We start from the raw sequence: 50,005 nt of genomic DNA, 5'->3' as shown, positions 1-50,005 counted from the left end.
ATAAACGAGCGAGCTAGGCCGTCTCTTCCATCCGGGAGGGGCGGCCTCTCCGTTTTCCAACACCGATCGAAACCATCAAAAAACGCAAAAACTAGCCTGCAAGCCCGGGCAATGTTGGCATCTACAGGAAAGGATTGATGACATCCTCCCCTTTGTGAGGATCCAAATCATCTGGCACTTCGCAAGCAAGCTTTACTTCCTGCCCGTCAACTCATCCCAGCTAACCGCATGCTCAACGTCTTCATTGCATTGATTCAAGCGATGGCGGGGAATCTGACAACGATCAGAAAGAAGATACTGATCAATAATCTCAGAGCAGCTCGATTTGAGCCTGCTTGGACCCATCTGCCTTGTATCAACAGAATCAGATCCATCACGACATTCATGAGGCGTCATACATTGAGAGAGAAGCAGGACGCTAAAAAATCACAAGCGAACCATTATCTTGTCGACTCGATCCCATCGTGATAATCATCTAACAGCAAAGAAATTCTATTGAAATAAGCACACAATTCACCACGCATTTGCGCGTAATAACTTAGAGCCTCATTGCTGTAGGCCTGGCCCATATCCTTCAAAAGGTTGTCAGTGAGCCTGTCCAAGGCCTGGTGGGCAACAACCAGATCGACATGGATCAAATCCCTTCTTTCATTCGAAGAGACTGGGTCATGACTTCCAGAGGCACAGCGAGGATTCGCCTCTATCAATTGCTGTCGAAACGCTTCAATTTCGCTCATCGGATCATGAACCCGTTGCTCCAGAAACATAGAACGACTGTTTCCATCATCCTGGTTAATCCAGATACACAACAATGTGTTCGAGAACACGCATCACGCATCTACTCCTAACAACAAATCATTCGCTAGCGGAGCCCAATCCGCATCAATAGCTACAAAGCATCTAAACGTCAAAATACTCATCCCTGAAATTTAGCATCATATTTAACCAGAGAAAATCGTCCAAGTAACATCCAATACTCCCCGTCAGGATCACCCCAAATCATGGTTAATAGACAACAATTTTATAACCATGGAACTATTTGTTGGGATCTGCATCATTCCCTTTTTGAGCGCCCTCTTTATCCAAGCCGGTCAAAATGACGACGCTGACGACCATGATTTCCTTTAGCCAAGAAGGTCCTTTTTCAAGTCCTTTCTTGGGCAACCGAAGAAGTTATTGAGTCTTTGATTGATTGCGTTGGTTCCGCTATTCCCCAGCCGCCACCACCAGGCGTTGCAATCCAAAGCCGATCACCAGCTTCAACCCTCTGCTCGAAACAGCCTAATTGTTTCTGCCAGGGACCTCCCTGTTCACTCAACCAAGTCATCCCAAGAGCACCGGCCTCTCCACCAGCCAAACCAAATGGAGGCACCCGTCGAGAGCCAGACAGCAAAGCCACCGTCATCGGAGCAAGAAAACGAATCTGCCGCTCAAGCCCATCACCACCGCACCAGCGGCCTGTGCCTCCACTGCCTCGGCGCAGCTGAAAGCGTTCCAAACGCACTGGGAATCGCTGCTCGAGGATTTCCGGATCTGTGAGTCTGGAATTGGTCATGTGGGTTTGCACGCCGGATGACCCCTGGAAACCCGGACCGGCCCCGCCGCCGCCAGTGATCGTTTCGTAGTACTGGGATTGCTCATCTCCAAACGTGAGGTTGTTCATGGTTCCCTGCGCCGCGGCCATCACTCCCATGGCTGCAAACAACAGGTTGCAGAGCGCCTGAGAGGTTTCCACATTGCCTGCCACCACAGCCGCTGGCGGGAGCGGATTCAACAACGATCCTTGCGGGACCACCAGGGTGAGCGGCTCAAAGCAGCCCGCATTCAGGGGGATCGATTCATCCACCAAGCAGCGCAGCACGTACAACACAGCGGCTTTGGTCACCGCGAGCGGAGCATGAAAATTGTGCTCCCCCTGGGGACTCGTGCCCGTGAAATCCAGGCGCGCCGTCCTCGCTTGGTGGTCCACATGCACAGCAAGCTGCAAACGGCCGCCATGGTCTAACTCCACGCTGAACTGCTGGTCCGCCAAACGGCTAATCACACGACGCACCGTTTCCGCCGCATGGATTTGAACAAAACGCATATATCGACTAACGCGGGCAGCCCCCTCGCGCAGCATCAATTGTTCGAGATGGTTCACGCCGAGGCGGTTCGCCGCCACCTGAGCCTGCAAATCCGCCCAAAGCACATCGGGAGAGCGCGGCGGCTGCCGCTCTGCCTTCAAGATCGCGTTCCAGCCATCCCGATCCAAGACACCCCCACGCAGCAGTGACCAGTTGCGGAGCCGTAGGCCTTCCTCTCTGATCTCTTGACTGAAGGGAGGCATGGACCCAGGAGTGAGTCCCCCAACATCGGCGTGATGTCCGCGACAAGCGACGTAATAACTCGGCCGTTCCCCCTCACCAAAGACAGGGGTCATCGCCGTGATGTCCGGAAGATGGGTTCCTCCGTGATAGGGGTCATTGCTGAGCACTGTTTCGCCCGGTTCAAGCAGCGGACGTTCTCCACGCTGGATCTGATTCAGCAGGTCCAACACCGCCTCACCCATGGATCCCAAATGAACGGGGATATGGGGAGCATTGGCAACCAAGGCCCCGTTGTGATCGAACAACGCGCAAGAGAAGTCCAGCCGCTCGCGGATGTTCACAGAGCGGCTCGTCTGCCGAAGCCGCTCCCCCATCTGCTCAGCGATCACCATGAAGCGGTGATGAAACAGGCTCAGATCCACCGGGTCTGGAACATCAACAACCTGATCCCGCGCTGACCGTGGAACCGAAAGCTCCTCACCGGTGAGGAGCAAGCTTCCAGCTGAGTCACAGCAGGCTGACCAGCCAGGCTCGAGCACGGTGCAACCCGTGGCATCAAGAATTAAAGCTGGACCCTGCAAAGGCTCACGCAACAAAGCATCGGAACGCTGCAGCACCGGAACCTCCTGCCAGCCCAGCCCAGCCCAGTGAATGGTGGCTGTTTTGCTGAGAGCGTCCGACAGCGACCGTGGCTCTGAAGCCATCTGGCTGTCGTCCTGAAGGCGTGCGGGTGCCGTAAACACTTCAACCTCCAACCGCTCCACGATCAAGGCGGTTGTGCGGGGAGGCTTGTAGCCAAAGCGCTGAGCATGGGCTTGGTCAAAATCAGCTTCCAACTGTGAGAGTTGCAAGGTGGGTGCGAGCTCAGCGATCGGGATCAGCAAGCCACGTTCTGACGCAGCATCCCGAAGCTCCAGCCGAATGCGCCGCTCAAATTGAGACGCAGGGCCTGCACCCGCTGCCTCCAGCTTGTCCTCTGCAACCTCCAACTCCTGGCGAATCATTCCAGGAAGGGACGTCAACAATTCCGCGTCAAGGGCACCCCGCACCACCACCTGACGCCATTCCCGCAGGCGCGCCTGACCCAGGCCAAAAGCCGACAAAACGCCCGCGAGGGGATGGATCAACACTTGGCGGAGACCCAACACTCCCGCCACTCGGCACGCCAATTGCCCGGCCGCTCCGCCATAGGCCACCAAAGCTCCAGCACGAATGTCATGACCCCGCAGCAACGACACCTGCTGAATCGCACCAGCCATCGTTTCCACGGCCAGGTCAAGCGCCCCCTCCGCAAGCGACTCAGGATCGCGTCCCAATTGGCCAGCAAGCGCCTCAAAGCGCTTGCGCACCACCTCCAGATCCGGACGCAAATCAGCCGCCGGACCAAACACAGCGGGGAAGGCGTCCACCTGTAAACGACCCAGATAAAGATGAGCGTCGGTAATGGTTAGGGGGCCACCACAGCGGTAGCAAGCGGGTCCAGGGTTGGCGCCTGCAGAGCGAGGACCCACCTGCAAACGATCGCCATCGGTATCAATGATCGAGCCCCCACCTGCGGCGACGGTCTGGATCGGAAGTCGCGCAGCAGACAACTCGAGGCCGGCAATTTTGGTCTCCGCACTGCGCTCCCAGTCCTTGTCAGAGGCTCCTGCTGGCAAACAAAACACATCGGTGCTGGTGCCACCCATGTCCACACCGACAAGCGCCTGACCTGCCAAACCAGCAGCCTCTGCTGCGGCAACCGCCCCGACCATCCCTCCAGCGGGCCCAGAGAGAATCGTGTCCTTCGCCAACAGTTGATCAAGACCTTGCAAGGCGCCACTGGAGGTCATCACCCGCAGGCGTGTCTGCCCTCCAAGGGACTGCATCACTTGCTGGAGATAACGAAAGAGCACCTGTTCCACCGCCGCCTCAACGACGGTGGTCTCAGACCGAGGAACCAAGCGCGGCAATGGGCTCACCTGGTGGGAGCAAACCACCGTGGTGAAGCCCAGCGATCGGGCGAATGCCGCCAGTCGCCTCTCATGGCTTGGCTCACGCCAGGCATGCATCAGGGCAATGGCGCAGGCGTTGATACCGGCACTCCGATGAGCGCGGAGCCGCGTCTCCAGCTCGGCATCGAGGCAAAGCGGTTCTACCTCTTCCCCATCGGCATTCAATCGCCCTCTGGATTCAACAACCGCCACGGCCAGCGACGTCCGAACTGGAATCTCCAGAGCGAACAGATCAGGGCGATGCTGATCACCAATCAACAACAAATCCGCCAGACCCTGGTTGGTGATCAACAGAACTGGCTCGCCTGCCCCCTCAAGCAGGGCATTGGTCGCCACGGTTGTCCCCAAGCGCACCTCCTGGATCAAACCCGGCGGAATCTGAGCTGCCGCAGGCAAGCCCATCAGCTCTCGGATGGCACGAACAGCGGGATCACCACAATCGCTCGCTTGCTCTGAGAGCACTTTGCGAACCACAAGCTCACCACTGGGGGCGCGACCAACGAGATCCGTGAAGGTTCCGCCTCGATCAATCCAAAAGTTCCATTGGGTCGCCGTCATCGGTTCACGGTCCTTCCTCACCCCATGCCGCATCGTCCACCCACAACCAAAGCCTTGGGTGACGCCGTAGCCAGCTGGCCGGCACCTCTGGATCACCATCACGATCCAAAGCCTTGCGCAGGATTCCCGCCTTGGATGCACCCGTCACGATCAGGTGAAGTTCATCCGCCGCCAAGATCTCTTGAAGGCCAAGGGTGATTGCTTGCTCGGGCACCAACCCCGGACGACCCTGGAACGCAGAGGCATTTTGAGATCGCGTGCTGGAGCTGAGCCTGACCACGCGACAACGCACCTCTGGACCGCAGGGGGGCTCGTTAAATCCCACATGGCCATTGCTGCCCAATCCCAACAGCTGCAAGCCAATCCCCCCGGCGCTACGGATCGCGGCTGCATAGCGATCAGCGGCTGCTTCAGGGTCGGCAGTCGCTCCATCTGGCAGCGAGACCTGAGCAGGGTCCAGGCCTAGAGGCCCCACCAGGTGGTGTCCCATGAAGGCGGAGAAAGAGCTGGGATGCTCCGCTGCCAAACCCACATATTCATCAAGGTTGAAACTGCGCCAGTGCTGACGCAAAAGCTGTAGTCGATCCGTAGGCCAATCCCTTAAACGAGAGACCAAGGCGGCATAGAGGGGCTCCATGGTGCGTCCAGTCGCCAAACCGAGGGGCCGAAACGCCGCTGACTCAAGAGAGGCCAGCAAGCGTTGCTCAAGCTGATCAACCACAGCCTCCATGAGCTGCAGCGGATTGCGCCTGCGAATGATCGTGGTCGTGTCCGAGATCTTGAGCACGATGAACGGCCATTGTCATCAACCCCACCAGGCTGACTCTGAACGGAGCCGAAGCGCCACTGCTGGGTCATCACTGGGTCGATAGGGGCGAATCTCTGCTCCGCGGTAGTAATGCATAAGAATCTGACGAAAATCAGCACCTTGAAGAGCCAAACCATGGGCTCCCCACTGACTCATTCCAACCCCGTGTCCAAAGCCTTGACCACGGGCTTCGAGCACCAGCTCACCCTCCTTGACATCAAGACGGGGACGGTTGAAAGCTGAAGGGTTGCGTTGGGGGAGTGGTGGCGGTGGTGGTGGCAGGAGAGACGCCAGTCGACTCGGGGGGCTGGATGTGGTGGCAGGACCGGTGTTGGCAGCACCACTCGCAGAGTCCTGCCACAGCCCGATCAAAGGCGGAGCTGCTTGAGAGCCGGATTGTGAGGCTGTCCGAGACGTTGTCCGAGTAGCTGTGTGAGTCGATGCCGTTGGAGGCTCGACCGAGCCATTGATGAGCTCGAATTGAACCATCGTGCTTTTGAGACCGAGACGCTTGCGCAGCTCCCTCCCCGTTAGCACCAAAGAGCCTCGTGGACCCTGCACACGCGCCGAACGCACCCGACCCGTCGAGCTTTTCTTGAGCACCTGCAAGCGCTTGACACCTCCAGTTTCACGGAAGAGATCGCGCAGCTGATCGTCATCAAACCGTTTGTTCCAGCGATGCACCGGACTGTGCTGATCGTGATCCGCAACGCTGACCAAATAGGGAAGTTGACTGCGCCAAACCTCACCACTGGGTTCCGTTGCACCACCAGAGCTGCTGTGAAACACAGCGTTAATCAACCGGCCGGCATGGACTAAAACCAACGAGCGCGTGCTTTCCACGGCTTCGATTGTGCTGGGGGTTTCGGATTCAACCCCGCGGTAAACCTGGCTAGAGACGGTGGCCTTGACATCAAAGTCTCCTGTCTTCCCGCGCTGCCTGAGGGCATAGGTGCGCGCCGCAACCGCCTGCGCTTGCAAGGCCGGCAATGGCCAACGATGGGGCATTTCACTCCCCACAACACTGGCTAAATAGGTCTCAATCCCAATGTGGTTCACCACCTGCACCTGGCCGCCACGCACTAAAAACTGCAACCGGCCGCGATAACGGCGAGAGCCGAGCCAGATGCCGCGGGGGTCATCGCTTTGCACCTCGATCGCAGAGCCAGCGGACAGGGAGCGAGACGAGCCGTCACGCATCTGACCACTGATCTTGAGGCGCCCGGATCTCAGACTGACCTCCATCGAGCGCATGCGTTGATCGCCGCGGCCCAGACCTCGCACCAAGAAAGGCTGATCTGCATCAGCGCGCAGACGCACCACCGAGGCTTGTGACAACAGCACGCGCATCGACGGCTCCTGTGCCGCCTGCACAACCCGCTGCTCGAAGCTGACCGCCATCACAGCAATCGGCATGGCCAAGGCAGCAGTCAGCACAGGGAAAAACGCTGACGTACGTGTGAGCACTGCAAGCTGAAACCAGGCAGCTCAGTGTGACCTGATGATTCGGAAGCGGCTAGGTCCCCGTGGCAGATTTGATGGCTCAGCGCGTTAAAACGTGCAGGTCACCTTTCTTGGAACCAGTTCAGGCGTGCCCACCCGGGGTCGCAATGTTTCGTCTGTGGCACTGCGTTTGCCGCAGAGATCGGAGCTGTGGTTGTTCGATTGCGGAGAGGGAACCCAACATCAATTTTTGCGCTGCGATTTGCGCCTCTCCCAACTGAGGAGAGTGTTCATCACCCACATGCATGGCGACCATGTCTTCGGACTGCCTGGGCTGCTGGCGAGTTTGGGGCTGGGCGGCACAAGCAATGGGGTGGATCTCTACGGCCCTGATCCTTTGGATGCGTATCTCCAAGGGGTTCTGCGCACGAGTTCAACCCGCATCGGCTATCCGCTGGCGATCCATCGCGTTCGCGAAGCGGCTGAACAACACACCGTTGTGTTCGAAGACGACGATCTGATCGTGACCGCGGCCCCCCTCAACCATCGCGTTCCGGCCTACGCCTATCGAGCCGAACAAAAGCCAAGAGCAGGGCGTTTTGACATCGACAAAGCGAGAGAGCTCCAGATCCCGCCAGGGCCTGTGTACGCCGCGCTGAAGCGCGGTGAGTCGGTCACGCTGGAGGACGGTCGAACCATCGATGGCCGGACCTTATGCGGGCCAGAACAACCGGGCGTGAGCGTTGTGTATTGCACCGACACCGTCTTCTGCGAAGCAGCGGTGCAGCTGGCTCAGGGAGCCGACCTGCTGATCCATGAATCGACCTTCTCCCACGCCGAAGCCGACATGGCTTTCAAAAGGCAACACTCCACAAGCACCATGGCGGCGCAGACCGCTGCTGAAGCCGGTGTCAAGCAGTTAGCGCTGACCCACCTCAGCCCGCGCTATGCCCCTGGAAACGCAGTCACCGCAGACGATTTGGTGGCAGAAGCCAGGGCCATTTTTCCGAACACGATTTTGGCCAAGGATTTCCTCAATGTGGACGTCCATCCCTCTTAATCCGTGGGCGCGCGCTGCAACAGTTCGTGATCACTAGACCCTTAAGGGGCTCATCCGCATCCCACCCCGTGATACAAGGACTTGGTGCGCTGTCTACGTCAGTCTCTGACATCTTTCATGGCCTCTTTTTTCTCCACATTGCGTCGATCCTTGAATCGACTGTTGATCGCCCTGCCAGTGCTGCTTGGACTGTTGATCAGCGCCCCCGCCCAGGCCGCCCAGTGGGATGCCGAGATCCTCACGGTGCCAGCTGACGGCGATGGCGCCCTGGTCACCTTCAGTGAGCAGGAAATCAAGACAGGGCGGAAGGTGTTCAACGTCAGCTGCGGCACCTGCCACGCCGGCGGCATCACCAAAACCAACCAGAATGTGGGCCTGGATACTGAAACGCTTGCGCTGGCCACTCCAGCCCGTGACAACGTCGCGTCTCTCGTGGATTACCTCCAAGACCCCACGTCCTACGACGGGGAATACAGCATCGCCGATTTGCATCCCAGCATGCGCAGTCGCGATCTTTATCCCGCCATGCGCGATCTCACCGATGAAGATCTCCGCCTGATGTCCGGATACATCCTGGTGGCCCCCAAAGTCTTGGGTGTCGAATGGGGCGGCGGCAAGATCTACTTCTAACGCCCAAACAAGATCCCAATCGCTCAGCCTGCTCTTCGGAGCAGGCTTTTTTTATGGCGTGTCCACCGTGAAAGGCTCTGATCGAGACGGCTCGGCAGGTGAATCATTGTCAGCAGCCATGGACTTCGGTTGACGGCTGTACCACCACTCCTGCAACTCAGGCGTCAAGCGCATCGAAAAGAGCGTCAGGAGCGTGGCCGTAGGGCGAGAGCCCGGCTGGAGCAACTCAACGGAATAGGAAGGGCAGCGCCTGGAAGCAAGATCTGGAACAAACCGGCGACCCACCCGACGCCAACTCGGCTCTTTGCTACGCCAAGCCAAGCGACAACAGGGCCAGGGCAACTCCTCACGATCAAACAGACGACAACAGGGTCCAATCACCCGAAAGCTGTACTGTCCGCCTGGACTGGCATGCACCGTTCCGTGCTCCAGCAGTGCCTGTACATCAGAACGCAGGGCAGGAACAGGTGTCACAGGGATGATCAAACACTTAGAGCCGTCATCACATTAAAAAGCCACCCCGAGGGGTGGCAGAACGATCGCTCGGATGGGCGACCTCAGCTCGAAGCTGCAGAGCTCAATACAGCTCTTCTTCAGCGTGAGTTTTGATGGTGCAATCTGAAGTGGGGTAGGCCACACAGGTCAGAACGAAACCAGCTTCGATCTGGTCGTCGTCAAGGAAGCTCTGGTCGGACTGATCAACGGTGCCGGCAGTGATTTTGCCTGCGCACGTGGAGCAAGCGCCTGCACGGCAGGAATAGGGAAGATCGATGCCTTGCTCCTCAGCAGCATCGAGGATGTACTGATCGTCAGGAACTTCGATGGTCTTGTTGAGGCCTTCGCTCTCGCTGACCAGGGTGACCTTATAAGAAGCCATGGATGGATGTAATGCGCAGAGATCGAATCGATCTGAACCTGCTGGACCGAACCCTTCTACATCGGACAGACGCCTTGATACGGGATTCATCAGGGTTTTCCGTCCAAGCCCAATCAAAGACGGAGCATTAATAAGAAGGACTTATTGAATGAGTCGCTTGATTTCGAGCAGGCCCCAGCGTCCTTGTTCCCCGATTGGCCTTGCCTGCCAGCCGCATTCAGCCAAAACCTCAATCAGCCGAGGCGCCTGATCCACCAACAAACCACTCAGCAGGCCGCGGCCTGTGGACTTGAGCACCGAAGCGAACTGCGGGGCTAAAGCTTCGATCACCGGAGCAAGGATGTTGCAGAGAAGCAAATCCGCCTCCTCTCCGTTCAACAGGGCCGCGAGCGCATCGATCGATCCATGGCTGACGCGAAGTTGTTCGGCTTTCAAAGCGTTGAGGCCAGCGTTGTCTGTGGTCGCCCGAACCGCCAATGAGTCGGTATCAGCCGCAAACACCTCACGCGCGCCAAGGGCCAAGGAAGCCAAGCCCAACACTCCACTCCCACAGCCCAAATCAGCCACCCGCTGATCGCGTGGAGGCATCGCCTCAAGCGCTTCAAGGCAGAGGCGGGTGGTGGGATGACTGCCGGTTCCAAAAGCACTTCCAGGGTCCATCTTCAAGACCAAGCGATGGGCGTGCTCTTCAGGGACCTGCAGCCATGCCGGAAGGATCAACAAACGCTGACCCACGGGATCTGGTTGCCAATGCTTTTTCCAACTAAGACTCCAGTCTTCGTCGGCCAACTCCTCCCAAAGCGGCTCTGCCAAGGCCAGTCCGAACGTGTCCGCCATCGGGCGAAGGCTGTTCAGCAACTGGTCACGTTGATCTTGCGGCCACTCCGACGCTGGCAGCCATGCCAGCAACGTGCGCTGGTCTGGCGACTCTGGGGCATGTTGAACGGCCAAGCGATGCAGCCCAAGGGACTCCAGCTTCCAAAGCAAGGACTCCTCAAGAACGGGAGGCAGGGGTAGGGAAAGGCGCCACCACATCACAGCGTGACGGGGTGGGCTTCCTGAATGCCGTTAATGCTGTGAATGGTGGTCAACAGAGCGGGAGGAATCGGGTCATCAATGCTGAGAACCATCACGGCATCCCCACGCACGATGCGACGCCCCACCTGCATGGAAGCGATGTTGACGTTGTGCTCACCAAGAAGGGAGCCGAGGTGACCAATGATGCCTGGCATATCGCGGTGCCTGGTGAACAGCATGTGACGGCTTGGTGGAACATTCACGGGGAATTCATCAATGCTGGTCACGCGTAAATCACCATCTGCAAACACCGCACCGGTCACGCTGTGACCTCCCTGACCACCGCGAGTGGTGAGCTGCAGAGACCCACCCGCAAAATCACGGCTGGCATCATCTTTAATTTCCAGCACATGAATGCCGCGGCCCTTGGCCTCCAGCGATGCATTCACGTAGTTGATCCGATCTCCCAGTGCCGTGCTGAGCAAGCCCTTCAGAGCCGCCACTACCAGGGGTTGTGAGGGGTGGCTGGCGAATTCGCCTTGCAAACGCACCTCCAACTCCTGAATCTGCCCACCACTGAGTTGGCTCACGAGCAAACCGAGGGTTTCGGCCAGCTGGAGATGGGGCTTGAGGCGCTCCATGATCTCGGCACTGAGGCCTGGGATATTCACGGCGCTGCGGGCAGGCAGTCCCAGCAACACATCACGAATTTGTTCGGCGACATCAACCGCCACATTTTCTTGAGCCTCTTCCGTGGACGCTCCGAGGTGAGGGGTCAACACAAGCCCTCGCTCCACAGCGCGCAGAGGGGAGTCTTGAGCTAGCGGTTCAGATGCAAACACATCCAGACCAGCCCCTGCGATCACTCCGGATTCAATCGCTTCCGCGATCGCCGGCTCATCAACAATTCCGCCACGGGCACAATTCACAATCCGTGCCGTGCTTTTCATCGTGCGCAACAGCTCGGCATTGACCAGATTTTCCGTATCCGGCGTGCGCGGAATATGCAGGGTGATGTAATCGGCCTGCTGGAACAGGGCTTCCAACGTGGTGAGCCGCACCTGCATCTGCTGAGCACGTTCTGCAGAGATGAACGGATCAAAGGCGATCACCTCCATACCCATCGCTTTCGCGACGCGAGCGACGTGGGAGCCGATTTTGCCCAACCCCACCACGCCGAGCGTTTTTTTATAGAGCTCATTCCCCACGTATTTTTTGCGATCCCAGGCTCCAGACCGCATCGAACCGTGGGCTTGGGGCACGTGACGAGACACCGACAGCAACATCGCAAGCGCATGCTCCGCCGCGGCGATCGTGTTGCCCTCGGGTGAATTCACCACCAACACCCCGCGCTGCGTCGCCGCAGGCACATCCACGTTGTCGACCCCCACACCCGCACGGCCGATGATCCGCAACCGATCAGCAGCCTCAATCACATCCGCTGTGACCTGGGTGCCCGAACGGATCATCAGGGCGTCGTAATCGCCAATGATCGATTTGAGCTCTTCCGGTGACAACCCAACGCGCTGATCGACTTGAGCCACTTGGCCAAGGATGTCGAGCCCCGCCTGATCAATGGGGTCTGAAACGAGAACTTTTGTCATCCAGCGGCGGGAGAGAGCCACCACTAACTGTAGAGATCAGCCCGAACGGTCTTTTCCAAGTGTTTTCCAGCCCAAACAGTTCCAAGAGAATCGGCTCCAAGAACAACTATTCCGAGAGAGAATGAAAGCTCGGCTGCTGTTGTTTCATGCCCGTTTGCGTTCTGGTTCTCAATGAGCGCACTGCTGCCGACCGTCTTCGCCTGTCGCTCCAAGAGTTAGGCACGCCATTGCTTCGCGTCGCCCTCGTCGCACCCGCCCCCGGGAAAGGCGCCGAGCCACAGCAGCAAGAATCCGCCTCCGATTCTGATCTCCCTGCTGAGGCGATGGACGATGTGGACCTGCTCAACCCCAATCTGGCCCGCAGTCGCCGTCAAAAGTCGATGGCACGCTGGTTAATGCCCTTCGGGTTTTTCGCCGGCGCCACCTTCACCCAGATCACCACGCTCGATACGTTTGCGAGCTTTGGTCCCTGGGGTGCAGCCTTCATCGGGGGATTATTGGGCATGGGGTCCGGCCTGATGGGCAGCTATGCCGCCGCCGCCAGCGTGCCGTCGGAAAACGAGGATGGCGTAAGAATCCTGCGCAATCGACACCTCGAAGGCTGCTGGCTCCTGCTTCTAGAAACGAGGCCCGGGTTGGAATTGCCTTGGCAAACCGTCCAAAAGGCACGTCCCCAGCAGGTGGTTCGGCTCAGCGAACTATGAGCCTCCCTCGCGACGCGCTGCTTCGGTCCTGCAGACATCCCACAACGATGGCCGCCTTGATCGACATTGCGGAAGACGTTCTGAAGACCTGGCAACCCCGCTGGAGTCCTTTCCTCTCAGCCCTCATGTTGGAAGATGCCAATCAGCTCGGGGCCCTGGCAGAACTGAAAATCAGCCGTGATGGCGGCTACCCAGGAGCCGAGCGAAAACGGTTGCTCATCCAACATGCGACGTCCCCAGAGCCTGAGCCCCCTTGTCCTTTGGCTGGTCTCAACGTGGAGGGGAACTTCCTGTTCGACCCAACCTCACCCGACGAGATGCGTCTGGCCCTGCAACGCATCGGGGTGGATGAAGCGGCTCTCGGTGATCTATGGATCCGTGGAGACAGAGGTGCTCAGGCCATTTGCACACCGGAGGCCGCGGCCCTGCTGCAAGGCCAGCGAGGCAGCGTTCGCGAGGTAATGATCACCTGCGAATCTTGGCCACTCGAGGCCCTGCAATGGCCTGTTCAGCGCGTTGCTCGCCGCTTGAGCAGCGTTGAAGCTTCATGCCGTCTTGATGCCATTGCCTCTGCCGGCTTTGGCATCTCTCGCTCAAAGGTCGTGAAACAAATTAAGGACGGGCGGTTGCGCCTCAACTGGGAACCGGTGCGGCTGGCAAGTCGCGATTTAAAAGTGGGAGACCGCCTGCAACTTCAAGAGAGAGGCAGCATCGAGGTCATGAACATCGAACGCACGAAACGGGAGCGATGGCGCATTGACATCCTCCGCCAATAAGTGGAGCGAATTTTGAGGGCACTCCAACTGCTAACTTCAGTGCCTGGTTGAGCCATTTATCAACCACCCGTCTCAAAGGACAAATTTGAGAGCTGGGGGCGATTAGCTCAGAGGTAGAGCACTACCTTGACACGGTAGGGGTCACTGGTTCGATTCCAGTATCGCCCACTTCCCTTTAGGGACAGGAGTTGGACAATGGCATGCAGCTTGATCGTGGGGCTTGGCCGCTCCGGGGTCGGCGCAGCGCGCCTTCTTCATGCCCAAGGTCATCAGGTTGTTGTTCTCGAAAGGGATGACGGTCCCGAACAACAGTTCAAAGCCCAACAACTAAAAAATCAAGGCATCCAAACCGAGTTGGGATGCCCTCTGGAATTTTCCAGCTTTCAACCTTGGCTAGATCAAGTTGAGCAAGTGGTGATTAGCCCGGGGATCCCCTGGGACCATCCCACCTTGATGCAGCTACGCGACCACGGCGTGACAGTGAGAGGTGAAATGGCCGTGGCTTGGCAAGCCCTTCGCCATTGCCCTTGGATTGGAATCACAGGCACCAATGGCAAAACCACTGTGACGCACTTGCTGCATCACGTTCTCAACCAAGCGGGACTGCATGCGCCGATGGCAGGGAATGTGGGCCATTCCGCCGCCGAATTAGGGCTGCAATGCATGGATCCATCCCAAATCAAACCGGATTGGATCGTGATGGAGATGAGTAGCTACCAAATTGAATCGGCGAATGAAGTAAGACCAACCATCGGCATTTGGACAACGCTGACGCCCGACCATTTGGAACGACACGGGTCCATGGATGCCTATCGAGACATCAAACAAGGCCTGCTTCAACGCTCCAAGCATGCCGTTCTCAATGCCGACGACACTGACCTAAAGAGCAGGCAGGCCCACTGGCCAGATGCCCAATGGGTTAGCTCTGCACAAACGAACCATGAGCCATTCAATCTTGAGCTTTGGGTGAATCCAGAAGGTTTCGTTTGCAATAAAAAAGGTGCCCTCTTTCCAGCCAATGCTCTGGCCATGCCTGGCGAACACAACCGCCAAAACATGCTGCTAGTAACAGCAGCTGCCTTGCAAGCTGGATTAGAACCGCAAGCGATTGAGCGTGGCTTTCGCAGTTTCCCTGGAGTGCCCCATCGCCTAGAGAATCTGGGATCGCTCCACGGAATGAACGTCTTCAACGACAGCAAAGCCACGAATTACGACGCGGCTGCCGTTGCACTTCAAGCCGTACCAGGCCCAATCATTTTGCTTGCCGGTGGATTGTCTAAACAAGGCGATGCGAGTGGATGGCTGCAATTGCTTCAAGACAAGGTTTGCTCCATCGCCCTATTCGGAAGTGATCGAGATGTTTTATCGGGCCTGATTCGTGGCTCTGGCTATACAGGAGACCTGACATCGCACCCCACCATGACGGATGCCGTGACGGCAGCGGTTGAGAAAGGGAAAAATGGGAATGCCTCCTCTCTGCTGTTATCACCCGCCTGCGCAAGCTTCGATCAATACAAGGATTTTGAAGCCCGCGGCAATCACTTTAGGGAGATGATTGAGCAATACTCTCATAGCCCATCAACGCGAGCAAACTAAGCCCATACGAGCGATTTGCCTGGCAAATCCATAGCCTTCTAAATCAAGGCCATCAGCATCAAGGTCCACCAGACAGCCTTTAAAAAATATTTACCAAGCCAGTGAAGATCCTATCCATTCAAAGTCCAGACGACTCAGAGCTCAGCTCCTGCAAGCCTTTCTCAGCACAGCAAACAATTCTCTCGAAAATCCAGGCAAGCACCAGGCGCATTCCCTAAGTTCGTTGAATGAAGATATCAAAATACCTTCTACCCTTCACCCTCTTTCTCTTCTTGGTGTCTTGCAACGCCAAGGAAGCCAAAGATCAACAGACTTGCTCTCTTTACAACTCTGACAAAATTGACGCGGTGGAAGCTCTCGAACGATTAGGGCTTCAGCCCAATAAGAACGGGCAGAGGTTTGAGCCAGTTGAAACAACCTGTGCTTCCTTCAAGAATTCCCCTTGAAAGGGCGAAAAGCCCTTCTTCCGAGTAAGACAGATCCCTCTCCCGCAAGCAGACGGACGCGAGCACAACGAAGAAGATAATGATGATCGCCTTCCTTTTACTTAAAGCCATTTCACCTGTCAGATAAAGCCACTAGTCAATGAACGCCACAAGAAGGTAGAGATATTTAATCAATGCATTTCCAAGAATAGGACCGCGTGCGCAAGAAACCACGCTGGCTTGATCAGCATGAACAGCTAAAATCGGTTAAGCCCCAGGGCAATCCTCAGAGAATGCCGCGCATACAATCTCAGTAATGCACCCCCATCATCCCGCCTCCTCAAACTTTTTGCCATGACTAAAGCCTCCTACTGGCTCATGAAAAGCGAGCCAAATATTTACGGCATTGAACATTTAAGGGATGAAAAAGTTACGCTATGGGATGGAATCAGAAACTACCAAGCTCGAAACTTCATGCGCAAAATGAAGACCGGAGATCAAGCTTTTTTCTACCACTCCAATTGCAAACCTCCAGGAATTGTAGGTCTCATGGAAGTTACAGAAACGGGCCTTGTCGATCCAACGCAGTTTGATGTCAGCTCTAAGTATCACGATCCAGCCTCTAAGCAAGACGCTCCACGCTGGGATTGCGTGAAACTTGCCTATCGCGGCCAGTTTTCTGACATGCTGACCCTTGATGATCTTCGTGAGTCATACCAAGCAGACCAGCTAACCGTCGTTCGTCGCGGAAATCGCTTGTCCATTCTTCCGGTTGACACAGAAATCGCGATGGATTTATTAAAGAGACTTGGACCACTTCAATGATCCGCTCGGAAACATTTCTACTGAGCGACTGCCGATTGCCACCATTATTCCAAGGGCCTGGATTGGCTTCAGGAAAGCGCCTTGGTCCTTCATCGGACTGACAGCATTGATGCTGATCAGCCTGATGGGCTTAGGGGTGATCGCACGAGACCTCCAACTCAGCGGCAATCGTTTCCTTCAATACACGGGCGATCTTGTGCTCGTGATGGCGGCCCTTGTTCCGCTCGCTCCCCTCTTAGCGCTGCTGCAGCTGGCAGACGAACACTTACCAGGGGGATTGGATCGAGACCCAGAGCAACCCGCGGCAAGACGCCGATTCTTTTGGCTTCTAAAGCAGACCTGCGGCCTCGTGGTTCTAGAGATCCTCATCGGCATTGGAGGGATCAGCTCGATTCGTCTTTTGAGTCAATTTTTAGCCCCCCACAGCGGTGTTCTTGCCAGCTTGGCCTTCCTGTTGGGTGGTGTCGGCATCGCCATCTGGCTGATTGGCCAACTTCTCTCCATTCCGTTGCTGATCCATCACGGCTATCGGCCACTCCGAGCCATGGAGCACAGTCGCAAACTCGTTCAGGCCAATCGCCTCAAAGTCATGGCCTTGCTGGGACTTCTTCTAGGAATCAACTTGCTTGGCCTCATTGCCGCGAGCCTTGGGCTGCTCTTAAGTCTTCCGTTTAGCGCCCTCTTGTTGATGGCCAGTTGCCGGACTCAAACGCCTTGGCGAAGGGAGTCGCGACGAAACATTTTGCCGACGTAAAGGCGGGTGAGCTCTCTGGAATCCACCCCATTCTGAACAAGAAATCCCGCCAAAGCGGCCTGCACGAGTCGGTACTGATCCCAATTCGGACAACGCTCAATAAAGTCCGCCATGGCCTGGTGCAAAGGCAGGGGCATCTCAGCTTGAAAACTGACGATGCCTTCACCCTGGATGGGCTCAGGCATTGATTGAGCCGCACCAACTGCAACGGACTCAACAACCTGATCAGTCACCAATTGGCCTTGAATCACTCCTCGCTCCCTCTTCATAACGACCCGAATCTATGGCCTGTTCTCCACAATCACAAGGGGCCGTCAACAGAGGTCGCGAAGGCCATTGCCAACCACTCCGCCCCTGCGGCCTAGGCCAAAAAAGCAGTCCAAGACAGGAGTTTTCCCTTCTCCAGGGGGGCCACTAACCGCGCTCGGGCGATAGCACACAATCTCCAAAACCGATGTTTTTCCACAGGGGAAAGACCGCAACTCAAAAACAGCCCGTGAGCCTGTGGAAAAGCTGTGCAATGGGGCTGTTCCAACGTGGAAAAATCAATCAATCCTGATTGATCAGACCAGCTAATGCAATTTTCAATCCCAAACCGTTCTCAACGCAGCCAGGAAAGCTTGAGCCGCTGGAGCAGGCCAAGCGCCCTCGAGCCCTCGACTCTGCATCCCCTTGCCTTGAAGCACCACACGCAGCCCCCAGTGGTCACGGGTGCCATCAAGGCACCCCCACCACTCCTGCTGTTCCAGCTCCAAGGTGATGGCTTCTTCCTCCATCAACTGATCACAAATCAGCGTGTGTTGATGGTCGAGCTCAACAAGAAGGGCCTGCAGCCCCTTCACTTCCATCTCAGTAAGCTCGACAGCCCAAGAGTCCCCTCCGATCAGGAAGGGAAAGCCGTCACGGCTGAAATCACGGGCGAGACGCCAGCCAGGCCCCTCCTCTTGGATCATCCAGGCAGGAGATCAGGCTGATCCTGCTCGTCGGAAAGCTCAACAATTGCGCGATGAACCGGCTTCACACTGGATTCCTCTAGAAGCCCGTCGAAGTCGTCAAAACGTCGCTGCTTAGCGCGAAAAGCGATTTTGACTGTTGTCAGATAACGGTTGGTGGACTGACGAATCAAGCTCTCACCCCGCTTCGCGAGGTCCTTTGAGTCCACACCTGCAGAAATCATTCCCATCTAGTCATCGACGCTTCACTCTATGTGAGCAAATCGCTGTGAAACGGAACCTGCATGGGATAAGCGCGTTGGGGACGACCCGGCACTCGCAAAACGATCTGGCGGCCTAACCCCATCGCGAGGAGTGGACGTCTCAGGTGCGTCATCAAACCACTCACCTCTTCAAGGTGCTTCCCATCCATGCACTCAATACGAATGCATCCCCAACTACGAGACATCCGGCAATCACGTAACGGTTCCAACTCAGCTTCAATCTCTGGTTCCTCCCTGTAGAAGGAAAACACCAGGCGGCTCAACCGATCCATCGCTAGGCCCCGTAGCCTTAACTCCTTATCAAGATGGCCATGGCTGAGGATCAGCCCCTAAAGGACGAACAAAACCTTCATCTTTCTGTTCAAGGAACACTGGCCATCGACCTTGGGAGCACCAATACGGTGGTGGCCTTTCACGACGGCAGCGCCTCCCCCCCCCAACTCCTCGATCTCGCCCCGATCAGTCAACGACCGGGGGAAGTCCCGAGCCTCATCTGGAGCAACGCTCTTTCCAACCATCAGCCTCTCGTTGGCCGGCAAGTCCTCGACAGCGGACTCTCCGATGGCACATCCCCGGAACTTCATCGCGACTTCAAGCGCTGGATCGGCGTCTTGGACAAATCCGACCTTCCATCCCATCCCCTCAGCCCTGAGCAAGCTGGCGAGATTCTTTTGCACCAGATCTGGAAACGCCTGCCCACGACCGTATCGGTGAAGCGGCTGGTGCTCACAGCTCCAGTGGATCAGGCGCTTGGTTATCGCCAATGGCTGTTGCAGGCCTGCACGATCCTTCCGGTTGACGAGGTGGCGCTCGTGGATGAGCCAACAGCCGCGGCCATGGGCGCAGGACTGCCTGCAGGCTCCAAGTTGTTGGTGGTGGATCTAGGCGGAGGCACGTTGGACCTCTCCCTTGTCGCCTTAGAAGGTGGGGAAGGAAGGGCAGCTCCCATCGCTCAGCTGCTGCGCTTTCGGGGGCGAGACCTTAAAAACAGCAAGCAAACGCTGCGCTCGGCAAGGGTCTTAGGGAAAGCAGGCATCCCCTTGGGTGGCAGGGATCTCGATCACTGGATCTTGGATCACCTTTTTCCAAACGATCCGGATCTAATTCTGAGAAGTCAGACGAGCCTTTTGAATGCGGCTGAACGCTTGAAATGCCGCCTGAGCAGCCCTGATGTCGGAAATGAGGAGACCCTCAGCGAGTTAGCGAGCAGCATCGATCTCGCGCAACCCATCACCTTGTCGCTCAATCGCAACCAACTCCACGCGCTGTTTGAGCGCCGGGGATTGATCAAGGTTCTTGAAGGGCTGCTCGATCGCACATTGGCCTCGGCCCGCCAACAAGGCTGCAGACCGGAAGACCTCAACGCCGTCGTCGCCGTTGGAGGAGGAGCCCATCTTCCGCTGGTGCGCCAATGGTTATCAGAGACGATGCAGCCGGTGCCATTGCTGACGCCACCACCCGTTCAAGCCGTGGCCACTGGTGCTCTCAATCTCACGCCGGGGGTAAGGATCAGAGATCTACTCCAAAAAGGCGTGTATTTGCGCTGCTGGGATCGTCGCAGTCGTGCCCATCACTGGCATCCCTTATTTCTGAGTGGCCAACCATGGCCCTCGCTTCAACCCTTGGTGCTGAACCTGAGCGCAAGTCGCAGCCATCAACAGGACATTGAGCTCGTGCTCGGTGAGCCCCAGGGCGAGCGGCGTCACGAAGTGGTGTTCGTTGGAGGGCTTCCCACGATTAGGGACAACAGCAACGTTCCAGACACCATTCAGCCTCTTCCAAGAAAGACCATTCGTCTTCAACTCAATCCCGTTGGCCAACCAGGTGAAGACTGCCTACGCCTAGCTTTTCAACTTGATGACGAGGCTCAACTCGTGATGAGCGGGGAAGATTTAAGAACGGGTTTGGCCATCGAACCGTGCACTCTGATAACTGTGCAGTGAACGGTCCGTCCACACATCGTTGAGAGTCCTTTCTCCCCTCCATAGAAAGGAGATTCTCTTAAGAGGCTTTGGACTTTGGCGCTGCGTCGCCACCTGCCACATTTTTGGATGATGGCGACCCTTGGTGGAGTCGCAGCACTTTGTGCTGGAGCTTATTTATGGGAGCAACAGCTGCCGCGGAAATTGAGTCGGGCACTAGCAGCTAACGACCTGCCTGCATGCCTGCGCTACGGAGAACAATTAGCTGCCTTGCGTTGGCTCGGCCAGAAAGCGCCCGAAGAGCTTGCCGTGTGTCGACGCAGACTCGCTCAACAAACCTGGGATCAGGCTGATCCAGGTCGAGCTCTGCTCCTTCAAGAGCAGCTCGTGAATTCAGGCGTTGGCTCTCCACAGCAAAAAGAACAAGATCAACAACAGCTCAAGCGCTGGCGCGATCAGCTACGGGAACAGGCTCTCGCTCAATTTCGCGCTGGCAAGTTAAACGAGGCATTGACCATGCTTCAGCCGCTGGAGAAGCACGATGGACGCCCCGGAAGTCGCTTAAGTGACGGCTTGAAGGAGAGCTGGAATCGCAATCGCCTTCAGCTGGAACAGCTGAGAGGGCATGTGAACCAAGAACAATGGTGGGAGGCACTCAGCGCCCTCAACCAGCTCGATCATCCCTGGTGGCAACGCCAAGCCGAACCCATGCGTCAGGAAGTCGAGCAGGCCATTGACGATTTAAGGGACCAGAAAGAGCACCACAGCCACGGAGCCTTGCCGGCTCACACGGTGGCGAGAGATCAATTGAACGAGGCAGTGGATGCCCACATCCGCGAGGGCATGGCTCCTTGGGAAGCATTCATGGCCGGTTGCAGCGATCTAGGCGGCACCATCGTTGAGGATGGTCCTGAGACGCTCTGTCAGGCCAAGAACTAAGGCCTTGTTTTGACTTCCCGTGAGACAATCGCCTGACTTGAACCGATGTCCATGCAGCCGGGTGACAAGGTTGTCGTCTCCACCAGCGTTGTGGTTTTCAACCACCCCCAACATCGAGGAGAAAGTTTCGATATGGAAGGAAGTGAAGGAGAGGTTTTCCAGGTGCTCGACGATTGGAAGGGGCGTCCCATCAGCCCAACGCTTCCGATTGTTGTGGCTTTTGGTCGCTACAAGGCCCACTTCCGAGTTGACGAGCTAACCCCAGCCGGGTGAAGCAAGCCTGATCATTCAGGGTTGTTTTCATGAACGCGTCGAAGGAAAACTCCCTCCTCCCCATCCAAACCAAGCAGGCGCAGTTCAATCGTTTCCGATTGACGCGTCGGCACGACCCTGCCGCAAAAATCCGGATGGATTGGCAATTCGCGATGGCCTCGGTCCACCATGACCAGCAAAGACACTCGCCGTGGTCTGCCCCAGGCCTGGATGGCCTCCAAGGCGGCTCTCACGGTTCGCCCCGTAAAAACAACGTCATCCACGAGCACGACATCCCTTCCCTCCACGCTCACGGGCAGGTCGGTGGCCTGAACCATGCGCACACCCACACGACCTAAATCGTCGCGATGAAATGTGGGGTCAAGAGTGCCCGTAGCCACAGCGTGACCGCTCTGATCTTGTAAAGAGCGAGCAAGGACACCCGCCAATTGAACTCCGCGGGTTGGGATCCCCAGCAACACCAGAGATTCCACGTTGGGCACGGACTCCAACACCTGAGACGCCAGGCGCGTCACCGTTTTTCGCAGCTCATCCGCAGAGAGAATTTCAATCCGATCATTCCCAACGTCTCGATCTGCCATCGCTTTCTTTTCAGGCGATCAGTGTATGAACGATTTTCCCCAGCACGATCAGCTTTTGCAAACCTGCAAGGCATGAATCAGAAGCTTTTGGGCAGCAGGGAGGTAACTTGAATCTGTAGAGGGACTTAAGAACTGAGATTGACGGAGTGAACGTACCGAACAACCTCGAACAAAATCTTCCTCGCAACGCTCCCGTTGCACCCGTGGTTCTTGCGATCCTGGACGGCTGGGGAATTTGTGACTCCACTGAGCACAACGCCATCCGCAGCGCGTCAACTCCTGTCATCGATGCGCTCTGGCATGCCTATCCCCACGCCGTGATTGAAGCGAGCGGATCCCATGTGGGCCTTCCCGACGGTCAGATGGGCAATTCAGAAGTCGGGCATCTCACCATTGGAGCCGGTCGGATCATCCGGCAAGAGCTGGTGCGTATTAGTGAAACCGTGCGCGAACGCCGGCTTGGCAGCACCGCAGCGCTTCAAGCCGTCGCCGACCGTCTCCGCAGCACTGGTGGCACCCTGCATCTGCTCGGTCTCTGCTCCGATGGCGGCGTACACAGCCATGTCGACCACGTTTGCGGACTGCTCGAATGGGCGGCAGAAGAGGGGCTTAAGAACGTGGCCATCCACGCCATCACCGATGGACGAGACACGCCAACCCAAAGTGCACCGACACACCTAAGCAAAATCCAAGCCGCAATCAGCAGCCATGGAATTGGCCGAATTGCCAGTCTCTGCGGGCGCTACTGGGCGATGGATCGTGACCATCGCTGGGAGAGAACAGAGCGGGCCTATGCCCTCCTGACGGATCCTGACTTGGCCAGGACCGACGCTGAGCCCTTATCCGTACTAACCAGCAGCTACGACCAAGACATCACCGACGAATTCTTAGAACCCGTTCGCGTCTCCGACGATCCACTGCGAGATGGGGATGCGTTGCTGATGTTTAACTTCCGTCCAGACCGAGCCAGACAGATTGTTCAGGCGCTCACACTCCCGGAATTTGACGGTTTCAAGCGTGTGCATCAGCCAAAGCTGGATGTCGTGACGTTTACGCAATACGAAACGGATCTACCAGTCTCCGTTGTGTTCCCACCCGAATCCCTCGATCAGCTTCTCGGACAGGTGGTCGCAGATGCCGGCCTCAAGCAGTTCCGCACAGCCGAAACGGAAAAATATCCCCATGTCACCTATTTCATGAACGGGGGAATTGAACAACCCCTTCAAGGCGAAAAGCGACATCTCGTCCCCTCTCCCCGGGTCGCCACCTACGACCAAGCTCCTGCGATGTCCGCAGACACGCTCACCGAAAGTTGTGTTGCCGCGATCCAGCAGGGTGAACACTCCCTCGTTGTCATCAACTACGCCAACCCCGACATGGTGGGGCATACCGGCATGATGGAAGCCGCTACGCAAGCGATTGAGACCGTTGATCGCTGCATCGGCAAGTTGCTGGATGCCGTTGGGCGCATGGGTGGCACCCTTTTAATCACAGCAGACCATGGGAATGCAGAGCGGATGCAAGGACCGGATGGTCAGGCCTGGACTGCACACACCACCAATCCCGTGCCGGTCATTTTGATCGAGGGAGAGAAACGCAAGGTCCCTGGATTCGGGAATTCGATTCGACTTCGAGAGAATGGGGGCCTTGCCGATATTGCGCCAACGCTTCTTCAGCTGCTCAATTTGGACAAACCCGAAGCCATGACGGGCATCTCCTTGATTGAACCGATCGAAGCCTCAGCTCCAGCAACGACCAAGCTGCCACAACCCGTTTAAGTAAGATCCACACATGCTTACGACTGTTCTCTCCTGGGTCTGGATCGGCAGTGGTGCCGTTCTGATTCTGCTCGTCCTCCTGCACAGTCCCAAAGGGGATGGAATGGGAGGTATCGCGGCCAGTGGAAGTTCATCGTTCACCAGCTCTAGCAGTGCAGAAGCAACGCTGAATCGCATTACCTGGACAACACTTTCATTTTTCCTCGCACTCGCTGTGATTCTGAGCGCAGGCTGGCTCAGTTAACTCCTCGTCTGAATCTAATGTCATCCCATCCCGTCAATTCATCGTTTACGCATGCATGAATTGAGTTTTAAAAGACGAGTTAAAGACCATATATTTGGAACAAAATCCGCGTTGTTTTCAATTTTTTTTCGTCGGATCAGCAGGGTTGCTTTAAAGAAGCGTGATGACGCCCTGGGCCTTGCAGGTGGACATCATCACCAAAGGAATCAAGACAGCAGCCGTAGCGATTCACTGGAACTGAGGAGAACCAACCCGTTCGGCATAGGCCTCTTCTCCATGGGCCTGCACATCAATTCCCAGGTTTTCCGCTTCTTGTGACACCCGGAAGCGCAGGCCCAGACCCCTCAAAACGAACGTGATCAAGAGCGTGCCAACAGCTGCCAAGCCATAGGCCACCAAGACGGCTTGCAGTTGCCCAACAATCAGAGCACCCCGTCCCTGTTCGATCAAAACGTTGGCAGCAGGATGCCCAGCAATCAAGTCAGAACTGGCAAAAACACCCGTTAGCAAGGCGCCAATCGTGCCCCCCACACCGTGAACCGCATAGGTATCGAGAGAATCATCAAATCGAAGTCTCACTTTGAGCTGAACTGAGGCAAAGCAAAACAACGACGTGATGGCACCGATGGCCATTCCCGCACCGGGGGTGACAAACCCAGCCGCCGGGGTGACACCAACCAAGCCAGCGACAGCACCTGTGGCCATACCAACAACGGTGGGTTTGCCACTCCTCCACGTCTCGATCAAAGACCAAGCCACCAAGCCCGCGGCTGCTGAGATGTGTGTTGTCGTAAACGGCAACTCTGCACCGGCTACCGCCAACTGACTTCCACCGTTGAAACCAAACCAACCAAACCAGAGCAGACCCGTCCCCAGAAGAATCTGACTGACATCGTGGGGAGGACGCACGGCGTTAGGCCACTGACGGCGCGAGCCCACCAGCCCAGCGAGCACCAATGCCGATACGCCAGAACTGATATGAACCACCGTCCCACCGGCGAAATCAAGATCTTTACCAAGGAAGCCCCCACCCCAAACCATATGGGCCAAAGGGGCGTAAACCAGCAACAACCAAATCGGGCTGAACACACACCAAAACTTGAAACTGATCCGCTCCACCAGCGCACCCGAGATCAGAGCAGGCGTGATGATCGCAAACATGCCCTGAAAGAGCGCAAAGGTAAGACCTGGGATCGCCAGTCCATCCCAGACGGGAGGCACGTTCTCCAACAAAGCAAAGGAGAACGGATTACCCACAACAGCTTGCAAGGCACCCCCATCGGAGAACGCAAGACTGAATCCAAAGGTGACCCACACCAACGTGGCAAGTCCCATCATCACGAAGCTCATCGCCATCGTGTTGAGTACGTTTCGAGATTGGACAAACCCGCCGTAGAAAAACGCCAAACCAGGCGTCATCAACAGCACCAAAGCCGAGGACGTCAGAACCAGGGTGTTGTCAGCTGCCAAAAGGGCCGTCTCTCCGGCGTAGGCAGGAAGCAAGGCAGCACTCAATAGTTGAAGTGCTGGCACCACCAATAGGGCGATGAGGAATCGACGAAGACGGGACGACAAAAGAGCCCTTTTTGTATTCATCGATACCGTTGCAAACCAAAGCACTCAAAAACTGTTCATCCTGAACATTTTCAGAGAGCTTTGGCGAATCGATCGACCCTGATCAGGTTTCATCCTCTGAAGGCGTCACGCTGCGTAACTGATCGAGTCCCATCCATTAAAAAAGCCCCCGCGTTAACGGAGGCTGAAAACTTGGTGGGGAACCCGCGCTTAGTAGTCGAAGTCGCCGCCCATACCACCGCCACCAGCAGCAGCTTCTTTCTTCTCAGGCATATCAACCACGATGCATTCGGTGGTTAGCACCATGCCAGCGATCGATGCAGCATTTTGCAAACCAGAGCGGGTCACCTTGGCCGGATCAACAATGCCAGCAGCAAGCATGTCGACATACTCACCATTGGCAGCGTTGTAGCCCTCGTTAAACGACTTGGACTTGACGTTTTCAGCAACGACAGCGCCATTCACACCAGCATTCTCAGCGATGCGCATCAGGGGAGCAGTCAGCGCTGAAGCCACGATGTTTGCACCGATCAACTCTTCGCCGGACAGGTTGGCGGCTGCCCACTCTTCCAAGATTGGTGCCATGTGAGCCAAGGTTGTACCGCCTCCAGGAACGATGCCCTCCTCTACAGCGGCCTTAGTGGCGTTGATGGCATCTTCTAGACGAAGTTTCTTGTCCTTCATCTCTGTTTCGGTTGCTGCTCCCACCTTCACAACAGCAACGCCACCGGCCAACTTGGCTAGGCGCTCTTGGAGCTTCTCCTTGTCGTAGGTGGAATCAGTCTCGTCCATCTGCTTCTTGATCTGCTCGCAACGCGTCTTCACAGCCGCCTCATTGCCTTCGGCAACAATCGTGGTGGTGTCTTTGTTGATGGTGACGCGGCGGGCAGTGCCCAACATCTCCAGCTTGGCGTTTTCAAGCTTGAGGCCTTGGTCTTCCGTAATCAACTGGCCGTTGGTCAAAACCGCCATATCTTCGATCATCGCTTTGCGGCGATCACCGAAGCCAGGAGCCTTTACTGCAGCCACATTGAGCACGCCGCGTAAGCGATTCACCACCAAGGTGGCGAGGGCTTCTTTCTCAATGTCCTCAGCAATAATCAGGAGAGGCTTACCAGTGCGAGCAATTTGCTCAAGAACAGGCACCAAATCTTGTACCAAGCCGATCTTCTTATCAGTTAAGAGGATGTAAGGCTCATCCAGAACCGCTTCCATCCGTTCAGTATCTGTTGCGAAATAAGGGGAGATATAGCCCTTATCGAAACGCATACCCTCAGTGACCTCAAGCTCAGTCTCCATCGATTTCCCTTCTTCAAGAGAAATCACACCTTCTTTGCCAACCTTATCCATGGCGTCGGCAATCATCTTGCCAACTTCTTCGTCATTACCGGCTGAGATCGTGCCAACTTGAGCGATGGCGTTGCTGTCTGCAATCGGCTTTGCATTTTCTTGAATCTTTCCGACTAAGAAATCAGAAGCCTTATCAATACCCTTCTTCAGAGTGATGGCATTGGCGCCGGCTGCAACATTGCGAAGGCCTGCTTTCACCATGGCGTGAGCCAAAACGGTCGCCGTTGTGGTGCCGTCGCCAGCAGCGTCATTGGTTTTGGATGCGGCCTGACGAATCAGAGCAACACCGGTGTTTTCGATGTGATCTTCTAGCTCAATCTCTTTGGCGATCGTGACTCCATCGTTGATGATTTGAGGAGCACCAAATTTCTTTTCAAGAACCACATTGCGACCTTTTGGGCCGAGGGTTACTGCAACAGCTTCGGTGAGAATGTCGATGCCTTTTTCGAGAGCACGGCGAGCATTCTCGCTATAAATAATTCGCTTAGCCATAGGAGGCGATTAAAAAAGATGTAAGAGGAAAATACGGTCGTTTCTGAGATGAAACTCAGAGGGATTGCTGTCAACCCACAACAGCAAGAATGTCTTTCTCGGACAACAGGACGTACTCGTCACTGCCAAGCTTGATATCTGTACCGGCGTATTTGCTGTACAGAACCTTGTCGCCGATGCTGACTTCAGGAGCCTGACGGCTTCCATCGTCGTTGGACTTGCCAGGACCCACCTGGACAACTTCGCCCACCTGAGGCTTTTCTTTGGCAGTATCAGGAAGAAGGATGCCGCCTGCAGTCTTCTCTTCGGATTCAGAGATTTTTACGAAGACGCGGTCTCCAAGGGGCTTAACGGTGGAAACGCTGAGAGAAACAGCTGCCATAGGTATTTGAGAAGCAGGGACAGGGCGCTAGGCGCCGCTCGATCGACGCGAGTTAGCACTCGGGATCGATGAGTGCCAAAGTTAGGTCCGTGCATGGGTCAAGCACCAGCGGTGACCTGTGCGGGTGACCGAACAGCGAGAGCAACATCAAGACGGTGTTAAGGTTCTGCCGCTCAGGAAGGGATCGTCCTGTTGCGCGTCCCTCTCACTTCTCCTTACTTATGGCCGCTGCTGCTCCTGCCTCTACCGGTTCCAAGGGCGTTGTCCGTCAGGTAATCGGACCGGTTCTGGACGTGGAATTTCCAGCCGGCAAACTCCCCAAAATTCTCAACGCGTTACGTATTGAGGGCACCAACACTGCTGGTGAAAAGATCGGCCTAACCGCCGAAGTCCAGCAATTGCTTGGTGACCACAGAGTCCGTGCGGTGGCCATGAGTGGCACCGATGGTCTTGTGCGCGGAATGGAAGCCTTGGACACTGGCTCACCCATCTCTGTCCCTGTGGGAGAAGCCACCTTGGGCCGAATCTTCAACGTGCTCGGAGAGCCCGTTGACGAGCAAGGCCCTGTCAATACTGACCTCACTTCCCCCATTCACCGAGAAGCTCCCAAGCTCACTGAACTCGAAACCAAGCCCAAGGTGTTCGAGACAGGCATCAAGGTGATCGACCTTCTCGCCCCTTACCGCCAGGGAGGCAAAATTGGCCTCTTCGGTGGTGCCGGAGTGGGCAAAACCGTCTTGATTCAGGAGCTCATCAACAACATCGCCAAAGAACACGGCGGCGTGTCTGTGTTCGGCGGTGTGGGTGAGCGCACCCGCGAAGGCAACGACCTTTACGAAGAATTCAAGGAGTCCGGTGTGATCAACGCCGACGATCTCTCCAAGTCGAAAGTGGCCCTCTGCTACGGCCAAATGAATGAGCCTCCCGGCGCTCGCATGCGCGTAGGTCTCTCAGCTCTGACCATGGCAGAGCACTTCCGCGATGTGAACAAGCAGGACGTTCTGCTTTTCGTGGATAACATCTTCCGCTTCGTGCAAGCCGGTTCTGAGGTTTCCGCTCTCTTGGGTCGGATGCCGTCAGCTGTGGGCTACCAGCCCACCCTGGGTACAGACGTGGGTACTCTTCAAGAGCGCGTCGCTTCCACACTGGAAGGTTCCATCACCTCCATTCAGGCCGTTTACGTCCCTGCTGACGATCTCACCGACCCAGCTCCTGCCACAACGTTTGCTCACCTCGATGCAACAACGGTTCTGAACCGTGCCTTGGCTTCGAAGGGTATCTACCCCGCGGTGGATCCTCTCGATTCCACAAGCACCATGCTTCAGCCAGCAGTTGTGGGTGATGAGCACTACCGCACAGCCCGTGCTGTTCAATCCACCCTTCAGCGTTACAAGGAGCTTCAAGACATCATCGCCATTCTTGGCTTGGATGAACTGTCTGAAGACGACCGTCAGACTGTGGATCGTGCTCGCAAAATCGAGAAGTTCCTATCCCAGCCCTTCTTCGTTGCCGAAATCTTCACCGGAATGCCTGGCAAGTACGTGAAGCTTGAAGACACCATCAGTGGCTTCAATCAAATTCTTGCTGGCGAGCTCGACAGCCTTCCAGAGCAGTCTTTCTATCTGGTCGGCAACATCGACGAAGTCAAAGCCAAGGCCGAGAAGATCGCGGCTGAAGCCAATTGATCCCCATCGGGGCGCTTGCGCGCCCTGAATATGATCAACAACTCGCTTTCCAACTCTCCGCAGTCTTCTTTCCATGTCCCTCACCCTCCGCGTTCTGGCACCAGACCAGAGCGTGTTCGATGGTTCGGCCGATGAGGTGATCCTTCCAAGCACCACCGGTCAAGTCGGCATTCTTCCTGGCCACGTTTCCTTGCTCGCAGCGCTCGACGTTGGAGTTTTAAGAGTGCGTACCGACAGCAATTGGCAATCCATCGCCCTGATGGGTGGCTTTGCTGAAGTTGAATCCGATGATGTAACCGTTTTGGTGAACTCAGCCGAGCTCGGCGTCAATATCGATTCCACATCAGCTGAAAGTGATCTTTCCGCTGCACGCACTGCCGTCACCAAGCTCGAAGGCCAGCCTTCCACTCCTGAAAAAGTGAAAGCGCAGCAACTTTTTGAACGAGCCAGAGCACGCGCCCAGGCAAGCAAATCAACCTAAGTTGTAAAAAACAACGCCGGATCTAAATCAAGCACCCTAAACAGGGTGCTTTTTTATGGATTGAATGTGTCTCCCAAAACTGATTTCAACATTCCCCGTCGCAAAGACATAAAAAAGCCCCGTCGAAACGGGGCTAAACACTTGATCATTAAACGAAGAGTCCTCGTTCGGATCAAGCAGTACCGCAGAAAGTAACGTCGGGGAACTTGAGTTTTGCTTCGTCAAGGCTCTTGCCTTTGCCTTCTTCTTGCCAGTAGTTAATGACCTCAGTGGCCTTATTCAAAACTTCAACACGCTCGTTATCAGTGATCCAGCTTTTGCCTTCTAACTCACTTTTGAGAGTCTCCCAAGCATCTTCACGAGGCCAGAAGAAATAAGCCGTCAGGGGGCTGGGGCCACCGCCAACAATCTGATCAACCGCCAAAGCCACGTTGTCAGGAAGCCAGAGAATCTTCAGCAAGAAGCGTCCCTCATCGGCTTTTGGGGTATAGCCAGAGGGAACTCCATCCGCATCGATGGTGGCAGAAGCAAGTGCTGCACTGCCGCCGCGCATCACTGGACGACCTTCTTTGGGCTCCTGCTGCTGATCTGACACTTCACCCTTAGGAGTTGCATCTTCGCCCTGGGGAGCGGCATCACCCGCGGGTGTTGCGCCGGCCTGGGGTGCTGCATCAGCTGCTGCTGCCTCTGTTGCGACCTCCTGGTCGACGGCTGCGCCTTCGGAAACCGTCATGGTGTCAGGGCTCAAGGATGAAGGACAAAGAACTAACTTACCAGTTGCTGAAGCCAAATCCCCCTGCAATCTTCAGGATCAAAGCCACAAGCAATCCTGCTTTTCGACATTGATGGCGTTATTCGGGATGTGGCAGGCAGTTATCGCCGTGCACTCCAGGCCACCGTTCATCACTACTGCGGGTGGGAGCCTGGTCACGAGACGGTTGATGCCCTGAAGGGTGAAGGACGCTGGAACAATGACTGGGATGCAAGCCTTGAACTTTTACGTCGGCACGCGCTGACCCATCCCTCACCCAACTCGTCCTCCCACTCAGCGGCCCTACCCAGTCGCGCTGATCTGATTAACGTTTTCAGCCGTTTTTACTTCGGATCTGAACCAGAGGGAGATCCCTTCGCTTGGGATGGATTTATTTGCGATGAGCCCCTCCTCGTCGATCGAAACTTTTTTTCAGACCTGACGAATCGAGACATTCTTTGGGGATTCGTGAGCGGAGCAGAGCCCCCTTCTGCTCGCTTCCTACTGGAGCAACGTCTCGGCTTGCAGAACCCTCCCCTGATAGCGATGGGGGATGCGCCAGACAAACCTGATCCAGAAGGGCTCATCAGGCTGGCAAGCACCCTTGTGGATGGCAACCTCGGTTCCGACGCACCACTGATTGCCTATCTCGGTGACACCGTGGCGGACGTCAACACCGTGATTCGAGCCCGGGAGCAGGTCCCGCAACAACGCTGGATGAGCTTGGCGGTTGCACCTCCCCACCTACAACTCCCAGCGCAATCTGAGGCGCGAGCGCACTACGAGCAGACCCTACGGGCTGCAGGAGCAGAGGTGATCCTCACCGACACCCAAGCGGCACTCAACTGGAACCCCACTCAGCGTTGATGCGCAAAGAATGGCCCTTTCAGCGAGCTCGATGGCCTGATGCTCTTGTCCGTTGGTTTGGTCTGGATTTCCCTGCAAGTTGCGAGCTAAAGGTCATCCACGCTCCATCGAGGCAACATCCTTCAAGGCCGTAGCCGTCAAGACCTCATAACCATCCTTGAGAACGGCCACATCATCTTCAATGCGGATACCAATCCCTTTCCAGCGGTCATCGATTTCAGGCTGGCCATCCGGAACCGGTAAGCGGTCACTGATATAGAGACCAGGTTCCACGGTGAGCACCATGCCTGGATCCAGTTCGACATGGTGCTCACCAAGCCTGTAAGCGCCAACGTCGTGCACATCCAACCCAAGCCAGTGCCCCGTGCGGTGCATGTAGAGATGGCGATAAGCACCCTGCTCAATGATTCCGTCAGCATCTCCAGCCAAGAGTCCAAGATCCAACAGACCCTCCACAAGCGCTCGCAAAGCGGTCTGATGCACCTCCTCCGCTGTTCCTCCAGGCCTCACGGTGGCAATGGCCGACTCCTGAGCGCTCAGAACCAATTCATAGAGCGCGCGCTGTTCACCGCTGAAGCGGCCGTTCACAGGAAAGGTACGGGTAATATCACCGTTGTAGTAGTCACCAATTGAGCACCCGGCGTCGATCAGCAACAAATCACCGTCCTTGAGCGGATCCTGATTGTCGATGTAATGCAGGACGCAGGCGTTATCACCTCCCGCAACGATTGAACCATAGGCAGGGCCCCGTGCCCCTTGATCAAGGAAGTGAAACTCGATGAGGGCTTGCACCTGTCGCTCATTCATTCCGGGCTTCACAGCGGCACGCGCCAACTCATGAGCCTGGGCTGAAATGCGGCACGCCTCACGCATCCGATCAAGCTCCGCCGGATCTTTGCGCAAGCGAAGTTCATGCAGAACCGGGCAGGGCGCCACCAGCCCTAAAGCCGCGGCACCCCTTCGCGACGCCCGATCCAATTGTTCAGACCAAACCTCGAGCACCACGGACTCCACCGCCGGGTGATGGCCCGTGCGGAAGGCAATGCCCTCGGCATCTTTCAGATACCCACGCAGATGTTGGGCCAATTCAGAGCGGGGATGGGCCACATCCGCGCCGAACTGATCCACAGCCCCCTCAGTGCCCCACCGCCGTCCTGTCCAGACCTCGGCCCCTGGCTCACGAGGGTTCACAAACAACACGTAGCGCTCGCCTTCAGGCCGATGGGGCAAAAACAGGGCGACGGCATCCGGCTCATCAAAGCCTGTGAGATACCAGAAGTCGCTGTTCTGACGAAAGGGCCACTCACAGTCGGCATGGTGTGTCACCAGGGTTGCCGCTGGAATCACAGCCGCCGCACCGCCAAGATGGGCCATGAACCGCTGACGCCGATCGGCGTAACCCTGAGCATCAATTGGGAGCGAACTATGAACCACGACGGAGACAGGGCACCAGGTAAACGTCAGGATGGCAGGCAAAGCATCCAGGCATGACTCACGACCTGCTGATCCTGATTCTGCTTGTGGTCGTGGTCCTCACAGGATCCGCCTTGTGTTCTGGCGTCGAAGCTGCTCTGCTCTCCGTGAACGCTGTTCGCGTTCTCGAACTCGCCGGTCGATCCAAGCCGGTGTCCGGTGCACGGAGATTGGCCCAGCTCCGTCAGCGACTCGGCCGGACCCTGTCGGTTCTGGTGATTGCAAACAACGGCTTCAATATTTTCGGCAGCTTGATGCTCGGTGGTTACGCCGCTTGGCTGTTCGAAGACATGGGCATCAGCTCCGTAGCTCTGCCCCTGTTCTCCATTGGTCTCACCGTGCTGGTGATTCTTTTGGGGGAGATCCTCCCCAAGGCGATCGGAACCCGCCTGGCGCTGCCTGTTTCACTCGCGAGTGCTCCGGTCTTGCACCTGCTTGGCGTTCTCATGCGTCCGCTCGTCCTTCTCCTGGAAAGACTGCTGCCGGCCTTAACCCAGGAAAGCGAACTCAACACAGACGAAGAGGAGATTCGACTGCTGGCCCGTATGGGGTCCCAAACCGGCCAAATCGAAGCGGATGAAGCCGCGATGATCGCCAAGGTGTTCCAACTCAACGACCTCACCGCGCGGGATTTGATGACACCAAGGGTTGCTGCTCCGAGCTTGGACGGAGCGAGCACACTGATGCAGCTGAGGTCCGCCCTGCTCGAAAACGAGGCGCAATGGTGGGTGGTCCTGGGTGATGCCGTTGACAAGGTTCTGGGTGTCGCAAGTCGAGACCGATTGCTGGCGGCACTCGTTCAAAATCAAGGTCAACTCACCCCAGCCGATCTGAGCGAGCCCGTCGAATTTGTGCCTGAAATGATTCGGGCCGATCGCCTGCTGACAGCCTTCCGTCGCGACAACAGCGGGGTTCGTGTTGTGGTGGATGAATTCGGAGGGTTTGTGGGCGTGATTGGTCCGGATGCGGTTCTGGCCGTGCTCGCTGGCTGGTGGCGCAAGTCAGCAGGAGCCAATGGGGCGTCATGACGACGTCCTCGCCTACATCCACCACAGAGCGCTGCCTTTCGCTGCTGCAAACCTGGCGATCTCAGCTCCAGCTCAACCGCCGGGAACAAACCGTCTTGGCTGGTTCGCTCAGGAGCTTGGACCGGCAACTGGAGCGCTTATCGACTCTGAAGCTGCGCGTCGCCGTATTCGGCCGCGTGGGAGTGGGAAAATCAAGCCTCGTCAATGCGCTGATCGGTCAAGACCTCCTGGCCACCGACGTCGCTCACGGCTGCACGAGACAACAACAAGCTCTGCCTTGGACGATCTCCATTCCTGGTCTCCACGCGATTGAACTCGTCGACACACCAGGAATCGATGAAGTTGCAGCGGAAGCGCGCGCGCGACTGGCAGCGCGGGTGGCCCTGCAGTCCGATCTTGTACTTCTCGTGTTGGATGCCGACATCAGCAGGGTTGAGCTCGATGCCTTGGAGACCTTAATCAGCAGTGGCAAGCCGGTGCTTCCCGTGCTGAACCGCAGTGATTGTTGCCCCCCAGAGCAACTCGACAGCCTCCGGGAAAGCATTAGCCAAAGGATCCGGGAGCGGTGTTACCGCAACCATCACGCAAGGATTCCTCAAGCGATTGCCGTTTCAGCCGCCCCTCGCAAAGCCTGCCAACGCTCGGATGGCCGGGTGCGCAGCGAGCGACAGCCAGCGATGGTGAAACCACTACGCACTGCTGTGATCAATCTGCTGAAAGAGCAAGGCCAAGCCCTCTTGGCCTTAAACGCCCTCCGCCAAGCAGAACGGCTCCAACAACAACTGGAATTAGGGCGACTGGAGCGCCGACGACAAGATGCGCAAGGCCTGATCGGCCGCTACGCAGCACTCAAGGCCACAGGGGTTGCGGCCAATCCTTTGGTGTTGCTCGATCTAGCCGGAGGCTTGGCCTGCGATACCGCTTTGGTGGTGCAGCTCTGCAAGCTCTATGACCTGCCGATGGGAGGCCCAGCAGCACGACGGCTAATGCAACGGCTATCAGGACATAACGCCATGTTGGGAGGCGTCCAACTGGGACTTCAGCTGGCGCTCTCTGGACTTCAACAGCTGTTGCTGATCGCCGCACCCTTTTCCGGAGGCTTGAGCCTGGGTCCAGCGGCCCCCGTCGCCGTCGCCCAGGCGGCTCTCGCTGTGCACACCACGCGCAGAACAGGTCGGCTCACAGCACGTTGGCTGGTCGATCAACGCGGTCGAGGCAGGAGGGACAATCCAGCACCGACGACCCTCATGCGGCGCCTGGTACGCAGCGATACCGGCATGCAACGTCTGCTTGCCGAGTGGCCACAGCCGCCCAATCGGCCCCGGCGTGACGGGCTCTTGCCATGACCGCAACCATCGCCCTGCTCGGCACGAGCGCCGATCCACCAACGCTCGGGCATCAGGCTCTCCTTGAAGGCCTTTTGAATCACTTTCAACGCGTCGCCACTTGGGCTAGCGACAACCCAATGAAACGCCACGATGCCTGCCTCGAGCTCCGCAGCGAGCTGCTCCAGGCCTTGGTGATGGCCATCGACAACCCACGGGTGAGCATCGACCAAACCCTCAGCAGCCCGTTCACCATCACCACGCTTGAACGGGCAGCACGTCGATGGCCCAATCACGAGCTCTGCTTTGTGGTGGGCAGTGATTTGGCTGCTCAGATCCCCCATTGGAGACAAAGCGAGCTTTGGCTCAAGCGCTGCCAGCTGGGGGTGGTGCCGCGGAAGGGTTGGCCGTTGAAGCCCGAACACCTCGAACGACTCCGCCAGCTCGGCGCCCAGATCACTGTGTTGCCCTTACAGATTCCTGAGACAGCCAGCTCAAGCATTCGCAAAACGAGCGCTGCGGATCAAATCCCAAAACCGCTTTGGCCCCTCCTCTTGCAGCACAATCTTTATGGACTCCAAGACGCTCCTTCCTGAATTGCCATGCGCATCGCCCTGGCCCAGACCAATCCTCTGGTGGGCGATCTGTCCGGGAACGCCAAACGGCTCCTAGACGCTTGTCTCAAAATCAGCCATCAGGCGCAGGGCACCGCTCCCGCCCTTGTGGTGAGCCCAGAGCTTTCCCTTTGGGGCTACCCACCCCGAGACCTGCTGCTAAGTCCAGAGCATCTCCAGCAGCAGAGCGAAGCCCTCAACCAGCTGCAACAGGGGCTTAGGGAGAAGCTGCCGCAAACGGCACTGCTGGTGGGGGTTGTGGAACCAGCCCCAGACCAGCAACATCCACGACTCTTCAATGCGGCAGCCCTTGTAGAGGCCAACGGTTGGCGCGTCGTCGCCCGCAAACAGCTCCTTCCCACCTACGACGTCTTTGATGAATCGCGTTATTTCAGACCTGCCAACCAACCCAGTGTTCTGAGTTTTGAATCGGAAGGGCAGACTTGGCGCCTGGGGCTCACCATCTGCGAAGACCTGTGGGTTGAGGATGCGCTTCAGGCACAACGCCTGGTGGGACCAGATCCGATTGCCAATCTCATCCCAAAGCAAGTGGATGTGTTGCTGAACCTCTCCGCGTCCCCCTTCGGAAGAACCAAAGCATCCATCCGACATCAGCTCAGCGCCCGCGCTGCCAACCGTCTTCATTGCCCAGTGATTTATGTGAACCAGGTGGGGGGCAACGACGAATTGGTGTTCGATGGCGGCAGTTTCGTGATGACAGCCAGCGGTGAGGTGGCGTTGCAACTTCCCACCTGCCAGGAAGCCATCGCCTGCTGGGACAGCAGTGAAAGGGGTTCTGATGCATCGGTAGGCACGTCGCCCCCCACGGAAAGCGCTGATCTTGAGCAACTGTTCCAAGCCCTTGTGCTCGGCGTGCGGGATTACGCCCAAAAATGCGGTTTTCAACGCGCCCTGCTGGGTCTCAGTGGCGGCATCGACTCAGCTCTTGTGGCGGTCATTGCAGCAGCGGCACTCAAAGCAGACCGCGTTCAGGCATTGCTCATGCCCTCTCCCTGGAGCTCTGTTGGGTCGATTGATGATGCAGAGGCGCTTGCAGAACGCCTGGGAATTTCCACGACAACCGTGCCCATTCAAACCTTGATGCAGGGGTTTGAAACCACCCTGACCCCCGCACTGGACCAAGCACCGTCGGGCGTCACGGCAGAAAACCTGCAGTCGCGCATTCGAGGCACTTTGCTAATGGCTGTTGCCAATCAGCAAGGACAGCTCCTGCTCTCGACGGGCAACAAATCAGAACTTGCCGTGGGGTATTGCACCCTTTACGGCGACATGAATGGAGGGCTCGCGGTGATCGGTGATCTCTACAAGTCCACGGTGTTTTCCCTCTGCCGCTGGTTAGACAGCTCTGATGCCATGGCCTGTCGCCAAGAACTTGGACTTCCAGAGCACAGCGACTTGATCGGACGAGAAATCCTGACCAAACCACCGAGTGCTGAGCTACGCCCTGACCAACAGGACAGTGACTCCCTTCCTGACTACGCAACGCTCGATCCGCTTCTGAATGATTTAATCGAGAAGCACAGCTCAGGCGCTCAATTGATCGCAGCTGGGCATGACCCGGCGGACGTGAAGCGGATTGAGCAACTCTTTCGGCGCGCGGAATTCAAACGCCGCCAAGCGCCTCCTGTTCTGAAAGTGAGCCGACAGGCCTTCGGGACCGGTTGGAGGCTCCCAATCGCCGCCCGCTGATTTCAAGACGCATAGACCAGTGGCCAATCCGGCTGAGCAGGGTCAGATTGAAGGATCGTCTTCGGCAGCCATGGCTCAATCCGTACTGACGGCTCCGATGGCCACCATCGGAGTCCCCACAGAGATCAAGGTTGATGAGCAACGCGTCGCGCTGACACCGGATGCCGTCAAAGAACTCGTCACCCATGGACTGGAGGTGCGGATCCAGAGCGGTGCCGGCTCCGGAGCAGGGATTGACGACGAGGCCTTCGCCGCAGCAGGCGCAGAGATCGTGGATCAAGAACAAGCCTGGGGTGCTCACTTGGTTGTCAAGGTGAAGGAACCACAGCCGGAAGAATTCCGCTTTTTGCGGAATGACATGGTGCTGTTCACCTACCTGCATTTAGCGGCTTACCCAGAGGTGGGAGAAGCTCTTCTCGCAGCTGGCACCACGGGGGTTGCCTACGAAACGGTGCAACTGGAAAACGGAACCCTGCCGCTGCTGGCGCCCATGAGCGAAATCGCTGGCAGGCTTGCCGCACAAGTGGGGGCTCGCTTGCTGGAGCGCCCCCAAGGAGGCCGAGGTGTGCTGATCGGAGGCTGCACTGGTGTGCAACCAGCCCGGGTGGTGGTCCTGGGTGCAGGCACGGTGGGTTGGAATGCAGCGCGTCTGGTGGCTGCCATGGATGCGGAAGTGATGCTTCTGGATCGCTCCCCGGAACGGTTACGCAGCCTGGAGGCCTATCGAAGCGGACGCCTGATGAGCGTGGTGAGCAGCCGCGGTCTGCTCGAGCGCTTAATCCCCACGGCTGATCTTCTGATTGGCGCCGTCTTAACCCCTGGAGGCAGGGCACCAACACTGGTCGATGAAGCGATGGTGAAAGGAATGAAGCCAGGCTCAGCGATCGTTGATGTGGCCATCGATCAAGGCGGATGCATCGCCACGAGCCGCGAAACAACGCACACCAACCCCACCGTGACCATTCACGGTGTGCAGCATTACGCCGTGGGCAACATGCCTGGCGCCGTGCCGTTCACCTCCACCGAAGCCCTGGTGAGCGTGACCTTGCCTTACATCGTTGGCATCGCAGGGCGCGGCCTGGAGGAAGCGGTCACGGAGCGACCTGAATTGCTATCTGGTCTCAATACGGTGCAGGGCTCCGTCTGCCATCCAGGCGTCGCCAAAGCCTTAGACGTACCACCTCGTCATCCCATGGCCTGCTTGCGTTGATCAAACCCAGAAACAGTTCAAAGCAAGCACAGAATAGGCCCAAAAAAATAACTTCAAACGCATATATTCCAGCAGTTCGCCTCAAACCAAGAGACAAAGGACACAGGCATGCCTAAATACTTATTTCGAGAAGGGGTAGACGTCAGCACAGATATTAACGACATTGTCATCACAACTCCCTATGCCACGCGATCAAATCCCCATCGCCAAACATTTCGCTTCCAAAACGCAAAAGAGCCCCTAAAAAAACTGCTCGCAGCACTTTCTAAAGAAGGAGTTAAAAGCAACCAATACTTAGAATTACCAGAAACAACAGAATCTGCCGCTACGCTTTTGGAGCTTGGACTGCAACTCAAAAACCTTTACGAGAAGGGCTTACTAATTCACGCAATCGATGGATACAACGGCAGGGCAATATGCCTGCTACCGATGAAACCAGGAATCAAACAACAACCCTGCCCAGACAACGAAAAGGCATTCAAACTTTCAAAATTTGCCAGCATTCACCCCTGCTTTGAAGGCCTTGATGTCACAACCCCCTTATCACCCGCAACGTTGCGACTACAAGACCATCGGCTCTATCCACTCATCCAGAAGCTCCTATCTCCCTGCACAACAGACATCATAAGGAACGTCCTCCCCGAAGATCTACGCATTCACCATCGAGAGCTTATTTCCCTCTTACTTTCATCTGGCGTGGCCGGAATCTGCAATGCAAATCACAACGCAGACATCGACCAAGAGGCCATCGAAGCTGGCTGGAACAGGCAAGACCTGAGCTTTCATCAACAGACGCGGCGCCATATTGTTGACTTTAAATCACAAGAGTCTCTGCCAAAGCCAATCGACAGGAAGGCCCCACCAGCAAAGCACCAAAGGATCATCCTCAGCACAGTCTCACTACCAAAACCATCGATCAACAATCAAAAGACAAATTTTTACCAGGTCATTCAACAAAGGCAATCGATTCGTGCCTACGACTCCAATCCTGTCAGCGCTGAAGCTTTAGGCAATCTGCTCTGGTATTCGATGCACACCCGAGAAGAGATTCTCTGCGACCCAGCCCTACCTCGATCCTATGAAGGCTTACTAAGACCTGTCGCCAGCGCTGGAGGCCTTCACTCCATTGAGCTCTATCTATGCATTCATCAATGCATCGGCATCAGCCCAGGCTTTTATCATTACGACTCTTTTGACCACTCACTCGGAAAGATCAGCGACCTCAACAGACCATGCGAAAGCATGCTTGAAATGGCAGTCAATACAACCTGCCGAGCACCTCAGGCTTCCTCAATATCACCTGGCTATGGACAAAGGCCCGACATCCTCATCGTGATGGCCACGCGCTATGAAAGAAATGCAAGCCTTCATTCTGAAACCGGGCTGGCCTATGCCCTCATTCTTAAAGATGCAGGGTCGCTCTACCAGCAGCTTTATCTTGTTGCCACAGCTCTTCAGCTCGCCCCCTGCGGGTTGAGCTTTGGAAGCAGTGAATTGTTCGAACAAGCTTCCGGCATCTCCAGCAAGGCCGAATGTTCCGTAGGTGAATTCATGATTGGCAATCCCAGGTAAGCCATCAAAACAAGGCCCCCATCTCCCCCTGGCTCAAGAATGACCAAAGAGCAAGACGGAAGAAAACCAGGAAGGGGAAACAGGAGCCTGGGGATCCAATCTCAGCAGAGCACGTAACAACCTGTTACGATTGATGAAATTGCGTTAATCCTGATGAATGACTCCAAATTCGGTTTCTCATCCTTTGCAGAGCAGTGGAACGGAAGACTGGCAATGATGGGCTTTGTAATTGGCTTAGGAACAGAGCTACTCACCGGACAAGGCATCCTTTCCCAAATTGGTCTCGGCTGAAACAGCTAGATCGATTAGACAATCGAACACTGACGAAAAGAGCTGGAATTATCCAGCTCTTTTTTTATGGAAAGGCAACAGCTGTCGGCATTCCTTGCAGTCAACCAAGGGTCCTTGCGATCATCGACAGATCAAGATCGGTGCATAAGGTCGTCCGTACCAAATGGACCACCAGCGAGTGGCACGAGCTTCCGCAGCTCGCCGAGCCTCCACCGCCATCCGGTATTGGTGTTCCCTCTCTTCCCGCAGCTTGCGTTCACGGAATGCCTGCTGGCGATCATCGTTAGCCGCGCCTTCTCTCTCCATCAGAGCTCTAGCAGCTGATTTAAACCAAACCGACTCAACCCCCTACAGAGGCTTGATATAAAGCCAATGGCCTTTTGGATCCCCATCCTTGCGCTGAAAGAGCGACGTTTCAGTCATCACATTGCGTTGCCCCCCGGCTCCAAATGTTGCCTCAAATGTCACTGTGCCCTCAAGATCATCCACACCGCCAGCCTCCACGGCCTTGATCTGCAGTCCTAACCAACGCGCTTCGCGACAATTCTTCCGCAACTCTTTTCGGCGTTGAAGCCAAGGCGTCGCAGCATCGGGATGCGTTGCGATCAAATAATCCACTTCTGCAAACGCGAAAGCCGAATAACGCGAACGCATCAACTGTTCAGCAGTCGCAGCCCATTGCTCCCCGAGATGCAGAGGTTGGCAACATCGTTCGTAGCTCATTCCGCTCAAGCAAGGGCATGGCTCTCTACTTTTTGATGATCCAAAGCCAGCAGCTCTTGCCATTACGCCAACTCCTTCAAAGCAGGTAAGGGTCGCATCAAGGCGGATAAGGCCACACCTTCGCGTAAGGCCAGCACCATGCCAGCCGCTTCTGCATAAGAGCGTGCTTGCAACACCTCATGTCCCAGGCCAAGCGCCGTTGACGTGACTTGCAACACGGACGGATTGGCCACACTGATCACAGGAACCCTGCGCTCAAGACACGCCAACACGGCTTCTCCACCCAGAGCCCCCTCTGGAGCAACCAACACTCCCAAATCATCAGCCACAAGATCCTGTGAATGAGCAGCTGCACGCTGGAGCAAATCTGGTGCCTGACTTAAACCCACCAACACGCATGCCAAAAAGGTGTAACCCAACTCTTCGCCTGCAGCACGAGGATCCAGCTGCTCATCCAGCGGCAACGCCGATAAAGCCGGTGCATGCGCACAAGGAATCTGCAGGTGCCGCACCAGTAGATGACTGATCACGGCTTCGGCACCTGCAAGGGCATCCACGCCGCTGCCATGGCGGTAGGCCTGCAATGCCTCACTTCCCTGGTCGTCGGGGAAGCGGGCAACCACCGCAATCGCCGTTGCTCCATGGGCTCTTAAGCGTTCCCCCGCGCGCAATAAGGAATCCGGGCGCTCAAGGGTGCCCCAACTTGCACCGCTCTGGCCCAATCGCATATGCACCCCTAACGGCACATCACTCAAAACCACAGGGCCGATCTCAATGCCCAGCGTTGCCCTGCAACCATCGGCCACTTGAAGGTGACGTTGACGCAGCTCCGGTTCGATACCAGCATCCAAAAGCAAACCAATCCGCTGCTGACGAACAGGCCGTAGAGCCCAATCGCCGACGGCAAAGCGATCGAGGCCATACCCCTCTACATAGCTAATGCGAGGGTCTTTCCAGTACAAGGACGCCCCATTCATCACGTTGGGGTGGGTGATCAAACAGCCGGAGGCCGAAGCGAGAAGCCTTGCACTGGGAAGCGCATCACCCGCATAGCCGCCGATCGCACATCCAATCCCCGTCGGCACCACCATCAATGTGGGCAGGGGAGATCCCAAAGACAGCCCCTCCCTCACTCGATCAACACCGCTTCAATCTGCAAGACAGCACTGTCTTCCTGCGTTGAATGATCAACAGCGGTAATCGCCCAACGCAAGGGATCACCATGAGCACGTAATTGATCTTTCACCCAAGCGCTCAAATCCGCTGCCTTGCGATCTTTGGGCCAAGGCACCGTCATCGTTTTCGACGTCAACCTCATTTTTGGTACTGACCAAACTGAGCCTCATAGAGCGCATCCTCCTGACCCGCCAACAGCTGAAGATCAGAACAAGGGAAGGCAACACAAAGCAAGGTAAATCCTTCTGCGCGTAGGTCCTCCTTGACACCCATCGCATCAGATTGTTCCACCGAACCGCTTTTTAAACGGGCGGCACACGTGGTGCAAACGCCTGAGCAGCATGAACTCGGAAGCATGACTCCTGCTTCTTCCGCCGCCGCCAACACCGTTTGATCAGATCGACAGGAAAAGCTGTGTTCAACAGCATCCACTTCGATGCTGACGTTGTAAGTGGCAACAGCACTGGCTTGATCGCTCATCCTGAAAGAAAAGCCTTGGTCATTCATCTTCTCAGGGCACCAGGCGTCATGACGACAAATCCGAGCAGGGACTCCAATGAGAAGGATGGGGGGCAAGGTATTCAGGTGGGTTGCCCTGCTCAGGAGCCGTGAGCACAAAGTCGAAACTGATCGAGCAGCGCAGCGACTCAGGATCGCCATTGGGCAACACGCTGTGATCAAGCCTGGAAGGGAACAGCACTAGCAGGCCAACCTCCGGAGCCAAGTCCCAGCTGTCTCCATTGAAAGGATGATCAATCGCAATCGGCCCTGCATGGCCAGCGGACAGTCCTGGCACGAGTTCATTGCTTTGCAATGGCGAATGAACACGAAGCACACCCTCCTCACCTGAGCCAGCCCCCGTGAGATACAACACGGCGCTGAGGTGGGCATTTGGATGGTGATGGCGGCCAACCAGCTGATCCCAATCGCTCAGCACAGGCCAGCAGCGCTGAAGATGCAAAGCCACCTGGCTGCAATCAAACCCAACCGCCGCCAGATAACGCTCGGCCTGGGCTGACACCTGTTGAACCAACGGAGCAAATTCAACTTGACGATGCAATTGCCAAACACCGTTGATATCACCTGTCCAAGCGCACCCCTCACTCGGGTTGCCAACGGCCTCACCCCTAAGCGCTATCAGCGTCTGCAAATGCCCAGCAAGGTCGAGTGGATCGATCGCCAACTTTGTTGTGGCGACAACCGTTGGGAAAAGCTGGTGAAGGGTCAAAGTCATCACCCCATTAAAAAAGCCGACCCAAAGGCCGGCTCAATCATGGTGAACAGAAATTTAGGCGCCTGCTGCTGCAGAGCCACCCACCACTTCCAGAATTTCCTGGGTAATGGCTGCCTGACGTGCCTTGTTGTAGTCAAGAGTCAGGGTCTTAGCCAACTCCTTGGCATTGTCACTGGCATTGTTCATTGCCGTCATTCGGCTTGCCAGCTCGGATGCTGCTGATTCCTGCAGGGAACGTAAGAGTTGATTTTGTAGATACAAAGGCAACAACGCATTCAACAGTTGGTCAGGACTTTGCTCGAAGACGATGTCAGAAGGCAAAGGAGGCTGTGAATTATCAGGAGCACTTCCTGTTTCAACAGACAAGCGACCTTCTTTTGTTGTAAGCCTGAAGATTTCATCTTCGGCCTCAGCAATCCCTTGGGGATCAAGAGGCAGAAGCGTTTGCACTACTGGCTTACAGCTCACCAAGTTGATGAACTTGGTGAAAATAATCTCAACTCGATCTGATGCTTGAGAAAGAAACTCAGCAAAGATTTCGCTAGCAATAGACCCAGCTTCATCAGCAGTAGGTACTTGCTCCAAGCCCGTAAACGTAGCTTGAATGGGATAACTACGGTTGGTGAAATAACTGATTGCTTTGCGTCCAATCAACACAAGAGTCACCTTGTAACCCTGGCTCTGAAGCTCAGCGAAACGCTTTTCAGTGCGCTTGATGATGTTGGAGTTGTAACCACCGCAAAGACCACGATCGCCAGTAACGGCCATCAAGGTGATGGTTTCAACAGGACGCTGTTCCAGCAAGGGAGCATCAGCATCTTCAAAACGCATCCGCGCTTGGAGGTTTTCAAGCAAACGTGCGAGCCGATCAGCAAACGGACGACTGCGCAGGACTTGCTCTTGGGCTCGACGAACTTTGGCCGCAGCCACGAGGCGCATGGCCTCGGTGATCTTGCGGGTGTTCTTGACCGATTTAATCCGGTCCCGGATCTCTTTGAGATTTGCCATGGCTTAGCCCTCAGTTGGCGGAGGCCAGCATGGTGGACACAACTTCAGCAATCGCCTCTTTGAGCGTGGTTTCAGCTTCAGGGCTCAAGACCTTCTCCGTTTGGATTTTGCTGATGAACTCTGGCTTATTGCTCTTGAGATACTCACGCAGTTCACGGGAGAACTGAACAACCTCTTCAACGGGCACATCATCAATCAGGCCCTTAACACCTGCATAAACAATCGCCACCTGCTCAGCCAAGATCAGTGGGCTGAACTGCGACTGCTTGAGAAGCTCACGAAGACGTTTGCCTCGGCTGAGCTGCTGCTGTGTAGCGGCATCAAGATCGGAAGCAAACTGAGAGAAAGCCGCCAGTTCATCAAACTGAGCCAATTCAAGCTTCAGTGTGCCGGCAATCTTTTTGATCGCCTTGGTCTGAGCTGCACCGCCAACACGACTCACCGAGATACCAACGTTGATCGCTGGACGAAGGCCGGAGTTAAACAAGTCAGAACTGAGGAAGACCTGACCGTCCGTGATCGAAATCACGTTTGTAGGGATATAAGCAGAAACGTCACCAGCCTGGGTCTCAATGATCGGCAGGGCGGTCATGGAACCTTTGCCCATGGCATCAGAAAGCTTGGCAGCGCGCTCAAGCAAACGGCTGTGGCAATAGAAGACGTCACCGGGGTAAGCCTCACGACCGGGTGGACGACGCAATAGCAATGACATCTGGCGATAAGCCTGGGCTTGCTTGGTCAGATCGTCATAGATCACCAAAGTGGCCTTGCCTTTGTACATGAAGTACTCAGCAATCGAGGCTCCGGTGTAGGGGGCCAAGTACTGAAGAGCGGCAGGTTCGGATGCGTTAGCTGCCACCACGACGGTGTAATCAAGTGCGCCGCGCTCGCGAAGCACCTCCGTGACCTGTGCAACAGAAGCGGCTTTCTGTCCGATCGCCACGTAGACGCAAACCACATCCTGATCCGCTTGGTTCAGGATCGTGTCAATACAAATAGCTGTCTTACCGGTCTGACGGTCACCAATGATCAGCTCTCGCTGACCACGGCCAATGGGAATCATGGCGTCAATGGCCGTGATGCCCGTCTGCATTGGCTCATGGACAGACTTACGCTGAATAATTCCCGGGGCAGGAGACTCAATCAGCCGGGATTCAGTGGTGGCGAGGTCACCCTTGCCGTCAATCGCCACGCCGAGTGGATTCACCACGCGGCCAAGCATGGCGTCACCGACGGGGACAGAAGCAATCTTGCCCGTTGCTCGGACGGTGCTTCCCTCCTGAATGCCAAGGCCCTCGGCCATCAGCACAACGCCGACGTTGTCATCTTCGAGGTTGAGGGCAATCCCTTCTGTGCCGTCTTCGAACTCAACCAGCTCTCCAGCCATCACCTGCTGCAGGCCATAAACGCGGGCGATTCCATCGCCTACTTGCAGGACTGAGCCGACGTTGCTGACCGATACGGACTTGTCATAGTCCTCGATCTGCTGCTTGAGAATGGCGCTGATCTCGTCGGGTCTGATGGAAACCATGGCGGGAAAACCCAGGGGCGGGTGGTGAGTGGAAGGGCGAGATGAAGGTGTGGCTTAGCTCAGCTCGCCTTAGCGAGTGCAAGACCAAGGCGACGAACCTGACCGGAGAGGCTGGCATCGATCACCTGAGAACCGAGGTTGACGACAAAGCCACCAATCAATGAAGGATCGACCTTGAGATCGATTTCAACAGCATTGGTTCCAGCCATTGACTGGACTTTGGCGGTCAATGAGGCCTGCTGCTCTTCTGAAAGAGGCTGAGCAGCTCGAACATGCGCTAAAGCGATATTCCGAGACTCTCTATAGAGCTCGAGATAACGAAGAAGCACTGCCTCCAGAGCCGGAAGACGTTGGCGATCTGCCAAAACCTTGAGCAAGTTCAACAGCGAAGGTGCGACTTGTTCTGAAAGAAGGCTGGTTAGAGCTTTCTTCTTGGCATCAGGCTCAAGAACAGGAGATGTCATCGCATCACGAAGAGGCTCTGAAGACTCCCAAGCAGCGAGGAGGTCCTTGCACTGAGAGGCAACTTCTTCAGATTCCTGACGAACGTCAGTGACCTGAAGCAGGGCATCTGCGTAAGGGGTTGCAAGAGAATTTAAAAGAGGCATCAGACGTCCTCCAAATTAGAAATTGAAGAGTCGATCAGCTTGGCTTGAGCTTTGCTGTCGAGGCGATTAGGCAGTTCAGTCAAGGCCTTATCAATAGCGGAAAGAGCCGCTTCTCTACGGAGTTGTTCCGTAAGACGAGCACCCTCTGCAGTGAGATCGGCTAAGGCATCTTGCTTGAGAGCAGCCATGGCCTGAATCGTTTTCTTCTCACCATCAGCACGAATCGCTTCAGCACGAGCCTTGCCGTCTTGACGGATTCTTTCAGCCTTTTGCTGGGCCGCCGATAGCTCTTCTTGAGCTTTCGACAGTTCAACCGTGGCCGTCTTCAAACGCTTTTCAGCATCTTGAAGATCTTTGAGAATGGCCTCGCGTCTGCGCTCGAGCATCCCCCCCAGAAATCCCTTCAGGAACCAATACAAAACACCGATCACAATGACCAGGTTGATCAGATTGGTTTCAAAGAGATTGAGGTTGATTCCGAATCCACCCTCAGAAGCGATCAAAGGAAATAGGACAGTCATCAGGCAGCTAGCAGTCGTTCAATGATCTGGGAGCTGAGTTGATCAACCTGAGCCATCAACTTTGACTGAGCAGATTCACGTTGAGACTCAATTTCTTTACGAGCTTGTTCTCGGGTGCGATTCGCTTCAGTTTCCGCCGTAGCTAGTGCCTCGCGGTAGAGAGCATCAACTTCCGTTTCTGCTTCAACAATGGCTGACTGCGCAGCCTGTCTAGCGCCTCGAAGTTGATCTTGAAGGTCGGCCTCGAGACGACAAACTTGCTCAAGCTTTTGCTTGGCGTCAGCACGACTCGTATTGATATATCCCTCACGATCTTCCACGACCTTGCCAACCGGCCGGAAGAACAGAGAATTGAGCAGAAAGGTTAGGAGAACCACCTGAAGAGCCATTAAAGGCAAGGTGGCATCGAGGTCAAAGAGACCTCCCTCCGGAACCGCCGCTTCAGCGAACAGAAGCCAGGTCATGGAAGAGGTGAGCTGGAGAGGAGCGAGAAATTGCGTACAGAATTATGCGGGGAGCGACATCACGTGGGGCGCTCCCCAACTCTGCATCAAGCGAATGGGTTGGCGAACAGAAGAACCAGGGCCACCACAAGGCCGTAGATCGTCAGAGACTCCATGAATGCCAGTGAGAGCAGCAGGGTGCCGCGGATCTTGCCCTCAGCTTCAGGCTGACGAGCAATGCCTTCAACAGCACCTTGGGAAGCGCTGCCCTGACCGATACCAGGGCCGATGGCAGCCAGACCTACGGCCAGACCAGCAGCAACGACGGAGGCTGCAGAAGTGATGGAATCCATGTTGAGTGCGTTTGGGGGCGCGCCGGAAGGCGCTGAGAGTTATGAAGTGGGAGTTAGATCACCCTGCGCAGGGACACCGTCACTAAGGAAAGTGGGCCCGAATGTTGATGGTCGGACCTGCGCGCAGGATTTTCTAGCAGACGAGCCTTCGAAAAGGCCATGAATCAACTAGTGCGCTTCGTGTAGACCTTCGCCGATGTAGAAGGCCGCAAGAGTCGCAAAAATAAGAGCCTGAATAGCACTGGTGAAGAGGCCAAGCAACATCACCGGAAGGGGAACAATCAGGGGCACAAGATAAACAAGCACACCTACCGCTAATTCATCAGCAAGGATGTTTCCGAAAAGACGGAAAGAAAGAGATAGAGGCTTGGTAAATTCCTCGATAATTTTGAACGGGAGCATGATGGGGGTCGGCTCCACGTAAAGCTCGAAGAATCTCCAACCCTTCTTGCTCAAACCAGCGTAGAAATAAGCCAGTGTCACAAGCAGAGCCATCGCCACCGTGGTGTTGATGTCTGCGGTTGGAGCTCCAAGTTCTCCTTCAGGGAGTTCGATCACCTTCCAAGGGATCAGTGCACCACCCCAATTACTGACAAAAATGAACAGGAACAGGGTGCCAATAAAGGGGAGCCATTCGCGGTAATACTTCTCTCCGATCTGATCACGAGAGAGATCACGAATGTAATCCCACAAGAACTCAAGAAGGTTCTGCGCACCTTTTGGATCGCGACTAAGATTTTTAGTACCTACAAGCACAAAGGCGAGCAGGGCACCGATCAAAATCCAGGAGCTGAGGAAAATCTGGCCGTGCAGATTGAGGTTACCGATCTGCCAATACAGATGGTGACCAACCTCCAGTTCGGCGAACGGCAGTGTGAAAGGCAGCAAAGCCATGAATGCAGAAGAGGGAAGCGCGAGATCAGCCGTCGAAAACGGTCTGAAGAATCAAGGCGGGCTTGTAAAGGAGAAAACCTACAAATGCAGGTAAGAGGTCGAGCTGGGGAAATCGAGCTGCTGAAACGATGAGAACAATCGGAACAACGAGCTGAAAACGACCAACTTGACGGGAACCTCCACCGAGCCGGGCCACGCTGCGGGCGAGTAGACGCAAGTAAAAAAGACCAGCGACAGCTCCAACAAGCAGGCTTCTGGCTACAAAAAGATCGAAGTAAAACGCTGCGAACAAAATCGCAACGACAGACACGATCACTGTGGCCAGCATCAGACGGACTTGAAGCCGAGCGAAAGACTCCATTCCATTTTCAGCTG

At 56.0% G+C, this 50,005-nt stretch carries 54 protein-coding genes and 1 tRNA gene; 23 read left to right on the top strand and 32 right to left on the bottom strand.

Annotated elements, in window-relative coordinates; genetic code table 11:
- Positions 1-440 precede the first annotated feature (440 nt).
- The 4 genes from DXY38_RS04365 to DXY38_RS04350 all read right to left on the bottom strand — a co-directional run bounded on the left by DXY38_RS04365 (position 441) and on the right by DXY38_RS04350 (position 7,085).
- Positions 441-737, bottom strand: a complete 297-nt coding sequence (locus DXY38_RS04365; RefSeq protein WP_244279004.1) for a hypothetical protein — start codon at positions 735-737, stop codon at positions 441-443.
- A gap of 407 nt (positions 738-1,144) precedes the next feature.
- Positions 1,145-4,861: a hydantoinase B/oxoprolinase family protein gene (locus DXY38_RS04360; RefSeq protein ID WP_115070631.1), complete on the bottom strand. Its 3,717-nt coding sequence runs from the start codon at positions 4,859-4,861 to the stop codon at positions 1,145-1,147.
- A 4-nt stretch (positions 4,862-4,865) separates the two neighbouring features.
- Positions 4,866-5,591, bottom strand: coding sequence for a glucosamine-6-phosphate deaminase (locus DXY38_RS04355; protein ID WP_170952852.1), 726 nt, complete (start codon positions 5,589-5,591; stop codon positions 4,866-4,868).
- Between the two features lie 75 nt (positions 5,592-5,666).
- Positions 5,667-7,085: a SpoIID/LytB domain-containing protein gene (locus tag DXY38_RS04350; RefSeq protein WP_115070630.1), complete on the bottom strand. Its 1,419-nt coding sequence runs from the start codon at positions 7,083-7,085 to the stop codon at positions 5,667-5,669.
- 142 nt (positions 7,086-7,227) lie between these two features.
- Between DXY38_RS04350 and DXY38_RS04345 the strand changes: the two genes are divergently transcribed.
- On the top strand, positions 7,228-8,172 hold the full coding sequence (locus tag DXY38_RS04345; RefSeq protein ID WP_006854276.1) for a ribonuclease Z: 945 nt from the start codon (positions 7,228-7,230) through the stop codon (positions 8,170-8,172).
- A gap of 117 nt (positions 8,173-8,289) precedes the next feature.
- Positions 8,290-8,802 carry a photosystem II cytochrome c-550 gene (psbV, locus tag DXY38_RS04340; RefSeq protein ID WP_222930111.1) on the top strand — a complete coding sequence of 171 codons (513 nt, stop codon included), beginning with the start codon at positions 8,290-8,292 and terminating at the stop codon, positions 8,800-8,802.
- A 51-nt stretch (positions 8,803-8,853) separates the two neighbouring features.
- Here psbV and DXY38_RS04335 read toward each other — a convergent pair whose 3' ends face one another.
- The 4 genes from DXY38_RS04335 to serA all read right to left on the bottom strand — a co-directional run bounded on the left by DXY38_RS04335 (position 8,854) and on the right by serA (position 12,300).
- Complete coding sequence (locus DXY38_RS04335; RefSeq protein WP_170952850.1) at positions 8,854-9,276, bottom strand: hypothetical protein; 423 nt, start codon at positions 9,274-9,276, stop codon at positions 8,854-8,856.
- Positions 9,277-9,379: 103 nt separating this feature from the next.
- Entirely contained in the window at positions 9,380-9,679 is a 300-nt protein-coding gene (locus tag DXY38_RS04330; protein WP_006043345.1) for a ferredoxin, read from the bottom strand.
- Positions 9,680-9,820: 141 nt separating this feature from the next.
- Positions 9,821-10,714, bottom strand: a complete 894-nt coding sequence (prmA, locus tag DXY38_RS04325) for a 50S ribosomal protein L11 methyltransferase (RefSeq protein ID WP_115070612.1) — start codon at positions 10,712-10,714, stop codon at positions 9,821-9,823.
- Positions 10,714-12,300 carry a phosphoglycerate dehydrogenase gene (gene serA, locus DXY38_RS04320; protein WP_115070628.1) on the bottom strand — a complete coding sequence of 529 codons (1,587 nt, stop codon included), beginning with the start codon at positions 12,298-12,300 and terminating at the stop codon, positions 10,714-10,716. Before serA ends, prmA begins: the two co-directional genes overlap by 1 nt.
- Before the next feature lie 146 nt (positions 12,301-12,446).
- Between serA and DXY38_RS04315 the strand changes: the two genes are divergently transcribed.
- From DXY38_RS04315 to DXY38_RS04285, 6 genes are all read left to right on the top strand, one after another.
- A complete protein-coding gene (locus tag DXY38_RS04315) occupies positions 12,447-13,004 on the top strand; it encodes a hypothetical protein (protein WP_006854281.1) in 558 nt (185 codons plus the stop codon).
- Positions 13,001-13,780, top strand: coding sequence for a photosystem II S4 domain protein (locus DXY38_RS04310; RefSeq protein WP_115070611.1), 780 nt, complete (start codon positions 13,001-13,003; stop codon positions 13,778-13,780). Before DXY38_RS04315 ends, DXY38_RS04310 begins: the two co-directional genes overlap by 4 nt.
- Positions 13,781-13,876: 96 nt before the next feature.
- Positions 13,877-13,948, top strand: a tRNA-Val gene (locus tag DXY38_RS04305).
- A gap of 27 nt (positions 13,949-13,975) precedes the next feature.
- Positions 13,976-15,376 (top strand): UDP-N-acetylmuramoyl-L-alanine--D-glutamate ligase, encoded by a 1,401-nt coding sequence (gene murD, locus DXY38_RS04300; RefSeq protein ID WP_115070610.1) that lies wholly within the window; start codon positions 13,976-13,978, stop codon positions 15,374-15,376.
- A 779-nt stretch (positions 15,377-16,155) separates the two neighbouring features.
- Entirely contained in the window at positions 16,156-16,626 is a 471-nt protein-coding gene (locus DXY38_RS04290; RefSeq protein ID WP_115070608.1) for an EVE domain-containing protein, read from the top strand.
- Entirely contained in the window at positions 16,610-17,380 is a 771-nt protein-coding gene (locus DXY38_RS04285) for a hypothetical protein (protein WP_115070607.1), read from the top strand. The genes DXY38_RS04290 and DXY38_RS04285 overlap by 17 nt, the downstream gene beginning before the upstream one ends.
- On the opposite strand, the gene DXY38_RS04280 is transcribed toward DXY38_RS04285, so the two are convergent.
- From DXY38_RS04280 to DXY38_RS04265, 4 genes are all read right to left on the bottom strand, one after another.
- On the bottom strand, positions 17,332-17,649 hold the full coding sequence (locus tag DXY38_RS04280; protein WP_371410987.1) for a DUF2811 domain-containing protein: 318 nt from the start codon (positions 17,647-17,649) through the stop codon (positions 17,332-17,334). The two genes, DXY38_RS04285 and DXY38_RS04280, sit on opposite strands and share 49 nt — an antisense overlap.
- 315 nt (positions 17,650-17,964) lie before the next feature.
- Positions 17,965-18,333: a DUF1818 family protein gene (locus DXY38_RS04275; protein WP_115070606.1), complete on the bottom strand. Its 369-nt coding sequence runs from the start codon at positions 18,331-18,333 to the stop codon at positions 17,965-17,967.
- Entirely contained in the window at positions 18,330-18,557 is a 228-nt protein-coding gene (locus DXY38_RS04270; RefSeq protein ID WP_011620178.1) for a DNA-directed RNA polymerase subunit omega, read from the bottom strand. Before DXY38_RS04270 ends, DXY38_RS04275 begins: the two co-directional genes overlap by 4 nt.
- 26 nt (positions 18,558-18,583) lie before the next feature.
- Entirely contained in the window at positions 18,584-18,868 is a 285-nt protein-coding gene (locus tag DXY38_RS04265) for a hypothetical protein (protein ID WP_115070605.1), read from the bottom strand.
- A 39-nt stretch (positions 18,869-18,907) separates the two neighbouring features.
- Here DXY38_RS04265 and DXY38_RS04260 point away from each other — a divergent pair, with 39 nt between their 5' ends.
- From DXY38_RS04260 to DXY38_RS04250, 3 genes are all read left to right on the top strand, one after another.
- Positions 18,908-20,539, top strand: a complete 1,632-nt coding sequence (locus DXY38_RS04260) for an Hsp70 family protein (RefSeq protein WP_115070626.1) — start codon at positions 18,908-18,910, stop codon at positions 20,537-20,539.
- Between the two features lie 111 nt (positions 20,540-20,650).
- Positions 20,651-21,457, top strand: a complete 807-nt coding sequence (locus DXY38_RS04255; RefSeq protein ID WP_115070625.1) for a hypothetical protein — start codon at positions 20,651-20,653, stop codon at positions 21,455-21,457.
- 51 nt (positions 21,458-21,508) lie between these two features.
- Positions 21,509-21,730 (top strand): ferredoxin-thioredoxin reductase variable chain, encoded by a 222-nt coding sequence (locus tag DXY38_RS04250; RefSeq protein WP_006854293.1) that lies wholly within the window; start codon positions 21,509-21,511, stop codon positions 21,728-21,730.
- 11 nt (positions 21,731-21,741) lie between these two features.
- Here DXY38_RS04250 and pyrR read toward each other — a convergent pair whose 3' ends face one another.
- Entirely contained in the window at positions 21,742-22,311 is a 570-nt protein-coding gene (pyrR, locus tag DXY38_RS04245; protein ID WP_006854294.1) for a bifunctional pyr operon transcriptional regulator/uracil phosphoribosyltransferase PyrR, read from the bottom strand.
- Between the two features lie 146 nt (positions 22,312-22,457).
- On the opposite strand from pyrR, the gene gpmI reads away from it, so the two are divergent.
- Positions 22,458-24,089, top strand: a complete 1,632-nt coding sequence (gene gpmI, locus DXY38_RS04240; RefSeq protein ID WP_115070604.1) for a 2,3-bisphosphoglycerate-independent phosphoglycerate mutase — start codon at positions 22,458-22,460, stop codon at positions 24,087-24,089.
- Between the two features lie 13 nt (positions 24,090-24,102).
- Positions 24,103-24,333, top strand: coding sequence for a preprotein translocase subunit SecG (secG, locus tag DXY38_RS04235; RefSeq protein ID WP_006854296.1), 231 nt, complete (start codon positions 24,103-24,105; stop codon positions 24,331-24,333).
- Positions 24,334-24,561: 228 nt separating this feature from the next.
- Here the strand turns inward: secG and DXY38_RS04230 are convergent, their stop codons facing one another.
- The 3 genes from DXY38_RS04230 to groES form a co-directional block, all read right to left on the bottom strand.
- On the bottom strand, positions 24,562-25,929 hold the full coding sequence (locus tag DXY38_RS04230; protein WP_115070603.1) for an ammonium transporter: 1,368 nt from the start codon (positions 25,927-25,929) through the stop codon (positions 24,562-24,564).
- Between the two features lie 189 nt (positions 25,930-26,118).
- Positions 26,119-27,750, bottom strand: a complete 1,632-nt coding sequence (groL, locus tag DXY38_RS04225; RefSeq protein WP_115070602.1) for a chaperonin GroEL — start codon at positions 27,748-27,750, stop codon at positions 26,119-26,121.
- Between the two features lie 70 nt (positions 27,751-27,820).
- Positions 27,821-28,132, bottom strand: coding sequence for a co-chaperone GroES (gene groES / locus DXY38_RS04220; RefSeq protein WP_006854300.1), 312 nt, complete (start codon positions 28,130-28,132; stop codon positions 27,821-27,823).
- Positions 28,133-28,353: 221 nt separating this feature from the next.
- On the opposite strand from groES, the gene atpD reads away from it, so the two are divergent.
- Both atpD and atpC read left to right on the top strand, forming a co-directional pair.
- A complete protein-coding gene (gene atpD, locus DXY38_RS04215; protein WP_115070601.1) occupies positions 28,354-29,817 on the top strand; it encodes a F0F1 ATP synthase subunit beta in 1,464 nt (487 codons plus the stop codon).
- 73 nt (positions 29,818-29,890) lie between these two features.
- Positions 29,891-30,298 (top strand): ATP synthase F1 subunit epsilon, encoded by a 408-nt coding sequence (gene atpC / locus DXY38_RS04210; RefSeq protein WP_006854302.1) that lies wholly within the window; start codon positions 29,891-29,893, stop codon positions 30,296-30,298.
- A 172-nt stretch (positions 30,299-30,470) separates the two neighbouring features.
- Here atpC and DXY38_RS04205 read toward each other — a convergent pair whose 3' ends face one another.
- Positions 30,471-31,031 (bottom strand): 30S ribosomal protein PSRP-3, encoded by a 561-nt coding sequence (locus DXY38_RS04205; RefSeq protein WP_006854303.1) that lies wholly within the window; start codon positions 31,029-31,031, stop codon positions 30,471-30,473.
- 93 nt (positions 31,032-31,124) lie between these two features.
- On the opposite strand from DXY38_RS04205, the gene DXY38_RS04200 reads away from it, so the two are divergent.
- Complete coding sequence (locus tag DXY38_RS04200; RefSeq protein WP_115070600.1) at positions 31,125-31,916, top strand: TIGR01548 family HAD-type hydrolase; 792 nt, start codon at positions 31,125-31,127, stop codon at positions 31,914-31,916.
- A gap of 93 nt (positions 31,917-32,009) precedes the next feature.
- Here DXY38_RS04200 and DXY38_RS04195 read toward each other — a convergent pair whose 3' ends face one another.
- Positions 32,010-33,350 (bottom strand): aminopeptidase P N-terminal domain-containing protein, encoded by a 1,341-nt coding sequence (locus DXY38_RS04195; RefSeq protein WP_115070599.1) that lies wholly within the window; start codon positions 33,348-33,350, stop codon positions 32,010-32,012.
- A 53-nt stretch (positions 33,351-33,403) separates the two neighbouring features.
- Here DXY38_RS04195 and DXY38_RS04190 point away from each other — a divergent pair, with 53 nt between their 5' ends.
- From DXY38_RS04190 to DXY38_RS04160, 7 genes are all read left to right on the top strand, one after another.
- Positions 33,404-34,417 (top strand): CNNM domain-containing protein, encoded by a 1,014-nt coding sequence (locus DXY38_RS04190; RefSeq protein ID WP_115070598.1) that lies wholly within the window; start codon positions 33,404-33,406, stop codon positions 34,415-34,417.
- On the top strand, positions 34,414-35,763 hold the full coding sequence (locus tag DXY38_RS04185) for a GTP-binding protein (RefSeq protein WP_115070597.1): 1,350 nt from the start codon (positions 34,414-34,416) through the stop codon (positions 35,761-35,763). The genes DXY38_RS04190 and DXY38_RS04185 overlap by 4 nt, the downstream gene beginning before the upstream one ends.
- Positions 35,760-36,338, top strand: a complete 579-nt coding sequence (locus DXY38_RS04180; RefSeq protein WP_115070596.1) for a nicotinate-nucleotide adenylyltransferase — start codon at positions 35,760-35,762, stop codon at positions 36,336-36,338. The genes DXY38_RS04185 and DXY38_RS04180 overlap by 4 nt, the downstream gene beginning before the upstream one ends.
- A gap of 6 nt (positions 36,339-36,344) precedes the next feature.
- Positions 36,345-38,066, top strand: coding sequence for an NAD+ synthase (locus DXY38_RS04175; RefSeq protein ID WP_115070595.1), 1,722 nt, complete (start codon positions 36,345-36,347; stop codon positions 38,064-38,066).
- Between the two features lie 70 nt (positions 38,067-38,136).
- The gene (gene ald, locus DXY38_RS04170) at positions 38,137-39,276 is read left to right on the top strand and encodes an alanine dehydrogenase (protein ID WP_006854311.1); all 1,140 of its coding nucleotides are present in this window, start codon (positions 38,137-38,139) and stop codon (positions 39,274-39,276) included.
- A 108-nt stretch (positions 39,277-39,384) separates the two neighbouring features.
- Positions 39,385-40,848 (top strand): SagB family peptide dehydrogenase, encoded by a 1,464-nt coding sequence (locus tag DXY38_RS04165; RefSeq protein ID WP_115070594.1) that lies wholly within the window; start codon positions 39,385-39,387, stop codon positions 40,846-40,848.
- A 153-nt stretch (positions 40,849-41,001) separates the two neighbouring features.
- The gene (locus DXY38_RS04160) at positions 41,002-41,139 is read left to right on the top strand and encodes a hypothetical protein (protein WP_006854313.1); all 138 of its coding nucleotides are present in this window, start codon (positions 41,002-41,004) and stop codon (positions 41,137-41,139) included.
- A gap of 120 nt (positions 41,140-41,259) precedes the next feature.
- Here DXY38_RS04160 and DXY38_RS04155 read toward each other — a convergent pair whose 3' ends face one another.
- The 14 genes from DXY38_RS04155 to DXY38_RS04090 all read right to left on the bottom strand — a co-directional run bounded on the left by DXY38_RS04155 (position 41,260) and on the right by DXY38_RS04090 (position 49,991).
- Positions 41,260-41,445 carry a hypothetical protein gene (locus tag DXY38_RS04155; RefSeq protein WP_115070593.1) on the bottom strand — a complete coding sequence of 62 codons (186 nt, stop codon included), beginning with the start codon at positions 41,443-41,445 and terminating at the stop codon, positions 41,260-41,262.
- Positions 41,446-41,487: 42 nt separating this feature from the next.
- Positions 41,488-41,925, bottom strand: a complete 438-nt coding sequence (locus DXY38_RS04150) for a YchJ family protein (protein WP_115070592.1) — start codon at positions 41,923-41,925, stop codon at positions 41,488-41,490.
- Positions 41,925-42,953 (bottom strand): DUF3326 domain-containing protein, encoded by a 1,029-nt coding sequence (locus DXY38_RS04145; protein WP_115070624.1) that lies wholly within the window; start codon positions 42,951-42,953, stop codon positions 41,925-41,927. Before DXY38_RS04145 ends, DXY38_RS04150 begins: the two co-directional genes overlap by 1 nt.
- 38 nt (positions 42,954-42,991) lie before the next feature.
- The gene (locus DXY38_RS04140; protein ID WP_244279002.1) at positions 42,992-43,159 is read right to left on the bottom strand and encodes a hypothetical protein; all 168 of its coding nucleotides are present in this window, start codon (positions 43,157-43,159) and stop codon (positions 42,992-42,994) included.
- 17 nt (positions 43,160-43,176) lie between these two features.
- Positions 43,177-43,518 carry a 2Fe-2S iron-sulfur cluster-binding protein gene (locus DXY38_RS04135; RefSeq protein ID WP_038014577.1) on the bottom strand — a complete coding sequence of 114 codons (342 nt, stop codon included), beginning with the start codon at positions 43,516-43,518 and terminating at the stop codon, positions 43,177-43,179.
- Between the two features lie 46 nt (positions 43,519-43,564).
- Positions 43,565-44,272 (bottom strand): TIGR02466 family protein, encoded by a 708-nt coding sequence (locus tag DXY38_RS04130; RefSeq protein ID WP_170952848.1) that lies wholly within the window; start codon positions 44,270-44,272, stop codon positions 43,565-43,567.
- A 54-nt stretch (positions 44,273-44,326) separates the two neighbouring features.
- Entirely contained in the window at positions 44,327-45,280 is a 954-nt protein-coding gene (locus DXY38_RS04125; protein WP_006854320.1) for a F0F1 ATP synthase subunit gamma, read from the bottom strand.
- A 10-nt stretch (positions 45,281-45,290) separates the two neighbouring features.
- The gene (gene atpA / locus DXY38_RS04120) at positions 45,291-46,811 is read right to left on the bottom strand and encodes a F0F1 ATP synthase subunit alpha (protein WP_006854321.1); all 1,521 of its coding nucleotides are present in this window, start codon (positions 46,809-46,811) and stop codon (positions 45,291-45,293) included.
- Positions 46,812-46,870: 59 nt separating this feature from the next.
- Positions 46,871-47,419 carry an ATP synthase F1 subunit delta gene (gene atpH, locus DXY38_RS04115; protein ID WP_006854322.1) on the bottom strand — a complete coding sequence of 183 codons (549 nt, stop codon included), beginning with the start codon at positions 47,417-47,419 and terminating at the stop codon, positions 46,871-46,873.
- Positions 47,419-47,940 (bottom strand): F0F1 ATP synthase subunit B, encoded by a 522-nt coding sequence (locus DXY38_RS04110; protein WP_006854323.1) that lies wholly within the window; start codon positions 47,938-47,940, stop codon positions 47,419-47,421. Before DXY38_RS04110 ends, atpH begins: the two co-directional genes overlap by 1 nt.
- Positions 47,940-48,404 (bottom strand): F0F1 ATP synthase subunit B', encoded by a 465-nt coding sequence (locus DXY38_RS04105; protein WP_115070590.1) that lies wholly within the window; start codon positions 48,402-48,404, stop codon positions 47,940-47,942. Before DXY38_RS04105 ends, DXY38_RS04110 begins: the two co-directional genes overlap by 1 nt.
- Positions 48,405-48,490: 86 nt before the next feature.
- A complete protein-coding gene (gene atpE, locus DXY38_RS04100) occupies positions 48,491-48,736 on the bottom strand; it encodes an ATP synthase F0 subunit C (RefSeq protein WP_006854325.1) in 246 nt (81 codons plus the stop codon).
- A 168-nt stretch (positions 48,737-48,904) separates the two neighbouring features.
- Positions 48,905-49,630 carry a F0F1 ATP synthase subunit A gene (atpB, locus tag DXY38_RS04095; RefSeq protein ID WP_006854326.1) on the bottom strand — a complete coding sequence of 242 codons (726 nt, stop codon included), beginning with the start codon at positions 49,628-49,630 and terminating at the stop codon, positions 48,905-48,907.
- A gap of 25 nt (positions 49,631-49,655) precedes the next feature.
- Complete coding sequence (locus DXY38_RS04090; protein ID WP_038014583.1) at positions 49,656-49,991, bottom strand: ATP synthase; 336 nt, start codon at positions 49,989-49,991, stop codon at positions 49,656-49,658.
- Positions 49,992-50,005: the final 14 nt, after the last annotated feature.

The organism is Synechococcus sp. UW179B (genome assembly GCF_900474245.1).
In the GTDB taxonomy this organism is placed as follows: Bacteria; Cyanobacteriota; Cyanobacteriia; order PCC-6307; family Cyanobiaceae; genus Synechococcus_C.
This window is presented reverse-complemented; position numbering and strand designations above follow the sequence as displayed.

Excerpts from the sequence above, each read along its gene's own strand:
- DXY38_RS04365 (WP_244279004.1), bottom strand. The coding sequence starts at position 737 with ATGAGCGAAATTGAAGCGTTTCGACAGCAATTGATAGAGGCGAATCCT.
- DXY38_RS04360 (WP_115070631.1), bottom strand. The coding sequence starts at position 4,861 with ATGACGGCGACCCAATGGAACTTTTGGATTGATCGAGGCGGAACCTTC.
- DXY38_RS04355 (WP_170952852.1), bottom strand. The coding sequence starts at position 5,591 with ATGGAGGCTGTGGTTGATCAGCTTGAGCAACGCTTGCTGGCCTCTCTT.
- DXY38_RS04350 (WP_115070630.1), bottom strand. The coding sequence starts at position 7,085 with ATGCCGATTGCTGTGATGGCGGTCAGCTTCGAGCAGCGGGTTGTGCAG.
- psbV (WP_222930111.1), top strand. The coding sequence starts at position 8,290 with ATGGCCTCTTTTTTCTCCACATTGCGTCGATCCTTGAATCGACTGTTG.
- DXY38_RS04330 (WP_006043345.1), bottom strand. The coding sequence starts at position 9,679 with ATGGCTTCTTATAAGGTCACCCTGGTCAGCGAGAGCGAAGGCCTCAAC.
- prmA (WP_115070612.1), bottom strand. The coding sequence starts at position 10,714 with ATGTGGTGGCGCCTTTCCCTACCCCTGCCTCCCGTTCTTGAGGAGTCC.
- serA (WP_115070628.1), bottom strand. The coding sequence starts at position 12,300 with ATGACAAAAGTTCTCGTTTCAGACCCCATTGATCAGGCGGGGCTCGAC.
- DXY38_RS04315 (WP_006854281.1), top strand. The coding sequence starts at position 12,447 with ATGCCCGTTTGCGTTCTGGTTCTCAATGAGCGCACTGCTGCCGACCGT.
- DXY38_RS04310 (WP_115070611.1), top strand. The coding sequence starts at position 13,001 with ATGAGCCTCCCTCGCGACGCGCTGCTTCGGTCCTGCAGACATCCCACA.
- murD (WP_115070610.1), top strand. The coding sequence starts at position 13,976 with ATGGCATGCAGCTTGATCGTGGGGCTTGGCCGCTCCGGGGTCGGCGCA.
- DXY38_RS04290 (WP_115070608.1), top strand. The coding sequence starts at position 16,156 with ATGACTAAAGCCTCCTACTGGCTCATGAAAAGCGAGCCAAATATTTAC.
- DXY38_RS04280 (WP_371410987.1), bottom strand. The coding sequence starts at position 17,649 with ATGAAGAGGGAGCGAGGAGTGATTCAAGGCCAATTGGTGACTGATCAG.
- DXY38_RS04275 (WP_115070606.1), bottom strand. The coding sequence starts at position 18,333 with ATGATCCAAGAGGAGGGGCCTGGCTGGCGTCTCGCCCGTGATTTCAGC.
- DXY38_RS04270 (WP_011620178.1), bottom strand. The coding sequence starts at position 18,557 with ATGATTTCTGCAGGTGTGGACTCAAAGGACCTCGCGAAGCGGGGTGAG.
- DXY38_RS04265 (WP_115070605.1), bottom strand. The coding sequence starts at position 18,868 with ATGGATCGGTTGAGCCGCCTGGTGTTTTCCTTCTACAGGGAGGAACCA.
- DXY38_RS04260 (WP_115070626.1), top strand. The coding sequence starts at position 18,908 with ATGGCTGAGGATCAGCCCCTAAAGGACGAACAAAACCTTCATCTTTCT.
- DXY38_RS04255 (WP_115070625.1), top strand. The coding sequence starts at position 20,651 with ATGGCGACCCTTGGTGGAGTCGCAGCACTTTGTGCTGGAGCTTATTTA.
- DXY38_RS04250 (WP_006854293.1), top strand. The coding sequence starts at position 21,509 with ATGCAGCCGGGTGACAAGGTTGTCGTCTCCACCAGCGTTGTGGTTTTC.
- pyrR (WP_006854294.1), bottom strand. The coding sequence starts at position 22,311 with ATGGCAGATCGAGACGTTGGGAATGATCGGATTGAAATTCTCTCTGCG.
- secG (WP_006854296.1), top strand. The coding sequence starts at position 24,103 with ATGCTTACGACTGTTCTCTCCTGGGTCTGGATCGGCAGTGGTGCCGTT.
- DXY38_RS04230 (WP_115070603.1), bottom strand. The coding sequence starts at position 25,929 with ATGAATACAAAAAGGGCTCTTTTGTCGTCCCGTCTTCGTCGATTCCTC.
- groL (WP_115070602.1), bottom strand. The coding sequence starts at position 27,750 with ATGGCTAAGCGAATTATTTATAGCGAGAATGCTCGCCGTGCTCTCGAA.
- groES (WP_006854300.1), bottom strand. The coding sequence starts at position 28,132 with ATGGCAGCTGTTTCTCTCAGCGTTTCCACCGTTAAGCCCCTTGGAGAC.
- atpD (WP_115070601.1), top strand. The coding sequence starts at position 28,354 with ATGGCCGCTGCTGCTCCTGCCTCTACCGGTTCCAAGGGCGTTGTCCGT.
- atpC (WP_006854302.1), top strand. The coding sequence starts at position 29,891 with ATGTCCCTCACCCTCCGCGTTCTGGCACCAGACCAGAGCGTGTTCGAT.
- DXY38_RS04205 (WP_006854303.1), bottom strand. The coding sequence starts at position 31,031 with ATGACGGTTTCCGAAGGCGCAGCCGTCGACCAGGAGGTCGCAACAGAG.
- DXY38_RS04190 (WP_115070598.1), top strand. The coding sequence starts at position 33,404 with ATGACTCACGACCTGCTGATCCTGATTCTGCTTGTGGTCGTGGTCCTC.
- DXY38_RS04185 (WP_115070597.1), top strand. The coding sequence starts at position 34,414 with ATGACGACGTCCTCGCCTACATCCACCACAGAGCGCTGCCTTTCGCTG.
- DXY38_RS04180 (WP_115070596.1), top strand. The coding sequence starts at position 35,760 with ATGACCGCAACCATCGCCCTGCTCGGCACGAGCGCCGATCCACCAACG.
- DXY38_RS04175 (WP_115070595.1), top strand. The coding sequence starts at position 36,345 with ATGCGCATCGCCCTGGCCCAGACCAATCCTCTGGTGGGCGATCTGTCC.
- ald (WP_006854311.1), top strand. The coding sequence starts at position 38,137 with ATGGCTCAATCCGTACTGACGGCTCCGATGGCCACCATCGGAGTCCCC.
- DXY38_RS04165 (WP_115070594.1), top strand. The coding sequence starts at position 39,385 with ATGCCTAAATACTTATTTCGAGAAGGGGTAGACGTCAGCACAGATATT.
- DXY38_RS04160 (WP_006854313.1), top strand. The coding sequence starts at position 41,002 with ATGAATGACTCCAAATTCGGTTTCTCATCCTTTGCAGAGCAGTGGAAC.
- DXY38_RS04155 (WP_115070593.1), bottom strand. The coding sequence starts at position 41,445 with ATGGAGAGAGAAGGCGCGGCTAACGATGATCGCCAGCAGGCATTCCGT.
- DXY38_RS04150 (WP_115070592.1), bottom strand. The coding sequence starts at position 41,925 with ATGGCAAGAGCTGCTGGCTTTGGATCATCAAAAAGTAGAGAGCCATGC.
- DXY38_RS04145 (WP_115070624.1), bottom strand. The coding sequence starts at position 42,953 with ATGGTGGTGCCGACGGGGATTGGATGTGCGATCGGCGGCTATGCGGGT.
- DXY38_RS04140 (WP_244279002.1), bottom strand. The coding sequence starts at position 43,159 with ATGACGGTGCCTTGGCCCAAAGATCGCAAGGCAGCGGATTTGAGCGCT.
- DXY38_RS04135 (WP_038014577.1), bottom strand. The coding sequence starts at position 43,518 with ATGAGCGATCAAGCCAGTGCTGTTGCCACTTACAACGTCAGCATCGAA.
- DXY38_RS04130 (WP_170952848.1), bottom strand. The coding sequence starts at position 44,272 with ATGACTTTGACCCTTCACCAGCTTTTCCCAACGGTTGTCGCCACAACA.
- DXY38_RS04125 (WP_006854320.1), bottom strand. The coding sequence starts at position 45,280 with ATGGCAAATCTCAAAGAGATCCGGGACCGGATTAAATCGGTCAAGAAC.
- atpA (WP_006854321.1), bottom strand. The coding sequence starts at position 46,811 with ATGGTTTCCATCAGACCCGACGAGATCAGCGCCATTCTCAAGCAGCAG.
- atpH (WP_006854322.1), bottom strand. The coding sequence starts at position 47,419 with ATGCCTCTTTTAAATTCTCTTGCAACCCCTTACGCAGATGCCCTGCTT.
- DXY38_RS04110 (WP_006854323.1), bottom strand. The coding sequence starts at position 47,940 with ATGACTGTCCTATTTCCTTTGATCGCTTCTGAGGGTGGATTCGGAATC.
- DXY38_RS04105 (WP_115070590.1), bottom strand. The coding sequence starts at position 48,404 with ATGACCTGGCTTCTGTTCGCTGAAGCGGCGGTTCCGGAGGGAGGTCTC.
- atpE (WP_006854325.1), bottom strand. The coding sequence starts at position 48,736 with ATGGATTCCATCACTTCTGCAGCCTCCGTCGTTGCTGCTGGTCTGGCC.
- atpB (WP_006854326.1), bottom strand. The coding sequence starts at position 49,630 with ATGGCTTTGCTGCCTTTCACACTGCCGTTCGCCGAACTGGAGGTTGGT.
- DXY38_RS04090 (WP_038014583.1), bottom strand. The coding sequence starts at position 49,991 with ATGGAGTCTTTCGCTCGGCTTCAAGTCCGTCTGATGCTGGCCACAGTG.